29 protein-coding genes are annotated in these 43,654 nt (G+C 67.6%); 7 read left to right on the top strand and 22 right to left on the bottom strand.

From position 1 onward, the window contains the following. Nucleotides 1–897 precede the first annotated feature (897 nt). The 4 genes from AC559T_RS26140 to AC559T_RS26125 all read right to left on the bottom strand — a co-directional run bounded on the left by AC559T_RS26140 (nt 898) and on the right by AC559T_RS26125 (nt 9,521). On the bottom strand, nt 898–4,386 hold the full coding sequence (locus AC559T_RS26140; protein ID WP_498870412.1) for a tetratricopeptide repeat protein: 3,489 nt from the start codon (nt 4,384–4,386) through the stop codon (nt 898–900). Between the two features lie 16 nt (nt 4,387–4,402). Beyond that, the gene (locus AC559T_RS26135) at nt 4,403–4,786 is read right to left on the bottom strand and encodes a hypothetical protein (protein ID WP_498870410.1); all 384 of its coding nucleotides are present in this window, start codon (nt 4,784–4,786) and stop codon (nt 4,403–4,405) included. Between the two features lie 606 nt (nt 4,787–5,392). Continuing rightward, entirely contained in the window at nt 5,393–9,121 is a 3,729-nt protein-coding gene (locus tag AC559T_RS26130) for a tetratricopeptide repeat protein (RefSeq protein WP_498870411.1), read from the bottom strand. 16 nt (nt 9,122–9,137) lie between these two features. After that, entirely contained in the window at nt 9,138–9,521 is a 384-nt protein-coding gene (locus tag AC559T_RS26125) for a hypothetical protein (protein WP_498870410.1), read from the bottom strand. A 196-nt stretch (nt 9,522–9,717) separates the two neighbouring features. Here AC559T_RS26125 and AC559T_RS26120 point away from each other — a divergent pair, with 196 nt between their 5' ends. Further along, nucleotides 9,718–9,903, top strand: coding sequence for a hypothetical protein (locus tag AC559T_RS26120; protein WP_498870409.1), 186 nt, complete (start codon nt 9,718–9,720; stop codon nt 9,901–9,903). Between the two features lie 81 nt (nt 9,904–9,984). Here the strand turns inward: AC559T_RS26120 and AC559T_RS26115 are convergent, their stop codons facing one another. The 9 genes from AC559T_RS26115 to AC559T_RS26075 form a co-directional block, all read right to left on the bottom strand. Continuing rightward, nucleotides 9,985–12,951, bottom strand: coding sequence for a DUF499 family protein (locus tag AC559T_RS26115; protein ID WP_498870408.1), 2,967 nt, complete (start codon nt 12,949–12,951; stop codon nt 9,985–9,987). After that, nucleotides 12,948–15,827: a hypothetical protein gene (locus AC559T_RS26110; RefSeq protein WP_498870407.1), complete on the bottom strand. Its 2,880-nt coding sequence runs from the start codon at nt 15,825–15,827 to the stop codon at nt 12,948–12,950. Before AC559T_RS26110 ends, AC559T_RS26115 begins: the two co-directional genes overlap by 4 nt. Continuing rightward, entirely contained in the window at nt 15,824–19,117 is a 3,294-nt protein-coding gene (locus AC559T_RS26105) for a helicase-related protein (protein ID WP_498870406.1), read from the bottom strand. Before AC559T_RS26105 ends, AC559T_RS26110 begins: the two co-directional genes overlap by 4 nt. A gap of 168 nt (nt 19,118–19,285) precedes the next feature. Then, entirely contained in the window at nt 19,286–19,486 is a 201-nt protein-coding gene (locus AC559T_RS26100) for a hypothetical protein (protein WP_498870405.1), read from the bottom strand. Between the two features lie 711 nt (nt 19,487–20,197). Next, a complete protein-coding gene (locus tag AC559T_RS26095) occupies nt 20,198–21,346 on the bottom strand; it encodes a hypothetical protein (RefSeq protein WP_498870404.1) in 1,149 nt (382 codons plus the stop codon). A gap of 522 nt (nt 21,347–21,868) precedes the next feature. After that, entirely contained in the window at nt 21,869–22,519 is a 651-nt protein-coding gene (locus AC559T_RS26090; RefSeq protein WP_498870403.1) for a hypothetical protein, read from the bottom strand. Between the two features lie 73 nt (nt 22,520–22,592). Beyond that, complete coding sequence (locus AC559T_RS26085) at nt 22,593–24,152, bottom strand: class I SAM-dependent DNA methyltransferase (RefSeq protein WP_498870402.1); 1,560 nt, start codon at nt 24,150–24,152, stop codon at nt 22,593–22,595. Then, the gene (locus AC559T_RS26080; RefSeq protein WP_498870401.1) at nt 24,149–25,594 is read right to left on the bottom strand and encodes a restriction endonuclease subunit S; all 1,446 of its coding nucleotides are present in this window, start codon (nt 25,592–25,594) and stop codon (nt 24,149–24,151) included. The genes AC559T_RS26085 and AC559T_RS26080 overlap by 4 nt, the downstream gene beginning before the upstream one ends. Continuing rightward, nucleotides 25,591–29,151, bottom strand: coding sequence for a type I restriction endonuclease subunit R (locus AC559T_RS26075; RefSeq protein WP_498870400.1), 3,561 nt, complete (start codon nt 29,149–29,151; stop codon nt 25,591–25,593). The genes AC559T_RS26080 and AC559T_RS26075 overlap by 4 nt, the downstream gene beginning before the upstream one ends. 475 nt (nt 29,152–29,626) lie before the next feature. On the opposite strand from AC559T_RS26075, the gene AC559T_RS26070 reads away from it, so the two are divergent. The 4 genes from AC559T_RS26070 to AC559T_RS26055 all read left to right on the top strand — a co-directional run bounded on the left by AC559T_RS26070 (nt 29,627) and on the right by AC559T_RS26055 (nt 33,604). Further along, nucleotides 29,627–30,457, top strand: coding sequence for a hypothetical protein (locus AC559T_RS26070; RefSeq protein WP_498870399.1), 831 nt, complete (start codon nt 29,627–29,629; stop codon nt 30,455–30,457). Nucleotides 30,458–30,536: 79 nt separating this feature from the next. Then, entirely contained in the window at nt 30,537–31,469 is a 933-nt protein-coding gene (locus AC559T_RS26065; RefSeq protein WP_498870398.1) for a hypothetical protein, read from the top strand. 5 nt (nt 31,470–31,474) lie between these two features. Then, entirely contained in the window at nt 31,475–32,494 is a 1,020-nt protein-coding gene (locus AC559T_RS26060) for an ImmA/IrrE family metallo-endopeptidase (protein WP_498870414.1), read from the top strand. Between the two features lie 81 nt (nt 32,495–32,575). Next, nucleotides 32,576–33,604 (top strand): hypothetical protein, encoded by a 1,029-nt coding sequence (locus AC559T_RS26055; protein WP_498870397.1) that lies wholly within the window; start codon nt 32,576–32,578, stop codon nt 33,602–33,604. Here AC559T_RS26055 and AC559T_RS26050 read toward each other — a convergent pair. Beyond that, complete coding sequence (locus tag AC559T_RS26050) at nt 33,580–33,777, bottom strand: hypothetical protein (protein ID WP_498870415.1); 198 nt, start codon at nt 33,775–33,777, stop codon at nt 33,580–33,582. The genes AC559T_RS26055 and AC559T_RS26050 overlap by 25 nt on opposite strands. Here AC559T_RS26050 and AC559T_RS26045 point away from each other — a divergent pair. Next, complete coding sequence (locus AC559T_RS26045; protein ID WP_498870396.1) at nt 33,706–34,071, top strand: type II CBASS E2 protein; 366 nt, start codon at nt 33,706–33,708, stop codon at nt 34,069–34,071. The two genes, AC559T_RS26050 and AC559T_RS26045, sit on opposite strands and share 72 nt — an antisense overlap. On the opposite strand, the gene AC559T_RS26040 is transcribed toward AC559T_RS26045, so the two are convergent. Continuing rightward, nucleotides 34,031–34,198, bottom strand: coding sequence for a hypothetical protein (locus AC559T_RS26040; RefSeq protein WP_498870395.1), 168 nt, complete (start codon nt 34,196–34,198; stop codon nt 34,031–34,033). The genes AC559T_RS26045 and AC559T_RS26040 overlap by 41 nt on opposite strands. Here AC559T_RS26040 and AC559T_RS26035 point away from each other — a divergent pair. After that, nucleotides 34,188–34,757: a hypothetical protein gene (locus AC559T_RS26035; protein ID WP_498870394.1), complete on the top strand. Its 570-nt coding sequence runs from the start codon at nt 34,188–34,190 to the stop codon at nt 34,755–34,757. The two genes, AC559T_RS26040 and AC559T_RS26035, sit on opposite strands and share 11 nt — an antisense overlap. Before the next feature lie 274 nt (nt 34,758–35,031). Here the strand turns inward: AC559T_RS26035 and AC559T_RS26030 are convergent, their stop codons facing one another. From AC559T_RS26030 to AC559T_RS26000, 7 genes are all read right to left on the bottom strand, one after another. Continuing rightward, nucleotides 35,032–35,847, bottom strand: a complete 816-nt coding sequence (locus AC559T_RS26030; protein ID WP_498870393.1) for a hypothetical protein — start codon at nt 35,845–35,847, stop codon at nt 35,032–35,034. A gap of 38 nt (nt 35,848–35,885) precedes the next feature. Continuing rightward, nucleotides 35,886–36,926 carry a thiopeptide-type bacteriocin biosynthesis protein gene (locus AC559T_RS26025; protein WP_498870392.1) on the bottom strand — a complete coding sequence of 347 codons (1,041 nt, stop codon included), beginning with the start codon at nt 36,924–36,926 and terminating at the stop codon, nt 35,886–35,888. Beyond that, complete coding sequence (locus AC559T_RS26020; RefSeq protein WP_498870391.1) at nt 36,908–38,125, bottom strand: lanthionine synthetase C family protein; 1,218 nt, start codon at nt 38,123–38,125, stop codon at nt 36,908–36,910. Before AC559T_RS26020 ends, AC559T_RS26025 begins: the two co-directional genes overlap by 19 nt. Then, nucleotides 38,122–41,214, bottom strand: a complete 3,093-nt coding sequence (locus tag AC559T_RS26015) for a lantibiotic dehydratase (protein WP_498870390.1) — start codon at nt 41,212–41,214, stop codon at nt 38,122–38,124. The genes AC559T_RS26020 and AC559T_RS26015 overlap by 4 nt, the downstream gene beginning before the upstream one ends. Nucleotides 41,215–41,238: 24 nt before the next feature. Continuing rightward, nucleotides 41,239–41,409, bottom strand: a complete 171-nt coding sequence (locus AC559T_RS26010) for an FxLD family lanthipeptide (RefSeq protein WP_018635958.1) — start codon at nt 41,407–41,409, stop codon at nt 41,239–41,241. Nucleotides 41,410–41,459: 50 nt separating this feature from the next. Further along, nucleotides 41,460–42,695 (bottom strand): methyltransferase, FxLD system, encoded by a 1,236-nt coding sequence (fxlM, locus tag AC559T_RS26005; protein WP_498870413.1) that lies wholly within the window; start codon nt 42,693–42,695, stop codon nt 41,460–41,462. A gap of 43 nt (nt 42,696–42,738) precedes the next feature. Further along, nucleotides 42,739–43,654: class I SAM-dependent methyltransferase (locus AC559T_RS26000; RefSeq protein ID WP_498870389.1), on the bottom strand; the 916-nt coding region annotated here is incomplete at its 5' end.

Raw genomic sequence — 43,654 nt, 5'->3', positions numbered from 1 at the left:
GGGCAACCGTAACATCGTGTCTGCCCACGCCCCCGGCGGGAGTATGTCGCCAGCTACGACGATTTTTCGTCACCGTCCACTGTGATGCCCCCTATGCGGACAGGTCGACGATGCTGTTCCGAGCTCCGCCGTCCTCGGATGAAGCAGCCTGGAGATCCGGCTGCCGGATGGATAGGCGCCAGAGCGGACCGTGTGGACCCACAACCGTGGTCGCCACACTCCGCATGTAAGCGGTTACGCCGAGGAGGTTCGCATTAATTTAGGCGGCGCAGGAGGGCTGGCGGGCTGTATGCCCAGGTCACACCGATGGTCATGGTGACCAGTGCCCCTGGCAGGAATCGGACCTGCGGCCTACCGCTTAGGAGATAATTCGGCACTTACACCGTGCTGACCTGCGAAAACGCAGGTCACCGCCGAACGACAGACCAAAAGTTAATAGGCCCAGCCCGGCGGCCCCTGAAGCCGCCCGGCGGCGGCCGCCGAGGACCCCACGAGGTGGCGCATCGAGGCCGACTTCGCCACCGAGGGTAGCGAAGCGGTCCGTGGGCGGATCCTGCCAGGAGCTGCAACCTCACCCGGTGACGATCATCCTGTCCAGGGCGGGGGATCGCTTCTCGGGGGTGGCGGGCGTCCGCTGCGGCCCAGGTCGCTGCGATCGTGCTACATCGCCTGGAGCGCCGCGAACCGCTTGGCCACCTGGCAGGGGGCTGGCGAGGAGCGGATGGGCAAGTTCGGCTACAACGCCGCGCCGGCGATCGGCCACTGCTTCCTGCGCTGTGAAAAGCACGGTACTCACACAGCCTGAAAATTGTGGCGCGGTATTAGTAATCGCCAGTCCACGGCCGCTGTCTGGCCTGTCGGCCCGATCGCATGTCGTAAAGACGATCTTACGCGATGCTATGACTCGTTATCTGGTTCCTTGGCTCGGTCAATCTCGGCCCCGATTTCTTCCGCAAGATCGGCCGGGGCATGGGTGCGCAGTGCCGTGTCGTATTCGTCGCCGGCGAGGTGGCGGCGGGCGCGTTTCAGCCAGCCAAGGTCCTCGGGGGGCCATACGCCGTACATTTCATGCCAGCTTGCGGCTGCGTAGATTAGTATTCCTACCGCCTCGCCGTATCTCCCGATTTCTGCAAGGAATCGCCCAAATGTTGTTGCCGATATTGATGCGAGACGTGGATCTCTGGTCTTCTTGGAGAGGTCGAGGGCGTGTTGGTAGTGGGTGGTGGCGTCGTCGAATCGGCGCTGTTCCTGTGCGACCGTGCCGAGCTGGTGGTAGGTGCTCGCGGCACTGTGTTCGTCTCCGAACTTCAGGAGGAGGTCGAGGGCGTGTTGGAGGTGGGTGGTGGCGTCGTCGAATCGGCGCTGTTCCTGTGCGACCGTGCCGAGCTGGTGGTAGGTGCTCGCGGCGCCGTGTTCGTCGCCCGCCTTCAGTTTGAGGTTAAGGGCGTGTTGGTAGTGGGTGGTGGCGTCGTCGAATCGGCGCTGTTCCTGCGCGACCGCGCCGAGATTGTGGTAGGTGAGCGCGGCGCTGTGTTCGTCTCCGGCCTTCTTGAAGAGGTCGAGGGCGTGTTGGTAGTGGGTGGTGGCGTCGTCGAATCGGCGCTGTTCCTGCGCGACCCTGCCGAGCTGGCCGTAGGTGGTCGCGGCGTTGTGTTCGTCTCCGTGCTTCAGTTTGAGGTCGAGGGCGTGTTGGAGGTGGGTGGTGGCGTCGTCGAATCGGCGCTGGGCCTGCGCGATGATGCCGGTGAGGTGGTGAAGGTGGGCGAGTTCGTGCTGTCTGGTGGTGGTGTCGGGGGTGGGGTAGTTGTCGATGGCTCGGGTGAGGAGTTGCTGGCGTGGGTGGTGCTGCTGGGCTTGGTCGAGGTACTCCTCCAATGGCCGGAGGGTGGGGAGGACGGGTTGTGCGGTGGTCAGGGCGTGGGTGACAGCGGCCTGCAGGTTCGCGTAGACCGTGGCGGTCACGGTCCGGCCCAGGGTGCGGTCCTGTGCTGTGTTCGAGGTGAGCAGCTGCTGCGCCGTGGCGCCGAGTTCGCAGTGGTATTGGTAGTGGGCGTCGGCTGCGGCGGCGGCGAGGTCGGGGTGGTCGCGGATGCGGTTGCGCAGGAAGTAGGGCAGGACGGGTTGCAGTTGCACCGTGTTGCTTAGCTGGGGGTGCGCGGTGGCGAGTCCCACCCGAACCGCGTGGTCCACGGCGGCGGCGAGGTCCACCGCGCCGAGTGCTGTGACCGCCGGGTAGCCGGTGAGGATCTCCTGATAGCGGTCCAGGAGTGGGCTGGTGGGTGCGGTGGCGACGAACGGGGCGAGCAGGAGCAGGGATTGTTGGAGTGCGGGGTCGAGTTTGCCGTGGCTGGCTTCGATGGCGAGCCGGGCCAGTCCCACCGGGCCGGCTTCCTGGCTGCCGGTGTCGAGGTCATCCAGGACGGCGGTCGGGGTGGTTTCCGCGAGGGCGGGCAGGACGATGGTCAGGGGAAGCGGGTAGCCGCCGAGGAGGTCGATGATCCGGTCCAACGCCTCCCGCTGCTCGGGATCGTCTTTGTAGTGGGTGGCGTCGTGGCGGGTGAGGATGCGGTCGACGAGGTCACGGGCGGCCTGGGGGTCCAGTCCGGGTAGCTCGTAGAGGTTGTCGGTGAACGTGCCCGGGGCCAGCCACTGTTCGGCTTCGCGTGAGCCGATCAGGACCAGTGTCCGCCCGCCGCGGAGCCGGCCTAGGAGGGTCCGTAGTCGTTGCTGTTCGACTGCGGGGAGGGCGTGGGGGATGGATGCTGGGCTTGCGGTGATGGATTCGGCGTTGTCGACCACGAGCAGGTGCCGCCGCGCCCGCAGCAGGCCTGCGACCCGTTCCAGCTGGGCGTCGTCTGACAGGGCGTCGAGTTTCGCCTGGTCGACGGGGGTGAGGAGTCGTTTCCCGATGTCCCGGATGATCTGTGCGGCGGTCCAGGCCTGGTCTTCGTAGCTGAAGCGGAACACGTGGTCGACGAGGCCGGTGCGTTGCCACCACCAGCCCAGATGGGTCAGTAGCGTCGACTTCCCCGCCCCCGCCATCCCCCGCACCAACAGCTGGTTGTGGGTGTCGTCGAGCAGGAGCCGGCGTTCGATGGTTTGAACGTCGAGGTCTCGGCCGACGAATCCGTACTCGGTCGCCGGCTCGTCGGCCACGGTGACCTGCCGGGTGTAGAAGCGTTGGGCTTCCTGCTCGGTCATCTCCCGCAGCCGCAGATCGACCGGGCGTTGCCGGTAGAGCACCGGCAGCATCCAGTCTTCCAGGTCCAGTTCCTCGTTGAAGTACGCGTGGCGTGCCGGCTCGTCGAACAGTCGCCGTCGTGCCGCGTGGACCGCGGCGATCGGATCGGCCTTCTCCGCCAGCCGCCGGTACAACGCGGGGATCGCCTGCGCCGCCGCGGACACCGTCACCGAATAGGCCATGCCCACCGTCAGCGGCACCCCGGCCTGCACGAGCCGGAACGCCAGGCTCGCCTCGTCTCCGTTCTGCATCGCTGACTGGCATGCTGAGAGCACCGCGACGGGCACCCGATGCTCCACCAGCAGGCCGGCGACGTCGGCGGCGGGGATGGGTTCGGCTTTGCCGTCCTGGGCGGTCTCGAAGAACAGGAAGCCCTGCTCGCCGTCGAACTCCTCAGAGCGCCGCCGCAGGAAGAACCGGCCCGCTTCCCGGCCGGCTTCGAGCGCGTCGTGGGCGGTGAACAAGCCGTGCAGGTCGAAGTGCACGACGTGGTACCAGCCCCCGCCATGCTCCGCCCGAATCGCGTCCAGATGGCCACGCAGGGCGTCCCACGTGCCCGGCCGGACCAGATCCACCGTCACCGGCACCGCAGCCTGCCGCAGGGCGTCGAGCAGGGGTCGGGACAGGGTCCGGAACCCCACATCCGAGGGGCCGTCGGGCCGGGCTGTCACGACCAGGATGTTCAGCGTGGCCCGGTCGGATGCGGCTTCGAACCGGCTGGATAGCGGCTCGACCCGCCGGGTCACGGGCAGGCGGACGGCCAAGGGGGAGGGCAGCTCGGGATCCCACAGGGTTTCCCAGTGCAGTCGCTGGAACGCCGCTGACCCGCTCACCTCCACCCGGCAGCCGTCGAACCCCTGCTCCCGCATCCGCCGGTAGTCGTACTGCGCCGGGCCGGTGAACAGCTGCTTGAACAGCTGCTGCCCGTACTGTTCGATCCGCTTCTTCGCAGCTCGTTCGAGCTCCTTGTCGAGGAACGGGTACCGCAGATGCTCCTCGAAATACCAGGCGAACAGCCGCTCATCCTGGCCTTCCGCGGGATCGCGGAGGTCGACGTCGTACTCGACGCCGTCATCGAAGACGATCCGGACCGCGAACGTTCCATCCGAGCGGCGTTCCTGCTCCCGGACAACCACCGTACCCACAGCCAACCCTCCAGGGTCAGCCGGTGCGATGCGGACGGACGACGACGACCCGGTTGCCCTGGTCGTCGGTCGACTCCACCACCTCGAACGCCACCTCGTCCGACCCGCGGGCGCGGCCGATCCACGAGCGGACCAGCTCGAACAGGGCGCTGCTCGCCAGATTCACCGCCACCGGCAGGACCAGGACCTCCAGCACCCCGGGCAGCATCACCCGCCCCCGGACCGCCTCCACCACCACCGCACCCGCCGTGAGCGGAGGAGCAGGCGACCACAGCTTCACCAGCTCCGACGGGCTCACACCCACACCCGGATCCACCAGCACCAGCACCCGCGCCATCAACGCCCCCGTCCCACGGCACGACATCGACCCCAACCAGCCGACACCGCGGAGCTTACCCACCGCACCCAGCCCGCCACACCCAACACAACCCAAACCCGCACAGACCCCTGACGACCCCACCCGCCCGGCGACCCCGCACAGCCGACCCCACCAAAAACCCCGCCCGACGGTGCGCCGGACATTAATGGGAAAAACGCCAGAACCCGAATTTACAAGGTGTACGGATGATTTTAAAGGCGGCACGTCTAGGAACGCTGTGCATCGCCCTGCTAGATCGTTGTTATCCGCGTTGTCGCAGGTCAGCATGGGTTTGTGCCCCTGGCAGGAATCGGACCTGCGGCCTACCGCTTAGGAGATAATTCGGCACTTACACCGTGCTGACCTGCGTTTTCGCAGGTCACCGCCGAACGACAGACCAAAAGTTAATAGGCCCAGCCCGGCGGCCCCGAAGCCGCCCGGCGGGGACCGTCGAGGACCCCATGAGGTGGCGCATCGAGGCCGACTTCGCCACCGAGGGTAGCGAGGAGGTCCGCGGGCGGCTCGTGTCAGGAGCTGCGCCATCGGCCGGCCGGGGATCGTTTCCCGGGGGTGGCGGGTCTCCGCCCCCGGCCCGGGTCGCTGTGATCGCGCTGCCTCGCCTGGCGGGAAGGCGATCCTGCCGTGATGTTACGACTCGTTGTCTGGTTCCTCGGCTCGGTCGATCCCGGCCCTGATTTCTTCCGCAAGATCTTCCGGGGCGTGGGTGCGAAGTGCCGTGTCGTATTCATCGCCGGTGAGGTGGCGACGGGCGCGTTTCAGCCAGCCGAGATCCTCGGGGGGCCAAATACCGTACATTTCATGCCAGCTTGCGGCTGCGTAGATGAGTACCCCAACCGCTTCGCCGTACCTCTCGGTTTCTAGTAGGAATCGCCCCAATGTTGTGGCCACGATTGATGCTAGGCGTTCATCGCTGGTCTTCCTGGCGAGGTCGAGGGCGCGGCGGTAGTGGGTGGTGGCGTCGTCGAACCGGCGCTGTTCCTGCGCAACCCTGCCGAGCTGGTGGTAGGTGCTCGCGGCGCTGTGTTCGTCTCCGAACTTCAGGAAGAGGTCGAGGGCGCGGCGGTAGTGGGTGGTGGCGTCGTCGAACCGGCGCTGTTCCTGCGCGACCCCGCCGAGCTGGTGGTAGGTGCCCGCGGCGCTGTGTTCGTCTTCGAACTTCAGGAAGAGGTCGAGGGCGCGGCGGTAGTGGGTGGTGGCGTCGTCGAACCGGCGCTGTTCCTGCGCGACCATGCCGAGATGGTGGTAGGTGCGCGCGGCGCTGTGTTCGTCTTCGAACTTCAGGTCGAGGTTGAGGGCGTGTTGGTAGTGGGTGGTGGCGTCGTCGAATCGGCGCTGTTCCTGCGCGACCACGCCGAGATTGTGGTAGGTGCGCGCGGCGCTGTGTTCGTCTCCGAACTTCAGCAGGAGGTCGAGGGCGCGGCGGTAGTGGGTGGTGGCGTCGTCGAACCGGCGCTGTTCCTGCGCGACCATGCCGAGATTGTGGTAGGTGCTCGCGGCGCTGTGTTCGTCTCCGAACTTCAGGTCGAGGTCGAGGGCGTGTTGGTAGTGGGTGGTGGCGTCGTCGAACCGGCGCTGTTCCTGCGCGACCACGCCGAGATTGTGGTAGGTGCTCGCGGCGCCGTGTTCGTCTCCGAACTTCAGCTTGATGTCGAGGGCGTGTTGGAGGTGGGTGGTGGCGTCGTTGAACCGACGCTGCGCCTGCGCGACGATGCCGGCGAGGTGGTGAAGCTCGGCGAGTTCGCCCTGTCTGGCAGCGGTGTCGGGGGTGCGATAGCTGTCGATGGCGCGGGTGAGGAGCTGCCAGCGTGAGTGGTGCTGCTGGGCCTTGGCGAGGTACTCCTCCAACGGTTCGAGGGCGGGGAGGACGGGTTGTGCGGTGGTCAGGGCGTGGGTGACCGCGGCCTGCAGGTTCGCGTAGACCGTGGCAGTCACAGCCCGGCCCCGGGTGCGGTCCTGCGCCGTGTTCGAGGTCAATAACTGGTGCGCCGTGGCGCCGAGTTCGCAGTGGTACTGGTAGTGTGTGTCAGCTGCGGCGGCGGCAAGGTCGGGGTGGTCCCGGATGCGATTGCGGAGGAAGTAGGGCAGGACGGGTTGGAGCTGCACCGTGTTGCTCAGCTGGGGGTGCGCGGTGGCGAGACCCACCCGAACCGCATGGTCCACCGCGGCGGCGAGATCCACGGTGCCGAGTGCTGCGACCGCCGGATATTCGGTGAGGATCTCCTGATAGCGCTCCAAGTGCGGGCCGGTGGGTGCGGTGGCGACGAACGGGGCGAGCAGCAGCAGGGATTGTTGGAGTGCGGGGTCGAGTTTGCCGTGGCTGGCTTCGATGGCGAGCCGGGCCAGTCCCACCGGGCCGGCTTCCTGGCCGCCGCTGTTGAGGTCGTCCAGGACGGCGGTCGGGGTGGTTTCCGCGAGGGCTGGTAGGACGATGGTCAGGGGAAGCGGGTAGCCGCCGAGGAGGTCGATGATCCCGTCCAAGGCTTCCCGCTGCCCGGGATCGTCTTTGTAATGCGTGGCGCCGTGGCGGGTCAGGATCCGGTCGACCAGGTCACGGGCAGCCTGGGGATCCAGTCCGGGTAGCTCGTAGACGCTGCTGGTGAACGTGCCCGGGGCCAGCCACTCTTCTGCTTCCCGCGAGCCGATCAGGACCAGCGTCCGGCCGCCGCGGAGCCGGCCGAGTAGGGTTCGTAGCCGCTGCTGCTCAGGCACTGGGAGGGCGTGGGGGATGGATGCCGGGCTTGCGGTGATGGACTCGGCGTTGTCGACCAGGAGCAGGTGGCGCTGTGCCCGTAGCAGGCCCGCGATCCGTTCCAGCTGGGCGTCGTCGGACAGGGCGTCGAGTTTCGCCTGGTCGATGGGGGTGAGGAGTCGTTTCCCGATGTCCCGGATGATCTGTGCGGCGGTCCAGGCCTGGTCTTCGTAGCTGAACCGGAATACGTGGTCGACGAGGCCGGTGCGTTGCCACCACCAGCCCAGGTGGGTTAGTAGCGTCGACTTCCCCGCCCCCGCCATCCCCCGTACCAGCAGCTCATTCCGGCTGTCGTCGAGCAGAAGCCGCCGTTCAACGGTTTGGACGTCGAGGTCCCGGCCGACGAACCCGTACTCGGTCGCCGGCTCGTCCGCCACGGTGATCTGCCGGGTGTAGAAGCGTTGGGCTTCGGGTTCGGTCATCTCCCGCAGCCGTAGGTCGATGGGGCGTTGGCGGTAGAGGACTGGCAGCATCCAGTCTTCCAGGTCGAGTTCTTCGTTGAAGTAGGCGTGGCGTGCCGGTTCGTCGAACAGTCGCCGTCGTGCCGCATGGACCGCGGCGACCGGGTCGGCCTTCTCCGCCAGCCGCCGGTAGAGCGCCGGGATTGCCTGTGCCGCCGCGGACACGGTCACCGAGTAGGCCATGCCTACCGTGAGCGGCACGCCGGCTTGGACGAGCTGGAACGCCAGGCTTGCTTCGTCGCCGTTCTGCATCGCTGACTGGCATGCGGAGAGCACCGCGACGGGCACCCGGTGCTCTGCGAGCAGGCTGGCGACGTCGGCGGCGGGGACGGGTTCGGCTTTGCCGTCCTGGGCGGTTTCGAAGAACAGGAAGCCCTGCTCGCCGTCGAACTCCTCAGACCGCCGCCGCAGGAAGAACCGGCCTGCTTCCCGTCCTGCTTCGAGCGCGTCGTGGGCGGTGAACAGGCCGTGGAGGTCGAAGTGCACGACGTGGTACCAGCCCCCGCCATGCTCCGCCCGGGTCGCATCCAGATGGCCGCGCAGGGCGTCCCACGTGCCCGGCCGGACCAGGTCCACCGTCACCGGCACCGCGGCCTGTCGCAGGGCATCCAGGAGCGGCCGGGACAAGGTCCGGAACCCCACGTCCGCCGGGCCGTCGGGTCGGGCTGTCACGACCAGGATGTTCAGCGTGGCCCGGTCGGATGCGGCTTCGAACCGGTTGGACAGGGGCTCGACCCGGCGGGTCACCGGCAGGCGGATGGCCAACGGTGAGGGCAGCTCGGGGTCCCGCAGGGTCTCCCAGTGCAGTCGCTGGAACGCCGCCGACCCGCTTACCTCCACCCGGCAGCCGTCAAACCCCCGCTCCCGCATCCGCCGGTAGTCGTACTGCGCCTGGCCGGTGAACAGCTGCTGGAACAGCTCCTGCCCGTACTGCTCGATCCGCTTCTTCGCTGCCCGTTCGGCTTCCTTGTCGAGGAACGGGTACCGCAGATGCTCCTCGAAATACCAGGCGAACAGCCGCTCATCCTGGCCTTCCGCGGGATCGCGGAGGTCGACGTCGTACTCGACGCCGTCATCGAAGACGATCCGGACCGCGAACGTTCCATCCGAGCGGCGTTCCTGCTCCCGGACAACCACCGTACCCACAGCCAACCCTCCAGGGTCAGCCGGTGCGATGCGGACGGACGACGACGACCCGGTTGCCCTGGTCGTCGGTCGACTCCACCACCTCGAACGCCACCTCGTCCGACCCGCGGGCGCGGCCGATCCACGAGCGGACCAGCTCGAACAGGGCGCTGCTCGCCAGATTCACCGCCACCGGCAGGACCAGGACCTCCAGCACCCCGGGCAGCATCACCCGCCCCCGGACCGCCTCCACCACCACCGCACCCGCCGTGAGCGGAGGAGCAGGCGACCACAGCTTCACCAGCTCCGACGGGCTCACACCCACACCCGGATCCACCAGCACCAGCACCCGCGCCATCAACGCCCCCGTCCCACGGCACGACATCGACCCCAACCAGCCGACACCGCGGAGCTTACCCACCGCACCCAGCCCGCCACACCCAACACAACCCAAACCCGAACAGACCCCAGGCGGCAGACCCCACCCAGCGACCCCACACAGCCAACCCCACCCAAAACCCCGCTGAATGGTACGCAGGACATTCAATGACAAAACGTCGGAAACCGGCTTTGAGGGGTGTGCTGATGATTTTAAAGGCGGTACGACTAGGAGCGCTGTGCATCGCCCTGGCGGAGCGCTGGCATCCGCGTTGCCGCAGGTCAGCACGGTGGTGCACCCAACCAGCACTAATGCGAACCTGAACCTGCAGGTCAACGGCCCGACCGTGTCCATCGAACCCGCCCACGCGAAGATCCGCCGGGCCGGCTACGCCGGCAACATGAACGCCAAGAAGATCGACTAAGGCTGCGCCTGCACCAGGTGCGTGGCAGTTTGGCCGCGCCCGCCTCGCGTTCCATCGGTTTCGTCGGAAGTACAAAACGTGCTAGAAACCATCCTCCTCGCGGACCGTGGTGGCGAGGTTAGGAAGGGCTCGTGCGAGGGCGACGAGTTTCGCAGTGTCGCCAGCGCGGGCTGTGAGCTGAATGTCGAGGCCGATCATCTGGACGTCGAGGATGCCGGCTCGCGAGGGGTCAACGAGGTTAGCGAGCTCGCGGAGAAGACGCCAGACCGTGTCGCGGCGGGACTCGTCGCTGAGAGAGGACAGAGGCATTCGTAGCTTGGTGATCTCGTAGGTCGTCGATCCCGATCCCGTGCCCGGTGCGGCGCCCGACCCACCGCGGGCGTCGGTGGAGCCGACGGATGGATCGCCATCTACACCGTCCGCGCCAGCGGGCGGAAAGAGCGCATGGGTGAGCCGGACGTTCGCGGGCCCTGGGTCTGAGGGCACAGGCAGCACGGGTTTTGGCAGTGGCCGAGGACGCAAAGACTGGTGCATCGAGCCGTGTTGGATCTGGCCGGGAGTGGCGGGACGGATCTCACTGCCGTCGCTGTCGGTGAGCATCCATTCGGGGCCGGTCGCGAGAGTGAACAGCGCGGCGCGCAGGTCCTCGGTGGAGGCGATTAGGGGCCAGTTCGGGTCGCTGTAGGGCAGCGCGAACAGCTCGCGCGGAGTCAGATCCCGGTCGAATCCGCCCTCGCGGATCAACTGGCCAACGTAGTCGGCGGAGAGGGATCCCTTGCCGACCGCGCGGTGAGCAGAGACAAGGTCAGCCCAGACCTCGGGGCCGGAGAGTGAGGTTTTGCCATCGGGCACAGTCCGGTATTCGACCGCCTGGCCGTCGGACTTGCGAAGGAGATAGGCATAGTGCTGATAGGCCCGTCTGATATCAGCGTCGAGCTTGGCGCGGCTCTCGTCGCGCCGTGAGCGGGCTTCCGTGTAGTCGTCGGCCTCGGGGTCCAGTTGGGTGACGACGGACTCCCAGGCGAGCAGCTCTCGGGCCCGGTCCCGGGCACGGACCCGGCGCTGGGTATTGACGAGGGCGACGACCATGGAGGCCGCATAGGTGGAGCTGAGTCCCTGCCGCACGCCGAAGACGATGTCGAGGTCCTCACGGGTAGCCCTGTCTCTGCCGTTGAGGAGTGTCCAGCGGCGAGGGTCGAGGAGGACGAGGCGGTTCTCCTGGCTGTCGGTGTCCGCGAAACAGTCGGCCACGGCGGTTCTGCCATCCGTGGACTGATCGATGGCCAGCGGTTCACGAAAGCCACCCTTGACGGCCAGTTGCTGGGCTCGGCTCCAGACGCGTTCAAGCGCCTGATCGTGGCTGACCATGGTCATCGCGTTCGCGTGGTACATGTTCAGCGTCTGTTTGATCGACAGGTAGAAGCGCTCGGCGCCTCTGCCGCCGGCGGGCTTCGTCCGTTCCAGCGCGCCAAGCCCGCCGCGGACCGGTCCGGCGATGAGGGCGTTGAACGCCTCCTCGGCGCCCGTGAAGGGCACGCCTGGCCCGGAGAGTGCGGCGACCAGTTCCGCCTTGGTAGCGCCGCGTTCGGCAGAGGCGCGGGGGACAAGGCTGTAGATGAAGCAGGCGGTGGCCATTCGCAGGGCAGGCGTTGGCTGCCCTGCGGAGACGCCGTCTGAAGCGAGCGTCACGTCGAGCCTGAAGGCCGTGCCGTCGCCGCCTCCGGACCGGATGATGTCGGTGCTTGCGACTGCCCGGAAGCCTTGGACGGCGCGGGCGCTCCCGGCGAGCACGCCCGAGGAGAGCAGTTCGCCGAGCGCGTTCGTATGCAGGGGAAGGTCGCCGGGGCCGATCAGGTCAGGTGCGTACCTGCCGGCTTCGTGCTGGGTGGCCCAGTGCAGCGCAGTCTTCGCGAAGATGGCGACGGTGGACCGGACCCGCTGGAAGGCCTGGACCTTGGACCACTCCTTAGTGACCAGGTCGAACAGGTCGGGGTGGAAGGGATAGGTTCCGACAGTCCTCTCGGGGAGCTGGCCCAACGTGCGGCCGGCACCGAGCCTCCCGTAGACCTGAGTGGTCCACGCCTCGTCCGCGGCGGCGAGATAAGCGCCGGCGACGGCCCGTGCGGCTGGCTCGGGGTTGGCCCGCTCGAACAGACGCCTTCGGATGATCTCGGCGAAGTCCGCGGGCTCGGTGACGGTGACGGTCGTGCCGTTGCGTACCAGCCTGGGCGCCAGGTATTCCCGCAGATCCGCCGCTGCGGGCCGGTAACCCTTCTCGTCCATGTCACTGCGGATCAGGACGACGACCAGGGCTACCTGCGGCTGGTCATCGACCGCGTCGGTGAGCGCGTTGAGAAACGCCTGTTCCCCGGGCAGCCCACCGATGGCTGTCTCGTCGCTGAGCTGCATCGCGTAGTCCATCAGCTCATCGATGATGATTAACACAGGCTGGGCAGCCTCGGCGAAGGCCGCCTGCAGCGTGGCCTTGTTCGCGCCGAGGTCGACATAGTGCCGCCAGCGACCCATGCGGTCCGGATGGCCGGCGAACATCAGCCAGAGCAGCCGTCCGAAAAGGTCTGTGGCAGGGCCGAAGCGCGGGTCGGTCCTGCCCGGAGACATGGAGTCACCTATGAGGACTGCGGGGATGACCGTGTCCAGGTCCAGAGCCGCCCCGCCCGCCGCGGCCTCGGCGGTGACAGCCTGACCGAGTTCGGAGGCCAAGAACACCTCCGGGCTTGTGATCATGTGCCAAAGGCCGACGAGGGCGTGGCTTTTCCCGCCGCCCATGCCCTGGTCGAGGTGGAAGCAGGCCCGCGCGGCCGAGCCGCCGGTACCAAGCCGTCGGCCAACCTGGGCGAAAAAGTCAACGAGCAGCGGGGTCGGCTGGGTGATGTCCGTGTAGTAGTCGCAGCGGGCGTAGGGGACGGGCACCGTCTGGTAGGCGGCCTTGGCGAGGCTCATCTGCAGTTCGTCGACCGAACCGTCAGTGCGGCGCACCTCGTCGCGCAGGGTCAGGACGTCCGCCCAATGGGCGCCGTACGGGGTCACGGCTTCTCCTCGAACAGGCTTGACTGGGAGGCCGGCTCCGGCGGCACAGTCTGGGCAGCGACCGCCTGGACTGAACCGTGGTTGCGCTTGATCGCGGCGAGCGCAACCGCGACCGGGTCGGACGGCGGCAGCTTGGTGGTGAGCCAGTCGACGAGCGCCCACACATGCGCGTCCGTCACCGGCCGCTGGGACGCAGCCAGGCAGGCCGCGACGGCGTCGGTGCCTGACGGCCAGGCAGCGGCCATGCCGCGGACAACCTCGTAAGCGCTTGACGCTGGGCCGATGGGCCCGGGAGCGTCGTGCCGGAGCCGGTAACCCGCCCTCGTTTCGGCGAGGATCGGGCCGCGCAGGTCCTCCAGGCGAAGGCCATCGGACTGCGCGAAGAACCTGGCCTCGCCCCGGGGGACGTTCTGCCGACCGTGGACAACGTGCCAGAAGATCGCCAGTCGGGTGTGCGGGTCGAAGGTCTCCAGCGGCTGCTCGTCGAGCCGCAGCGCGACGGCGTCGCGCACGGCCCGCCGGGAGAGGCTCATGTAGTGGTCGAGCGTGGTCTCCTTGCCGTCGGGAGTGAGCACCTTGCTGTGCCGGCCGACGATTTGCAGAGCGGCGCCGTAGGAGGCCATCAGCTGGTCGTCAAGTGCCAGGCCGTCCCGGTCCCAACCACGGCAGAGCTGCTTCACCTGGGTGACAACCTCGGCGTCGACCTGCGCCGCGAGGCCAATTGGCCGGTGCGGCGGGGCGACCCGAGCACCGATCGAGACAGTGACACTGATGGTCGCGACTCCCGTCACCGCCGTCTCGGTGCGGGACGGCCAGGAGGAGGTAACGACAAACCCGGCCGTGGCCAATGCGGACAGCAGCCGTTTCCAGGCTTCCGGGTCGGCATGGCCGTAGATGACGGTAAGGTGCCCGTCGGCCTTGAGGACGCGGCGCGCCTCGTCGAAGGATTGGGCGAGTAGTCGTTCGTAACGGGCCTCGTCGCTGCGGTGGTCGCCGGCGCCCTTCGCACCCCGCCCCTTGACGATGATCTCGTCAGTCTTATCTTGCAGACCGTCGGCGCCGTCGAAGGAACTGTCAAAGAGGTCGGGCACCGTGGCGCGCAGAGCACGCTTGAACCAGGCGTGGAAGAGATCCGACGAGTCTGCATACGCGATCATGTCGTAGTACGGCGGGTCGGTCACGAGGGCGTCGACGGTGCCATCACGGAACGGGAGCGTGGTGGCCGATTCCCGGCGGAACCGGGCCGGCCGGCCACCAACCTGGTTGTCCTCGAGAACCTTCCTGAGGGCATTGGCGAGGCTCGTGGACACCGAGGCCCACGTGCCGGGCCCTGCGCCGGACCCCACCTCGAGATAGTCGAACTGGTGTTTAACGACAGACTGGGACGAGAAGATGTGGTCGACCTGCACGCGGTTTTGTTCGGTACCTGAGGGGTTCCCGTGGGGACGGCTCCCGGCTCCTCGGGTACTGGTCTTGATCTGGCGCATGACGTTGCTAGCCGCGTAGGTGGTGAGCGCCCCCGCATAGTCCTGACTGACGAGGCCGGCGAGCTCGTCGTGTATCTCGATGATCGTCTGCACCGTCGTCGCGAGCAGCACCGACTGACGGGGATTGAACAGCGACCCGTAGCTCTGGTAGCCATACCCGCTGGCGCGGACATTGTCCTTATTCCCCGCCGGTATGAGCTCGTCCGGCACCGCCGCGAGCCCCAGAATGTCTGGTAGTGAGGACGGGGCGGCGCTGCGCGCGGCGGCAGTCTCGTCTGGCCTCGGGATCCGGAAGATCTTCTGATTGGTTTCGTGGTCCGTCTCGGCGACGGCGAGCAGAGCGTCCTGGTACTGGCCGGCGAAGCCCTTGGCCTTCACCACGTCGAGGCTGTGAACGCGGCCGCAGCGGGGAAAGGGACAGCGGGCAGACTTCCCACGCCGGCCGACAGCCGCGGTGAAGACCGGTTCCTGGTCGGGCGGGCCAGACTGCACCTCCGGGAAAAATGAGTCCCTGTCGAAACGGAGCCGGAGCGACTGGCCCTCATCCGAAGTCCGGCGGTAAGGATGACGCAGGACCATCGAGCCGACGAGAGGAAAGCGCCGGCTGCAGCTGTCGCACGGGATGGTCACCGCCCACAGGTAGGCCCATGGCGTCTCGCCGTTCCGCTCGGGATTCCCCGGGTAGAGGTCCGCGACCTTGGCGGCGACCCGTCGGCCGATCTCAGCAAGGACGACGCGAACATCCGCGAGCAACCTTGGCTCGGCTTTCTCGGACCCCATGTGCTCGAACGTGCCCTGGGCCGATGCTGACCTGCGGGGACGACGCCGGACCGGCGCGGGCGCGTTTTCCTCAGACTCGTTCGAGGTATCAGGCGGTACATAGGGCAGTGTGGGTTCGGTGGACCAGTCTCCCATAGGGAAGTCGGCGAGCAGCCGACCGCCTAGCGTCGCCACCGGGGAGAGGTCGGTGCCCACCGCCGTCGCGCCAGCGCGCGCGGCCTCGAGCGGGATGATGCCCCGGCCGGAGAAGACGTCCAGCACGACGGGCGGCTTCGGCTCGTACTGCACCGCGATGCGGTCGCGCAGCCGGCCGAACGCGAGAGGGTCGCCGCCAAGCACGACAGCCCTGATGTCGGCCCGGTTCTGGGCCGTGTCGGGCAGCAGCGAGCACAACACGGCGGCTCGGGCCTGCGCAATCGGCCGGGAGGCAAACCAGGTGAACAGCGCCTTCTCGCTCCGGCCTGACCCTCGCGCCGTGCCGACCGCCTGATCGACCTCGCGGCACGGGAACCACACGTCGATCAAGCGGGCCGCCGAATTTCCCGTCGTGGCCGGCGGTCTCGGCTCACCACCCGGCGCCGGGGCGGGGGCGTCGAGCTGGAGGGTCATCCCTGGGCTCCGATCAGCCGGTTGAGTTCGGACAACGGAATCTGGAAGCGCTCGATCCGCCGCGGGCCGCCGAGCACTGCCGCGGGGTCGCGCTGGCGCAGCCGGACCACCGGGGCCGTGGCGCAGGAATCGACGACGTACAGCCAGTACTCGGCTCCGCGTTGCTGGGCCTGCGCCCACTCGTGCGGCTCCAGCCACACGGCGCGCAGCGGGCCCTGAAGGCCTTTGACCTCGATGAGCCGCTGCTCGCGGGTGCTGCGATGCCGGGCGTATAGGTCGTAGCCGACCTTGGCGGTCTGCCGATCGTCGACGTCATAGCCGAGCCGCTCCAACTCGGCGACGATCGTCGCGATCGCGAGCAACTCGGAATCCGGGTCGTAGCCGAGCTGGTCGGCCCGTGCACCGCCAGCGACCGCGACCCAGCCGACAAGGCGGACTGCGCTGGCCGGCACCTGCGCGATGTCCTCCAGGACCGCAAGCCGCTGGGCCTTCACCGCGTCGAACTCAGCGAGGAGCTGACGGCGCTCAACGACCGGTCGGTCGGCGATCGACTCCTCGAACCGGTACTGGGTCGTGTCCAACTGCGCCTTGGCCCGACCGATCCACCTCTGGCGCTCAGCTACCAGCGAGGCGACCTGAACGCGCAACTCGGTCTTGGCGGCCTCGGTCGCATCGTGGCGGGTCGCGGGCGGCAGCGCCGCCGGACCTGTCGGCACCGAATCCTCGGCTGTCGGAGCGCGTAAGGTCATGAGCGACTCCCACGCAACTGGCAGCGCCTGCCCGGCCGAGCAGCGGATGAGCTGCGGCGCCTTGCGGGTGGCGCGGGTGGCGCCGTCATGCAACTGGATGTCTGCGTCGAACAGCGCTAGCACGTAGGACGTCAGGGATGCGTCGTCGATGAGCGGTGCGCCCCGCACCAGGTCCGCCTCGCCCATCGCGAGCGCGTAAGCGACCAGCCGGTGGAACGCCTCCTCGGTGGGTCCGAGGACGACGACGTCATCCAGTTCGGTCGCTCCACCATTGATCGCCTGCCGGACCGAGGCGCCGTCCGCGGCGACATACGCCTGACCCGCGCCGCCAAGTGCCGCTGGAAGCAGCCGCCCACCGACCGCGGTAATCAGTCGGATGCCCTTTGCCGGGCCGGGGCCGATGGCCCAGCCGTCGCTGCGGGCGAGCTGGTCGACCATCGCGTCGACGATCACCGGGTTGATCGCCTCCAGACGGTCTATGGCGAACCGCTCGAGCGCGTCAGCAACGTTGGCTGGCGAGCTCAGAGAGCGCTCTTCGCGGACGAGTGCGCGCGCGGTCGCGACCAGCGCCTCCGGCTGAGGAATGGCGACAACTCGTCCCGCCTGCGCGTCGACCATCGCCCGGCCCCAGTCGAACCCGGCCCGAGCGGCCGTCGCGTCGAGCAGGTCGTAGATCTTCCCGTCCAGTGCTGCGGCGGCCGTCGCGATGTTGGACAGCATCACCTCCTGGACCCGGCCTTCGCGGGTATGCGGCGCGACCAGGTGGAAGACATAGACGGAAAGGCGTTGGCCCACCCGGTGCAGCCGGCCCATGCGCTGCTCCAACCGCACCATCGACCAGGGCAGGTCCCAGTTGACCATCACCTGCGCAGACTGCAGGTCGATGCCCTCCCCGCCGGCGTCGGTAGACACGAGTATCTGGAAGTCGCCAGCGAGGAAGCCCTCCTGCAACGAATCTCGCGTGCGGTAGTCGGCCGAGCCGTCCAGCAGGCGGACACTGAACCCAGCCTGGTCGAATCGGTCGCGTAACCAGCGGGCCGTGTCGGTGAACTCCGTGAAGACCAGCAACTGCCCGCGCCCCGGCCGGATCTCCCGCTCCCGCAGCCGCTCGAGCATCGCCGTCCACTTCGCGGGCACGGCCGCCAGCTCTGCGCCATGCAAGATCTCCAGCACAGCGGCGACCCGGGTGAGCTCGGCCTGCTTATCCCGCGTTCGGGCCGAGACAACCGTTGTCTCGGCCCTTGCCCAGGCATCGTCATCATCCGCCGCGGCTCCCAGGCCGTCGGAAGTCAGCAGGTCATCGGGAAGGATAAGCGTGCCGCGTTCCTGAGCGGAGCCCTTGAGCGCGGCCTCGCGGCGGCGGATAGTCGTCGCCGCCGCGTGCAGGCTGGAGGCGGCACGCTTGCCGTAGATCGATCGGGCGAGCGGAGCCGTGTCGGCGTAGAACGTGTCGACGTACTTCATGACCGCGTCGTAGGCGGCCGCCTCGTGGCTGTTCAGGCCGACGGAGACTGTCTCCGAGAACCGGGGTGGGAACAGGAAGTTCCCGTCGTGGTCGACGAGTTCTTCCTTCATCCGTCGCAGGAACGACAGCCTGCTCGGGACCAGGGCGGTTTCGTAGATGGACTGTCGGGTGTCCCACGGGTAGAGCGTCGGATCGAGCATGTTCATCAACCCGCGGAAGTAGTGCTCCTTCCCTCGGTGCGGCGTGGCCGTCAGGAGAAGCAGGTGATGCGCCCGGGCGGCGACCTCGCGACCCGCGGCGAGGTACTGGCTGGTGGGCGTCAGCCGGTGAGCCTCATCGACGATCGCCAGGGACCAGGAAGCCCGGTCCCCTGCCACCTTCCGACGCGCGTCCGGGTTGTGAGTGAACAGGTCCAGCGACACCAGCCAGACGTCCCAGCGCGGATCGAGATCGGCTGGGTCCGCGGCAATCTCCCTGGTGATCCGCCGCGCCTCGACCCCGAAGAGCCGGCGCAAGTCCCGCTCCCACTTCGTGACCAGGTGAGCTGGTACGATGATCACAGAACGCCCCTGGATGAGCCCCTGCCTGCGCCCCTCCGTCAGGTACATCCCAGCCATGATCGTCTTACCTGTGCCGGGCTCGTCGCCCAACAAGAAGCGCAGCCGGGGCTGGCCAAGCATGTGTCCGTGGACGGCGTCATCCTGGTGGGCGTAGGGGCGCAGCGGGCGGGTCGCCAACACCGCTGACCGAATTCGCGGCACCGCGTGCTGCATCCACCGGCCCCACAGTCCTGTCAATGCTCGCTGTGGGTTACCGCCCCGATCGTTGACCGGCACCAGTCCCGCCGCCAACTCCTGCTCTGACAGCAGGATGCGGCGCGGTTGGCCGTTCGCATCGAGCACTAACAACTCGATGGCGCCGTCGTCCGCCCATTCGGCATCGCGGACGGTCATCAGCGTGCCTTCGAGTCGAACCTGTCGACCCTTCGTCGGCAACTCGATTGCCATCAGCCCCCCGGTCCGACTACCTTTCATCACTGTCTGCAATTGATGGCGCACGGATCGTGCAGCGTCCACAATCGTGTGGGCATCTATTGTGATTTTATTGGCCAGCGTAGATTTTTGTTGAAGATTGCCACTTCGGGAGGCTGGGTTATGAACAGCGAAGCCGGGGTCTTGGCCGGTACCATCACCGCCCGCGTGTAGCGCGCCGTCCCCGCAGGCGACTATCCCGCCATCGTGGGGCTACACGGCGATCGGACCCTGATCCTCAGCGACTACGACGAACGCCTGCACCAGTTGCATCGCCCTGTCCCGTGTCCTCTCCGAGACGTCGAGCAGACGCGGGTGCGCGGCCAGGTGCGCCAGTAGCGGAAGGCCGAGGCCGGCGGTGTTCGGGATCGGAGGAGGAGGCCCCTGGTCTGGCTTGTCGACCAGTTCGATCACCAGGTCGCCGCGGTTGCGACCCTGGTAGGTTCTCGATCCGCAGCACGCCCCCGGCCTTGAGCGCCTGGTCAACCAGCGTCAACCCGGACACCCCAGATCCGCCGTCTCTGGCGGCTCCGCCATTGGGGTACGGCGTCGCGGGCGAGTGTGGAGCCGTATCCGGTTCCAGTCGGTGTCGTCGGACAGGCGGATGATCCGGTTGCCGCGATCGCGGCCGGTGTGGCGGAGGTGGTGGCCCTCCGGGACGAGCCTGTGGCGTTTGGCGGAGTCGATCGTGCGCCGGGTCTCGTCGTCAGGATCGTCGATCTGGTAGCGTTCCGCCTTCGCGCCGCAGTTTTTCGACGAGTCGCTGGGCTTCCTCGATGCCGGACCCATCCGAAGGCTGGGGCGGCCCGGGCCGGCTGAGCGACACCGCCACGGCGGGACTAATCCGCGGCGCAGGTGGCGTCGACGGTGTCCGACGGTCGGGATGGTCCGGGTGCTGGCCATGCTCTAGGTAGTAGATGCCGACGTCCGCTGGCTGACCCGTCCGGGCCGCTGAGGTCATCGCCGCCGTGGATGCGTCGCAGCAGAAGGAGCTGCCGGTCAGTCGGCGGGTCCCGGGGCCGCATGCCCCGACCATTTCAACATCGCCACCGGTGAACAAGTGGTCCTGCCGTATCCCTACTCTCGCTCGGCCGTCGAGGCGAGTCCACTGATCGTGGAAGGGCCTCATTCGGATCTGCTGTCCTGGCTGGCAAGAGTGACCTTGGCTGGCCAGATCTCCCACCGGTTGGCGTGGCCACGGCGGACTTCGGCGTTGGGGTGGGATTGCTGGATCTCGGTTAAGCGTCGGATCACCTCGGCGATCGGGAGGCCCGAAGGAACGACCGCGATGGGCTTCGGCTTCGGTGTCGGGGACGGCGTCGGCTTGTTGGGGGATGCCGCGAGGATCATCTCGCGGGCACGCTGGATTCTGGCGGCCCAGCCGGGCCAGGCGGGGCAGGGACCGTCCATCGTCGTGCTGGTCACCCAGCCGTGCCGCGCCGCCGGCGTGGGACATTCTGAGCACATGTCGTCAGCCGTCAGCGGCGGGATGGCGAGTAGCTTGTCCAACTTGTGCGTGGCCAGGCTCAGGTCGGCGCGAAGGGACGCCCGCTCGTTCCTGTCCTTCGAGGCCTTGATCGCAGCCTGGAGCTCGGGAACCTTCACTCGCAGCTCCCGGACGGTGCGCTCCCGGTCGATAACGAAGTAGACCAGTGAGATCTCGCGGCGGTCGCAGGGCAGCCGGCCGTGCTCGGCGATGACCGCCTCGGGGTCCTCGACGATTCTCTGAAGACGCTCGACCTCGATGCGCATCTTGGCGGCCTTGTTCTCCAGGCCGGTGATCTCGGTGTCGCGTCGGGCAGGGCTACAGGCAGGGAACCGGGTCCCGTCGCGCCACTCGGCCAGTTCCTCGAGAGTGCGGTCCAGGATGCTCTGGTCCTCGAGCAGAGCCAGCCGCGCCTGCGCCCGCTGCGGGTCGAACTGCCGCTTCCGCTCCTGGCGGAGTGCCTCTTCGGCGGCCCGTTCCTGCTCGCGGGTGCGCGCCCGCTCCGCGCACTTCGCGTCCCACTGGGCCTGCCATTCCTCCTCGGTCTGCTGGTGGAAGTCGGATTCGGCCCGTGTCCACTGATCCATCACGGCCATGGCCCGGTCGAGATCGTCTGCGCGGTCCTCGGCGACCCAGGGGTTCCAGCGTTTGTCTTTATGAATCGCGAGGTACAGCGCCTGGGCGGCGATGAACTCGTCGGCTGTGGCCGTGGCGTCCGGTTCCGGCTTCCAGAGCATGCCGTTGTGCTCGATGACTCCGGCGGGATGACTGATCGCTGGCTCGGTCACGCCCGTGATTGTCCTCTCATATCCGACGGCGGGTGGCGGTGGGGCCGTAGACGTAGAAGACGGCGCGTCACGGCGGCTGCGGCGCTCCGAACGAGGGGAGTCACACCTGGTGAGGTAATCATCGCCACCGGCCCCGGATCCGTCGCAAGGCCCGGCCTGGCCTGCCCGGACCCGTCCGGCCCAGACAGGTCGAGTGACGCGGACAGGGCGTTCGGCTCCGCCGCTCAGGTGGGCGACTTCGGATATTTTGGATTGATTTCTGGCCCAACAGGGATCGAACCTAAACGTGCAGGTCAACGGCCTGGATAGTCGACACCCGGATGCGCCAAGGTCGCGTCTTTGGCGCGTTTGTGCTGGTAGGTGGTTCGTAGACGATCACTGGTGCACCCAACCAGCATTACAGTAATGCGAACCTGAACCTGCAGGTTCAACGGCCCGATCGTGTCTGTCGCACCGACACATGCGAAGATCAGGCGTGAGGGCTACGCCGGCAATGCGAACGCGCTGAAGACAAGATGATCGCTACCCGAGGACCGTTGCGATCGCACGGGCGATTCGCTCAAGCCAGTCGATAGCGTCTGTGACATCCGCGTCGGTGATGTCGCGGCGCTTCTCCAGATCGCCGTCGACGAGATCCGCGTCATGGGCGATCTTGTTGCGCCGCTCGGTGATGGTTGTGTACTGTTTCTTCAGTGCCTGGTCGGTCATCGCCGTGCGGCCGTGGTTCCACTCGTTGATCTGCGCGGCGGCCTTGGCCCAGATGTTCTCCTCCGTCACCAGCTTCAGCGCTTCGCTGATCTTGCGGGGGTTCTGGAGGGAGGCGTTCGCCCACTTCGTCCTGACGTGATCCGAGACGGCGTCCGTGAGCGTGGAGGTGCCGCGTCGCACCTCCTCGACCTTCTGTAGCGGCAGCTCGAACCTGGTGAGCTGGTACGGCATCCCGGGGCTGTCCTGGCCAGCCAGTTCGGCTACACGTCGGTACAGTTCCTCGTGGAACCAGTGGTCGATGGCGCTGACCGCCTGTACCCACGCCGCACGGTAGAAGTCGCCGATGTCGAAGACGGGAGACTGGAAGGTCGCCAGGCTTCGCCCGGCGCCGACCATCTTCCTCGCGTACTCGATGTTCCTCCTGAACGCCTCGAACTCGCGTGTCTGTGGATACGGAACTGGCATCAGCGCCCTCGTCTCACTGATTGATCGACGTCAATAGTTTCCGTGAGGCGACGCCGGGTCAAGCCGCTTCGTATCAGTCGAGGTCAGACGGCTGACTCACGTCGGCGTCGGCCGCGACCTCACCACCGAGCGCCTCCGCGACGGCGGCGAACTCGCTCAACGCAGCCTGCAGATCCTCGACAATCTCCTGGGCGATCACCTCGGGTGCCAGCAGGCTGTCGGCGTCGTCGAGTGCCGGGTCCTTCATCCAAGTGATGTCCAGGTTGACCTTGTCCCGGGCAACGAGTTCGGCATAGTCGAAGGACTTGAAGCGCTCCGACTCCACGCGCTCGTCGCGAGGCTTACCGGGCAGGTACGCCTCCACGAACTCTTCCAGATCCGCGCGGCGCAGTGGGTGCTGCTTGAGGGTGAAGTGCTTGGCGGTACGGAAGTCGTAGACCCAGAGCTTCGAGGTGTTAGGAACGCCTCCGCTGCGGGGCTGCCTCTTCTCGAAGAACAGGACGTTGGCCTTGACACCGCCCGCGTAGAAGATACCGGTGGGCAGGCGCAGGATGGTATGCAGGTCGAAGTAGTCGAGGAGCCGACGTCGCACCTTCTCACCCGCACCGCCCTCGAAGAGCACGTTGTCCGGGAGGACCACAGCTGCCCTGCCTTCCATCCTCAGCAGCGACATGATGTGCTGAAGGAAGTTGAGCTGCTTGTTGGTTGTGGTGGCACGGAAGTCGTCCCGCTCGTAGGAGATGTCCTCTCTCTCGGCTCTGCCGTCCGTACCGACGATGGTGATCGCGGACTTCTTGCCGAAGGGCGGGTTGGCGAGGACAAGGGACGCGTGCTGAGAGGGCTGTTCGGCGAGCGCGTCGCCCACGGTTATGAGGGAAGGGCCGTCGGCATCACCGATACCGTGCAGCAGCATGTTCATCGCGGCGAGGCGGGCGGTGCCGGTGACCAGCTCGTTTCCCCAGATCTTGCCGGCACCGAGCGCGAGGCGCTCCTCACGCGAGAGATCCTGCATGTGGTTCTCGCGGATGTAGTGGTGCGCGGCGATCAGAAAGCCGCCGGTACCGCAGGCGGGATCGGTGATCGTGTCCTTGGGACCCGGCTGCATTACGTCGACCATGGCATCGATGAGCGCCCGGGGCGTGAAGTACTGGCCCGCGCCGGTCTTGGTGTCCTCGGCGCCCTTTGCGAGCAGTCCCTCGTAGGCGTCGCCCTTGAGGTCCGTCCCCTGGATGGTCCATTCCTCTTTGCCGATTAGATCGACGACAAGCTTCTCGAGGAGGGCGGGCTCAGTGATGCGGTTCTGCGACTTGGCGAAGATTGTTCCGAGGGTGGTTCCGGGGTTCCTCGCGAGCATTTCGAGTGTCCTGCGATAGTGGACTTCGAGGTCGATGCCTTTGAGGCGGACGAGCGACTTCCAGTCATACGGTGCCGGTACGACCCTCCTGGCGTCCTTCTCGGTGAACGGGTCGTCGGCAATCTCGTCGGCCATCTTGAGGAAGAGCAGGTACGAGAGCTGCTCCACATACTCGATCGTAGAAAGCCCATTGTCGCGAAGAACGTTGCAGTAGTTCCAGAGCTTGGCGACCAGGGTGCTGGTCTTGGCGTGAGCCTGGGCGGGGGCTGCGGAGGTCACAGCGAAAGCTCCTGCTGTACGGCGTTGGTGAGGGCGGGAGTCATGGTCGCAAAGGGCAGCGGTGGCCCGCCCACGGCAGCCGCGGAATTTCGGGAGCGACGAGGGGCGCCCCTGCCCTTCCGACACTGATCCTCGCGTTCGGCGCGGATGCTGTGGAGGAGAACGGACGCAGGCTCGTCGGCGACGTCCTGGGGGACGAGCTTTCCACTGAAAGCATGGTTCAGGAGTGAATTGCGAAGGTGTTTCGCGCGGGCCAGGTTGCTCTCTACCGCACGCTCCAGCGCATCTGAATTGCTCATCGTTTCGTCGCAGGCTTGAATAAGCCGCTTCTGCTCTTCGAGTGAGGGGATGGGGAACTCCACGCTTTTCAGTCGCTTTGCTGAAAGGTGAGCAATATTCGTGGTAATGCGTACCTCGCGCATGAAGCGACGTGCATGCATATGGCGGCGAAAGACCATCAGTGCCCACTCTGGGAGCACGTCGTGGCGGCAGCGGAATCGGAGAATGCTATTCGTATATGCGACGTTCGGTGGAGTGCCGCGATAAATGGCGGGACGACCCACGAGGTGTGGGCTCTGACCTTCATTGAGAAGTACATCACCCGGCTTAAGTCGGTACTTTTCGAATACGCCAGAGAAGTCCATCTCCATGACGTCCGAGGTATCAATGCGGTCCTCAAAGACGTTGGCAACGCGTAGGTAGGGACGCATTTCCGGGCCATGATGCCAATCGGGATGACGTTGGCGACCGAGTTCAATAGTGCCAGCCTCCCCGATTGTGGTCAAGTACCAAGTGCTGGGCGGAACCTCAGGTACCAGCCGAAGGAGAGTCGATTTGCGGAAGGTAGAGATTTTCCTGAGTGTACCTTTCAGTTCGCGGACGGCAGCGTCGAGGTGGGAGAGGTGGTCGTCGAGGGCCTCAACGATGCGGTGCTGTTCCGCGAGCGGAGGGATTCCGAGCGGCATATCTAGCAGTGCCTGCTGCGAAATATTGCGCATGGAGTCCTTGGTTCCTGTCGCCCTATTTGAGATATATTTTCTCGCCTCTGGCGATGACAGGATGTAAGTCAGCCATTTCTTATCAACGCTGCCGTCGGGGACGAGGCGAAGGCTCTTGTCTGACAACAGAAGGTGCGGACGACACTGGCCGACGAGGACAGGTGCGCCAACGTATGCTTGGGTATTCGCCCGACTCACAAGAATATCGCCTGTATGGATCTCGTATGCGGGGTTGGGTACACGCTCGGCCGGGAGAGCCTTGTTCTCGGCCTCGTCGAACTTTCCCCAGGTCATGGCGCTGACTTTGATGATTCCCCACTCGCCAGGCTCGGCTGGACGAGGTTCACAGGCAAAAGATTTCCCGGCCTCGATCCGCAGCAGGACCTCACGAAGGCTAGCTTGAATCCATCCCGCAGGAAGCTTCGCGTTACTCAAGCCGCTCAAGCCAGATCTCTATTCAACTCATGCAGCAAAGACCGGACGTCCTGTCCGGGAAAGGCGGACATTAATCCTCGCCCACCACCCTTCCCCTTGAAGGGCTCGGCGTTAAATTCGGTCGGGCTGATGCCGACATCGCTCGCCACCACGTCCCGGATTGATCGCAGCCACCACAGCTGCTCCTCCGAGAAGGCCGCCCCCGCCTGCTGCTGCCTGAGTAGCCAACCCTCGAACCGCTCCTCGACTGTGGCCCGGTAGGGCCGCAGTTCGTCGTCCGCGCCCAACTCATACCGGATCAAGGAGATCAGGTCGGGGACGCCCGCCTCGCGGGTGCGGGCGTGGACTCCGGCGCCCAGATCCTCGTAGTACGTCCACAGCACTTGCGGGGTCCACGCGTACTGCGGACGACGGATCTCCAGTTCCAGTTCCTTGAGCGCTGCGTACGCCTCCGCGGGTGACACCGATCGTGGGCTGGAGAGGGCGATCTCGACGGCCGCGATGCGGTCGCGCTGCTCCTTCAGGAGCCGGCTCCAGCGGTCGATCTGCTCGCGGGCCCGCACCTCTCTCGGGATCTCGTCCACGGCCGTCACCTCGACGGCCGTGACCTCGTCGAACAGGTAGTCCTTGTCGCGTCGGATCTCGATGATGTGCCGCCGCAGTTCAGGGTGCTCGGTCAGCGGGGCGATCGCGTCCTCGATGAGGCGCCTGGCTGCCGCCTGCCCGCCGTCCTCCAGCGCCTGCTCCTGTCGGTCCGGATCAACTGCCGTGACGATGGCGCCCGCGATCTCGGACAGGGTCCGCCCGCCCGAAGCCCGGGTCAACTGGTCACGCTCCTCCTCTGTCAGCTGCTGGTTGAGCCGCGCCAGCCGTCCGGCCAGGATCTCGGCCTCACTTGCACTGATCGACTTCGTACCGGCCTTGTCTAGCAGCTTCGCCAGCGAGACCTGCCGTTCGCCGGCCGGAACCAACGGTTTCGCGTCGACCAACGGGGAGTCTGTCACGCCCACCGCGTCTATCAGCACGAAGCGGTCCTTGCGCACCGAGCCGTCAGCGTCCGGTGTGACCTCCTGGAGCTCCGTCGCGTCGATGGTCCGGGCGCCGCGTCCCTTCATCTGCTCGAACAGCACGGCGCTGCGCACCTCGCGCAGAAAGATCACGCACTCCAGCGCCTTGACGTCCGTACCGGTCGCGATCATGTCGACTGTCACGGCGATCCGCAGGCGAGGCGAGGTCCGCAGGGCCCGGATCAGCTCGTCGGGGTCCTCGCCGGCCTGGCGACTCTTGTACGTGATCTTCTTCGCGAAGTCGTCTCCGCGTCCGAAGACCTCTTTGACCTGGGCGAGGACGTCCTCGGCGTGGTCCTCGCCGACGGCGAAGATCAGAGTCTTCGGTAGCTCGTTGCGGCCGGGGAACCAGCGTCGCCAGTTGTCGCGGTAGGCGGTGAGCACGGCTCGAATCTCGTCGAGCGTGACCACCGAACGGCCGATCTGCCGGGTCGTGTAGGTGAAGTCGTCGTCCAGTTCCTGGTAGCGCTGCCGTCGCGTCTTCCGGTCCTTGACCCGTACCGTCGTGCCCGACTCGATCGTCGCGGCGCCGTTCTCTCGCAGGTCGGTCCGCATCCGGACGACGTCGAAGTCGACGTTCACACCGTCCGCGACCGCCTGCGGATAGGTGTACTCGGAGACCAGGTTGCGGCCGAAGAAACCGAGGGTCTGCAGCGTGGGGGTGGCGGTCAGGCCGACCAGGTGGGCGTCGAAGTACTCCAGCACACCCCGCCACAGTCCGTAGATGGAACGGTGGCACTCGTCGACGATGATCAGGTCGAAGGCCTCGATCGGGACCTGCGGGTTGTAGGAGACCTCGATGGGTTGGTCGGTTGCATACGGATCCTCGTAGGCAAGGCTGTCCTCGGCCTCGTCAGCCTGGTCGTCGTCCGCGAGGGCTTCGCCACGCAGCAGCGAGTACATCTTCTGGATCGTGCAGATGACCACCGACGAGGTGTCCTGGAGCCCGGCCGCGCCAAGACGGTTGATGTTGTAGATGTCGGAGAGCTTGCGGCCGTCGTCCGGCGTCGTGAACTTCCGGAACTCGTCGTAGGCCTGCTTGCCCAGGTTGTTGCGGTCGACGAGGAACAGGATCCGACGTGCCTTGGCATGCTTGAGGAGCCGGTAGGTCTGCGCCACGGCGGTGAAGGTCTTGCCTGCCCCGGTCGCCATCTGGATCAGAGCCCGTGCCCGGTCCTCGCTCAGGGACTTCTCCAGGCCACTGATCGCATCGATCTGGGCGAGGCGCAGCCCATTCGGCTCGAGGACGGGCAGGCGACGCAGGGCGGCCCGGAACGTCTGGGCCCGCGGAGTCTCCTCCGCCCGCCGCATCCATGCCGTGACGGTCTCGGGGCGGTGGAAGGTGAAGACCTCGCGGGAGCGGGCGTCGGGGTCGAGCCGGTTGATGAAGTAGGTCTCGGTACCGGTCGTCGCGTAACGGAACGCGAACGGCTCGGACTCCCACCAGACGGCGAGGCGGTGTTCCTTGAGGACACCGGCCGCGTACCGGTCGTTCTGCTCCACCGCGCTGGAGAGATGATCGCCCTCGCGCTTCGCCTCTACCACGCCGACGATTTTCCCGTCGACGTACAGGACGTAGTCGGCGCGGCCGGTCGCGAGCGTGAACTCTCTGACGGCAACGCCCTGACCCGCCATCGGGTTAACCTGATCACGGTCCTGGACGATCCAGCCCGCTGCGTGCAGCATCTCGTCGATGGCCCCGCGGGCCTGCATCTCGTTGAGCGGAGCGGGACGCTGCGCGCGATGAATGATCGCGTCGCGACGCCTGGAGTCGACCTTCCGAGGCTCTCGGCGTGCGACCTCGTACTTCGTCTGCTGGGCGTGCCGTAGCTGCTCGATCTGCGCTGTCAGCTGCTCGACGTGCTCGAGGAGCCGCTGCTTGTTCGCCGCGGCGCTGGCGATCAGGTTCTCGGCCTCGGTCCGAGCTTTGCGTTCGGCTTCCAGCGCTGTGGTGGACTCGGCGAGGCGCGTACGGGCCTGAGTCAGCGCCTTGCGGTGGCCGTCCAGGGCCTCGCGTAGATCGGCCAGTTCAGCCGGGTCCGTGACCTCGACGCCCTCACCTGGGTCTGTGGGCGGAACGAACTCGGCGACGGTCCGACGGCCCTCGATCGCGTCGTGGAACCAGAGGCCGAGCTGATAGCAGACCTGCACGGCGGCCAGGGCACGCGCGGTGTCGAAGAGATGCCGGTGGGCAGCCTTGTTCCGGTCTCGGCGCAGTTGGTCGAAGTCGGCGCGGACGCGGCTGCTGAGCACGCCGACCTTGGTCAGCGCGGCCAGCCGGTCGATCTGGCGATCTCCCTCGACGCAGAGGCCAACCCGAGTAACCATCTCCTCTGCCAGGACTTCACCGAACTGGCCGGCCTGGACCAGCGAGGAGTTCGGGTTCGTGAAGACGGTTGCCTCGGCGAGCGCGCCGTAGATGGCCAGCAAAGGCTGGTGCTGGTGGAGGATTCCGAAGTTCGGTGACCCCTTCGCGAAATCGCGAAGCCGCTCGTCCACGAGTCCCCCCCTGCGCCGCGCCGCACACGGACCGATCGAGTCTACCGACGCGCTCCAGCGGCCTACGGCCTCACCTTGGCTGGCAGCACGAGGACAGGCACTCACGGCGACCTGACAGTGATCTGACTGTTGTTGTGCATGCAACTTCTGTCAGGTCGCTGTCAGATCGCGTCGTGGACACCGGGCTACACGATGGCTCGGCCAGACCCATCGGCCACCCGACCACCACGGCAGCGCCCGCGCTGCCGTGGACGGGACTGTGCCGCCTACGGCTCTGGCACACATCCGGAGACCGGCTGACCCCCTGAGCTGCTTCCTCCTACAGCCATGCAGTATGTGACCGTCCCCATCGGGTGAGTGGGGGAGGGGGCCCGTTATCGACGCCTACAGCGAACTGCAGCAGCTCCGCCACCTTGGGCAGGCCGGCCTGGCCCTACTGTTCAAGCTCACGAAAGAGGAGGTGCGGCGGTTCCCCGTGTTGATGCCACCCGGCGGGTGGAGCGAGGACTCGGTGTGGGAATGCGCGCAAGCCTTCTTCGCGGAGAAGGGGCAGGCGGTGACAGCCGGCCTGCTTGCCCAGACCGCCAACTCGGAGTCGATGGGCAAGTACCTACGGACGTCGGTCCGCCACTTCCTAGCGGACCAGGCGCGCAGAACGCCGGTCGGTGCAGTCCGGCGCAAGATCGAGGAGATATTGGCCGCGACGCCGAGGTTCGTCCAGGTACCGACGGGTGTGCCAGGGGCCGGGCGCTGGCAGCCGCACGGCGACCCGTGGCCCCCCTACACCGGTGACCTGCGGTCGCTGGTCGCCGCGGCGTACGCGGTGCCCGGGGTTCGTGCCGTCCGTTGGTCGGGCGAGAGGCGATCCCCGCTGGCCAGTGACGAGCGCCTTACCGCGATCATCGACGCGGTGCTGATGACTGCCGGCGGCTCCTTGGAGGTCGGTCAGCTCACCAAGGTCTTTCTGGATCGATTCCCCGCGGCCGTCGAACACGCTGACGCCGCACTGGACCAGAAGGTGTTCGACCGGGCTTCTGCGCCGCTGGAGGAGCGTCCTGACGTCGTCGTCGAGGTCACCGATCGGGCCAGGGAGGTGTATGGGCAGCTGTCGCCGTCGCAACGAGCTCTGCTGCCTCACCTGGACACGTCCGTGAAGGACTGGATGGATGTGCTGAACGTCGGACGTAGTCAGGCGTACGCCGCGGCGGGGAAGCTCAGGGCGCACTTGGCCGAGCTGATTCCCGAAGATGAGTTGCGTCATGAGGTCGCGGCCGAGGTGCTGCACCTGTGTCTGGGTAACCCGTGAGGGCGCCGGACGATCGGTACAGGTTCGACGTCAGCCTCGGTGTTGCCGTCGGGCGAGTCGCACCGGCTGGGAGGCGATCGTGATGTTCGGTGAGGTCGGCGCTGTGCCCAAGAACCTGCTTCGGCTGGCGGAGCGCGCTGCTGCGCCCCAGATGTCTGCGATGGCGCTGAACCGTCGTTTCGGGCCGCGCTCGGCCTGGGCCCCTGCGTCTGGACAGATCTGGCGGGCAGTACACGAGGGCTGTACAGCTCTCCTTCTGCTGGTGGCTGTCGATGCCGACGCGGTGATCGCGATGCCGGTGACTGTCGATCGGATCGAGAACGTCGACACTCTGGTTCTTGAAAGCGCTGCTTTCGGCGTCCCGGTCACGGTGTGGGCTGGCCTGCGCCGGAGCCTGCCGATGTGTGTGCTCGACCGCCCGGTCGATGATGTGGCTGCGGACGTGGTGCGCGAGGCGGAGCGCGTCGCTGCTGTGGTCGATCGTGCTTCCCTGAGCGGTGTCGCTGCAGGTGTTCTGGAGATTCGGACCGAGCTTGAGGACGACTTGGCAGCCTTCGAGGAGGCTCGGGCCGAGGCCGCACCTCCAACATCAGTCGCGGGTGGGATGGAAGCTGGATCCGGCATCGACTTCGACGCGCTCGATTCAGCGGCACTGGACGAGGCCGCGACGCGCCTGAACGCGCCACTCGCAGAAGTTCTTGATCTTCTTGACGGGAAACGTCCGCTGACCTCGACGGAGGCGGAGGTCTTTCGCGTAGTGCTCGGCGCGACGCCGGCCGCTGCTCCACCAGCGGCGGGCTTGCTCGCGGAACTCACACATCCGCGGTGGCGCGGGCTTATCCGTGAACATCGCCGCCGCAGTGGTCTTACCGAGGCTGACGCTCGCAGTGCGATGGCCTACGCGGTGTACGGGATGGCGGCACGACAGACGGGCGGGCAGTCGCCGTCATGGCCGCAACGGATTCTTTTGTGGGCTCAGGCGCACCAGCTGGATCCGGATGTCGAAGCGTGAACATCATGCGGGCCGACGTCGTCACTCAGGCACGTCAGATGCTGGAGCGGCTTGGGGAGAGACGGCCGGATGCTGCCAATCGGCTGCACGACGATGCTCTCGCTGAACTCGACGGATGGCCCGAGGTGCAGGTACGGCGGGTACCAGACGAGTCCTTCGCGACACGCTGTTCGGTCGCGGGCGGCTATGTTTACTCCACCACCCCGCCGACGTTGACGGTGACCGAGTCGCTGAGCTCGCGACGGCGGCAGTTCACCGCCTTGCATGAGCTCGGCCACCACCTGCAGAAGTCCGATTCGAGACTCGCCCTCGCCGTTCGGCGACAGAAAGGAGAGCGCGAGCGGTTCGAGGATGCCTGCTGTGACATGTTCGCGTCGCTGGTGCTCATCCCGGATGCGGACCTCCCTCCGCGTCCTGCTGGTCGGTCTCCGACGGCGGCCGATGTCGTGGCGTTGTTCGAGCGGACCCAGGCCTCACGCGCCGCGTGCTGTGTGCGGATCGCCGACCAGCTGGGAACCCATGGAGTTGTTGCCGTCCTCGACGCCACGGGTGCGGTCTCGTTCGCTGCAGGCCACGGCGAGGTCTTCCCGCCCGCCCGTGGCAGCAGCCAGGCCCACACCCCTCTGGTGTCCACCGCTTTGTGTACGGGCCGGGATGCCAGGGTTGACGACACCTATCTGCAGTACCGCGACGGGACCATGAGCGGGCTGCTCTACGGGGACGCAGCCTGGGCTGGCAACTACCTGATCGCGGTGACCGTCCTCGACCGGGCCAGCTGGAAGCCCTTCGCGCCGCCGCGGTCGGCCTCCCGGAGTTTCCCGCCGCGCACTTGGACCTGCGAGATCTGCGGCGAGGAGTTCACCCCAGACGGGACATGCGGCAGGTGTCGCGCTCCCCGCTGCGGCAGCGGGCACTGCGCCTGCACGTCTGCCGGCGAGCGGCAGTGCCCGAACTGCTTCCAGGTGCTGGCTCCCAGCTGCTTTCCCAGCCAGACCTCGGACCTCTGCAGGGACTGCGCCGACTGACCGGACGGATCGGCGAGGTTCGGCGTCAGACCGGAACGAGAGGGCGACCACCGCCCGACAACACACCGGGGAACGAACCTCATGGGCTATACCGACGACTACCTGACCACGATTCGCGGCGAGATCGCCGCCGACGACCTCACGCTGGCCGAGGCCCGCGACCGGCTCACCCTCGTCCGCAAGATCGCGATGGGCTTTCCCGGGGCGCTGCGCACCTACGCGTCCGGCTCTCTTGCCCAGTACACCGTCAACGACCCGGTGACCGACGGCGACGGCGGCCTCGTCCTCAACCGTGTGCAGTATCTGCATCTCGGCCCGGACGGTGGCGGGGAGACACCCAACGAGATCGTTGCCGACTTGTGCGCCATCCTCGGCCCCGAGGTGCGTCAGACCTACCCGAAGGCTCGGTGCGGCACATCTAAGCGCGGACCGAAGATCACCTTCGGTGCGCCGATCAACGGCCAGGACCCCTCGGTCGACCTCGTCGTCGCCCTCACTCGCCGCGCCGCTGCCGGACTGTGGATCCCGAATCTCCACATGGAACGGTGGGAAGCCTCCGACCCGGAGGCACACGTCGCGCTGCTCAACGGCGACACGGTCACACTGCGCCGAACTCGACGCCGGGTCATCCGGTTGCTGAAGGCGTGGAACAAGCAGTGGAGTACCCCTGCCTTCTCTTCCTTCCACCTCTCGGCCCTCGCACTGGAGCATGTCACTCCCGGCATGAGCGTCGCAGCGGCGCTGCACGCGGCCTTCGACGGTGCCGCGATCTTCCTGGCGACCGGCTGCAACACCCCGGACCCGGCCGGCGTGTCCAGTCCGCTGAAACTGATGAAGGGCGTGAGCCGGGATGTCGCCGTCCACCGGCTCCGCGCCGCCGCGACCGCGATGGCCGACGCGCTGGAAAACGACAACGACAAGAAAGCCGTGCAGTCCGCCCTACACCGCGTCTTCCGCGACTACATCGATGCGCCGCCCGACGACACCCTGGCCTCCACGGCCGGGGCCCTGCGTCCGGGGCGAGCGGTCAGCACCTCGACCGTCGGCCTTCCCGGTCCTGCGGTCGCGATCCCGTCGACCCGTGCCTACGGCGGCTCCCGGCTGTGGTGAGTCGCCGACCAGCTCACCGTCACCCTGCCTGGTTCGACCGCCCAGCGCACCGCCTGCAGCTCATCGCCGAGCTGCAGGCGGTTGGCGCCGGCGCTACCCAAGTGCGTCCCGCACACCACCGCGGCGGGTTCGCCGTCCGAGTCGTACTCACCCCAGCTGGCCTGGCCCCCCACCCGGTGACGATCGAGTTCAGCCCGAACAGCCCCAACACGCCGTGGATCTATGCGCCAGGGCCCGATTCACCTCACCGCTACTCCGACGGCAGTCTGTGCATCTGGTACCCCCGCGACCCACCCGAACAACGCTGGACCTGGCACGACGGAGGCACCGCCCTCGCCGGGCACATCTGCGCCCACCTTATCCGCGAGGCCTGGTGGCACCAGACCGGCGAATGGGCCGGCGAAGAAGCCCCACACAACGAGAGACTCACCGTCCCGACCCGACGAACACGTAGAGCAAAGACATGATCAGTTCAGCATCCAGTTCACCTGCCATGCCGATCGCAGCGAAGCCGGCGCTACCGCAGCCGTCAAGCGGGATCACGCCAAGAATTACTCCGGCGAGCGCAATGGTGACAGTCAGGGTGACGCCCACGACCATTCAATCGCCGGCCGCCTCTGGTGGCGACTTCACTACTGTGGTTCTGTCGGCAGTAGTATTTGCGGCCTTGGTGACCGGAATTGTCAACACAGTTCTGGCCCGTCGAAGTACCCGACTAGAGGAACGCGCCCGGGTCCGAACCACCCTCGCCGAAGCTTACCAGGCATACGCCGCCTACAAAGAGTTTCCCTACGCCATTCGTCGCAGAAGAGCCGACCAGCCCGCCGAGGAACGGATCCGTCTCTCCGAATCCTTGCGTGAGGTTCAGGCGAGGATTTCCTACTACCAGGCATGGACCCAAGCCGAGTCTCCTGAAACCGGTGCCGCCTACAATGATCTTGTCGCGCAGGTGCGACGGATAGCTGGCGGGGCAATGCAGAAGGCGTGGCAGGACCCTCCGCTCGATAGTGATCAAGGCATGAACATTGGTCCAGATCTCGTAGATCTCAGCGCTCTAAGACCTGCGGAGCAGGCATTCATAAACGCCGCGACGTCGCACGTGACCGCCTTGATTAGCCCCTGGCGACGCCTTGCGTTTCGAACAGGACGATGAGTTCAGTCGCCGGCGGATTAGCTAACCTCCGTGTACGGCTCTCAAGTCGGCCGCCGACTGTGCGGCGGGCCACGCGGCGAGCTTCTGTGATTTCCGATTCTCCTGCGAGCGCGGAGATCTCCGGACTGTGCGCCGTAAGGCTCGGCGGGTGGCGACTCAAGGTAGGAAGCCGAACGGTATACAAGGCCCTGCGTGATCGCACCTGCAAGGTCCCGCGATGGCGGTAGACATCCGAGACCAGATCGCGTTCGGTGAGTGTTGCTCTCTGCTGGAGTTATTGCTCACGAGGTATGAGGCGGCCGAGAAGGTGGGCGGCGCGGGCTCGTAGCAGCACGGCATGGTCGAGGCTGGCGCTGTCGAGTTGTTCGGCGATAACGGCCAGCTCGGCGTAACGGCCGGTCTCGGTGGAGAGGGTGTCGGCGAAATAGGCTCGGACTTGGGCAGCGATCATTGGCATGAGCAGGCTGTGGCAGTGGAGGGTGGCGGCGTCGTAGCCGGTGGGTGCCAGGCCCCAGCCTTCCCAGTCGAGCATGCACAGGGTGGGGCTGCACAGGTTGGCCCAGTGCAGGTCGCCGTGCGCGGTTGTCCATGGTCCGGGCGCCGTAGTGGTGATTGGTTCGCCGAGCATCCTGGGCATGACCTCGTCGAGGTAGGACTGCTCGATGGTGCGCCGGTCGGTGGAGACCACGGCGAGGGTGTCGAGGGCGGCATGTAGCGCCAGGAACCATCGGCTGTCCGGCGGGTCGGTGAGCTGGCGGGGGATGGTGGTGGTGGCAAGAGGACGGGCGCGGGCCTGGTCGTACAGCTCGGCGCGGTAGTCCCAGCCGTCGTGGTGATGGTCGTGGACCGCGCGCAGCGCTGGGCGTGGGACGGATGCTGGCAGCGCCTGCTGTGCCGCGTGTCCGCCGTCCCAGAACGTGGAGATCTGTCGTCCGGCCTCGGCGGAGGCTATCCGTAGCCAGCCAGGGCCGTCGGGGGTCATCGCCGGTCGGCCGAGAGTTCGTCCGGCGAAGCCCCACGCTTCCTCAGTCGTGCTCTGGCGGACGGCGACCCGGAGGGCGGCACTGGCTCGGTCGTGCGCGGCGCGCATGCGCGTGACGGTGTCTGCGTCGTTCGGCGGTGGCCACATCAGCGTGCCTGCTGCATCAGCGATTCGGGAAGTGCCGGAGCACGGACGATGGTCTCGCGCGCTGTGGCGGCGAGCACGCCCTGAGTCTCGATATCCAGGCCGATGCGGTTCCAGTGGAAGATCACATGGTGGGCGAGGACGTCGCGTAGCCCGCGGCGCAGTGTCCCGGCGTACGCGGCCTGCCCAAGGGCCCGACCAGCGTCGTGAAAGGCGCTGGCCCAGGTTCCCAGGTTGGCCAGGGGGCGACCCGAGCCGAACAGTCCACCTCCAGGGCCAATGTTGGCGGTCAGCAGCCTGCTCAGGGCGGCGGCCAGCCTTTGAACCTCAGCGGCGGCGGGTGGTGTGGCTGGCGGAGGGCGCAGGTGGCTGACGCGGTCGAAGACGTCGCCGCGTTCGTACCAGTCGAGGCCGGCGGCGCGCAGCAACGTGACGGTCAACAGCACCGATAGTTCGCGGCGGCCGAGGCTCGGCGGGGTCCTGCTGGTGATCTCGGTGTGTAGGCGGTCGAGGATGTGGTCGCTGTCGGCGGAGAACAACCGGTGAGCGACTTCGGTGCCGACCTCGCCGCCGAGGACGTACTCCTCGGGCTCGTAGATCGCTTCCGACCAGGTGTGGATCGTGCCGGCCGCGTTCAGGTCGTCGAAGGCGGGGCGGAGGGTGGCACGGAGATCCGCCACGGACTTGCCGCTGGCTGGGGAAAGCCGTAGCCGCCAGTCGGGTGTCTTGCGCACGAACCACCAGGAGTCGATGGTGCCGGTGGTCTGGGCGTGGCGCAGGACGGGTGCCAGGTGGGTGGCTGCGGCTGTCTCCGTGCCCGCCGGGTCGGGAAACGTGACGCGCACCTGGAACCAGGTGGCGGATCGGACTGCGAGCGCGGCGCGACCTGCTGCCTGGTAGGTGGCGACAGCCTCGGCGAGCTGGTCGGGATGCAGGGTGGTGTGGGCTGCGACGGTGGGTAGCGGTGTGCCGGCGAGCACCGCGAGTACGGCCTGTTCGCCGCCGGCGGCCTGGCCGGAGGCGGTCAGTGGATCAGTAGGCATGTGTCCCATCCGGTGACCGGGACGCCGGTGGCGACGCCGTGAAGAACGAGGGCGATGCCGGTGTCTCCTTCGAGCAGCCCGTCGCCCTGCCCGCCGGTTGAAAGGGCGGAGAGCAGGAGGGATGCGGCGAGTGTCGGGAGGTGGCGCGTGAAGGTGTCGGTGGTGGCGTCGGCGGCGGCGCGGGCGGCGGTTTGGTAGAGCCCGGCCCATCCGTGGCACAGCCCGGCGTCGGTGAGGTGAGCGAGTTGGATGGAGTCGGCGAGGCAGACGGCGAGCGCTTGTTCGGCGGCGTTCTGGCGGGCGGTGTCATCGGTAGCGAGGCCGGCGAGTTGGAGGGCGCGGGCGATCCCGGGGGTGCCGTAGCACCAGCTCGGACGGCCGGGGACAGGCTGGCCCGGCGCTGCGGTGTGCTGGTCGGCGCGGGTGATCCACTGTGGCCAGAACGGGCCGCCGGGGGTGTCTTGGCGCCACCGGTCGTAGAAGGCGCACAGCGTGTTGATCGCGTCGGTCTGACCGTCGACGCGTATCCCGGCGCGTGCGGCGAGCGCGAGCAGGGCCAGTGGGCCGGCGGCGCCGTGGGCCATGCCGAGGTTGGCGTGCCCACCGGCGAATTCCGGCGCGTTGCCCTGGGACGGGTCGTGGCTGCACCACCAGCCGGGCAGTTCCTGGCCGTCGACGTTGAGGGGTGTGGTGAGGCGGACGAGGTAGGTGAGGATGCGGCCGAGGGCGTCGTTGCCGGGGGTGTGAGTGAGGAGGTGGGCGCCGATGCCGGTCAGTCCGCTGATGACGTCGTACTCGGTGAACCGTCCCGGTTCACCTCGGTCGATGCGGGCGGTGGCGGCGTCGATACGGCGGTGGGCGATGGTGGTGACGGCCTGGTCGAGCGCGGTGCGCGCCGTGGTGTAGCGGCGGGTCTGTCTAGCAGCGGTGTGAAGGGCGAAGGCGACCGCTGGCGCACCGGCGAATAGAGAGCTGTTCTTTGCCACGCTGACGGGGCTGGCTGTGGTCGCTGTAAGCCACGTCTGGACGGACTCCCAGTGCTCTGCGCTGGCGTGCGCTCGTTCGGCGTGCAGGAGGGCGATGCCGGCAGCTCCGTCGGCGAGCGACTGCGCGGTCTGCCCGAGTTCGCCGCGGGCCGGGATGGTGAGGCGGGTGGCGAGGCTGGCTGCTGTGGCGGCGGCCTGATTGCGGTCGATCATGAGACGGTCGCGTCGGTGGTCGCGAGGGCATGTGCGGCTGTGGCTCGGGCGAGAGCGACGCAGGTCTGTTCGGCTGCTGGGCTGAGGCCGAGGGTTCGGACGGCGTGCAGGTGCAGCAGCGAGGCTAGGGCCTGGTCAGGCGGGCGCTGCGCGGCGAGGGTGTCCCGGTAGGCGGCCAGTGCTGTGGCCCGCGACTGCCAGGCGGACAGCACAGCGTCGGCCCCGGGCACGGCGCGCAGATGGGCGAAGTTATCTGCCGGGTCAGCGAGGCGCAACGCGATGGCGCGTTCCGCCCGTGGGACGCGGGAGGGCTTATGAGGCAGTACGTCACGAAGCCATCGCATCCCGGCGGAGGACGCGCCGGAGAACGCGATAGCCATGTCGACCAGGCCGGCGACGGTGACTGCTTCGACGGGCAGACGGGCACGTGCGGCGAGACGACGGGCAGCGAGAGCGGCGGCGGAGTCGGCGCTGAAGACGGCTTCGGCGGCGGTCATTGCCGGCCCGTAACCGTAGCGGCCGGTTTCCGGTTGGTAGGTGTCGAGGTGGAGGTGGGACAGCAGTCCGGCTTCGCGCTGTGCCGCTGCCCAAGTTCCCACCCGCGTGGCCGTCAGCCCGCAGCCGCCGGGTTCGGTGACGGCGAGGCGTAGCCGCAGGTGGGGTTCGGTGTCGCGGTACGGCAGGAACCACCATGCGGGCGGGTTGGGCCACTCGTCCAGGAGGTTGTCGAAATGGGCGAGCAGCTCGGTGAGTCGGTCGGGGTGGCCGTAGAGCCGGGCCGACAGCCACGGCGAGATGCCGGGTAGCTGGGTATCCGTCCGAGTCGTGGGCACGGTTGCTGCGAGGCGTTCCGGTGCCGGCCCCGGCAGCGGTGCGGCGGTGGTGGCCAGCGGGGCGACCAGTTCGTGGGCGTGGCCGCCGATCCAGCCGAAGGCATCCGGGGCGGCGTCCTCGTCGAGCCGGGCGGAGCCGTGGCGGTGCAGGTGATCGCGTAGCAGGGTCAGGTGGGCGTCGACGTGCAGGTCGAGTCGCAACCGGTTGTCGGTCTCGACGAGCTGGACCCGCGCGGGCACCGGGATCGCGCCGCCCCGGTGGGCCAGTGCCCCGCGCCATTCCTTCGCCGATACGGCGCGGCCGGGCAGGTCGGCGGCCGTGAGGTTCCAGCGGGCCGGGGCGAGCACGGTGCGCCGATGGACGAGCCGGGGCAGGAATGGCAGCCCACTGGAGGTGCCCCAGGAGAAGGGGATGGAGACGGCGACGCGGGCGGTGGGCAGCTCGCACAGGAACCGTGCCAGTGGATGGGTGTGGTATTGGAACTCCACCGCGTGCGGGGCGGACGGCTCGACTAGATGCCGGTCGGGCAGTGACACCAGATAGAGCCCCTCGGCGTCGGCTCCGACAGCCAGGTCGGCCGGGCGCAGGATGCCCGGACCGGCGTCGTGGTACTCGGCGAGAGTGATCACCGTGTCGGTGAGCTGCGGCGATCGGGCCACGCCGACGGTGGTTGCCGGAAGCGGTGGACAGGACACCTGCGTGAGTGTCGCGCCGGCCCGCATGGTCGGCAGGGCCGTATGGGTGTTGCGGAACCGGTCGAAGGACGTGGGGTCGAGCAGGTGGAGGAAGCGGCCGGTGGTGGTTGCGGCGGCGCGCCCGCCGCCGGTGACCCGCAGGGTGAACAGGCCGCGCGACAGTGATGTCAGGTCGTCGGCGTGGACCTCGGCGATGAGTTCGGCATGCGACGGAACCCGGGCCGGTGCGGTGTCGCCGGCCAGGACCGCGATGTCGGCGTTGCCGAGGCGTACCTCGAGCGTGCCGTCCAGGGCCGCTCGCTGCGCGAGGGCGGCCAGGCGCTGGTCGCGGGCCGGGCTCACCCCGGGGCGGGAGATGCGTGCGGAGCCTCGGAAGGTGGCAGGTAGACCGAGGCCGGTGTCAGGGTTGACGGCCTCCAGCAGCGGGACGAGGGCGGCGGGGCCGTAGCGTTCCAGGAAGGCTTCGTGCCACTCCGCCCACTCCGGGGGCACGGCGGTCGGCGCTGTGAGCCGGGCGAGCGCCCTCGCGGCGGCGCCTGCCTCTTCGGTGACAGCTGCTGGCAGGACCACGTCGGTGTCCAACACGAGGTCGACATCCAGGTCCGGGTCGGCGCTGGGAACGACGCGGCGTTGAAGGTCGGCTGCCTGCTCGCGCAGCGCGCGACGGTCCGAGGCGGAGCGCGAATTGTTGTTGTGGTGGGTGAGCAGGTCTCGCAGGTCGCGGACCGCGCTGAGGCGGTCGGCGAGTGGTGGCAGGTTGTCGACCTGAGCTGCAGCCAGCTGGTCGACGATCTCGCCGAGCGGATCGGTGAAGGTCGTCGCCGGGCGGAGGGGTGTGTGCAGGAACCGGCGGCGGATCAACTCGATCAGCATGGCCTCGATCTGGCTGGAAGCGGGAGCCGGTGCGTCGGCGACGAGGCGAGTGACCAGGTCGGCGACGGGCAGCGAACGGGTCGCGTGGCGCAATGCGGCTTCCACGGCTGGGGTGCGGCGCACCGATACCTCGACCACTGTCTCCTGCCCGGCATCGTTGCCGGGACGGACAGCAGGGCCGGTGAAAAGTCGGTCGCCGCGGGCGACCGGCAGCCCGTCGGTGGCGACCGGCAGCCGTCGCAGCAGCGTGTCGCACGCTTCCAGGTCGTCGGCGAGCGCGGCGAGCCAACCGCCGCCCGGCCGGGTGTGAACCCGATGGTCGTCGCCGAGCCGGACACGTGCCCGCGGGCCGAAACCCGCGGGCGCGACACCGGCGAACAGGCCGAACGGGGTGGCACGCCCGGCCATCCGCAACACATACCGGACCGTCGCCGTGACAGCCCGACGGACCGCCCGCCGATCGCGGCACTGCCCATCGAGGACCGACGCGACCCGCGCGGCCAGCGAAGGGCTGGCGAGCGTCATCGCGTCGGCGAACACGGGCCGTGCCCAGATGGCCCGCAGCCAATCTGTCCAGCCGGCTACGGCGCTGTCGGTGTTGTCGTCGAGGTCTGGCCAGGGTGGCAGGTCGACATCGGTGGGAACCACCGCCATCCGTAGCAGCGGAACGTCAAGGCTGCGGTACATCACGCACCTCTCAGCGGCGGAGGATCAGTCCTGCTTACAGCTGGTGCAGGCCGACGCGCAGGTCTTGCCGCAGTTGTCGCTGGTGGAGCGCAGCAGCTCGGGGATGACGGGTCCGCCGTCGACGATCTCGACGTCCAGGTCGTAGTCGCCGGCGAGGGGGAGTGGGGCTGGGGCGGTCGGGTGGGCAGGAGTCATGGCGATTCCTTTCCTTCGAGGGGTTGGTGGTGAGCGTGTCGCTGTGCTGGTCAGGGCCAGCTCAGGACGACGGTGTGGTGACGCTTGGCGATCACCCTGCCGGGCGGAAGTGCCGCGGCCGGCGTCGTGGCCGGGTAGACGCTGATCGTGGCCGGTGGCCCGTCGCGGTGGGTCCGGTTCCAGGCCTGGACCTGCGTGACGACCAGGTCGGCGAGGCGGGCGGCGTCGGAGCCGTGGGCGTAGGCGCCGAACTCGTAGGTGTCGTCGCCGTCCTCGACCTTTCGCAGGGTTAGGTAGGCGAAGCTGCCCGCTTCCACGGCGGTGGGCGTGCCGATCGGTGAGACGGGGTCAACGAGCTCTCGCGCGGTCTGGGAGCGGGCGCGGGAGAGCAGGCCGTAGTTGTCGAGGGTGCCGGCCAGCCACAGCAGCAGCCCGTCGAAGGGCTCCATCCCGCCGAACCGCACCTGCGACCACGCCTCGACCCGTGGGGTGAGCAGGGCGGCTCGCAGCGCGGCGGCGTCGAGCTCAGGTATCTGCTCGTCGAACCGCAGTCCGACGTCGGCACCGTGGAGCGGGACGAGGCGTTCGGGATGGGCGCCGTCGCCGCGCACGGGCACGAAGCCAGCCATCTGGTGGTCGAGACTGACCAGAGCGCCGTCGCGGGGTGCGAGCGCGACCGTCCGGCTCAGTCCCCGCATCCGCAGGGGAACGACGATCCGGCCGTCCGGGGCGAGTTGATCGGTCCAGGCGGGTGGGATGTCCCAGGCGCCCGCGGTGACGATGATCCGGTCGTAGGGAGCATGCTCGGGGACCCCGTGCTCGGCGTCGGCCAGCACGACGCGTACCTGCTCGTAGCCTGCTGCGGTCAGGCAGTGGCGGGCTCGTTCGGTCACGTCGGCGTCGATGTCCATGGTCGTCACCACGCCGGTCGGACCGACGAGTTCCGCGATCAGCGCAGCGTTGAAGCCCCCTGAGCCCACTTCGAGCACCCGCATGCCGGGGCTGATCCCGGCCTGTTCAAGCATCGTTGCCTGAAGCCACGGGGCGGAGACCGAACTGACTGTCACGCCGTTCTCGTCATGCTTGGTCCGCACGATGTCGTCGGCGTAGGCGTCCTTCAGCGAGACCTCGGGAGCGAACAGGTGCCGCGGCACCACACGGAACGCTGCCTCGACCTCCTTCGTTCTGATCGAGCCCTCCGCGATGAGGTCGTCCACGAGACGGGCCCGCAGATCCTCAGCACGCGCTTCCCCGTCGGCTCCGGGTGGTTGTTGTTGCCCAGGCATGTCGCTCACACGGTTCTCCCTCCTGCGATGTCGGTGATTGGTTTCAGCCCCAGGTGATCAGGAACTGGGCTGATGGTTTCGTGAGGAGCCGGCCGGGTAGTGCCGAGGCCCGGCTGACAGCGGTGGGGTAGACGCGGATGGTGGGGTCCGGGCCGCCGCGCCGCTCGGCGTCCCACACGCGGACGTCGTAGGTGAGCAGGTCAGCGAGCCGGTACCGGTCGGGGCCGTGCGCGACGACACCGATCTCAACGCCGGTCCCGCCGGTCGGGGTGAAGGTCAGGTAGGCGAGGCTGTCGTCGGACCAGCAGGCGGACACCCCGGCGGGCGTCGGGAGCAAAGGCAGTTCGGGTCCGGTGTCGGTGTCGGTGCCGTGGAGCCGGCCGTAGGTGGGCTGCACGGTGGCCAGCCACAGGTCCAGGCTCGGCAGGGCATCCGCGGCGGGGGAGAGAGCCACCCCGGTGGAGTGGATGTGGCTCGGCCCGATGATCGCGCCGCGGAGCGCATCGGGATCAGCGTCCTGGTCGTCGTCGATGTCGAGGCGGATCCCGTCGGCGATGCGGATCATCCGGGGAGAGGAGGCACGGGCCCCGGCGCCTTGGAGACGGACGAAGCCGTAGGGTCGCATCGAGTCGGAGGTCAGAATCTCGCCGTCCCAGGTGAATCCGACGGTGCGCAGCAGCCCGCGTAGCTGCAGTGGGATGACGATGCGCCCGCCGGTGACGAGCTGGGCGGTCCAGGCGGGCGGGATGTCGGGTGCGTTGACGGTGACGACGATCCGGTCGTAGGGGGCGCGGAGCGGGAACCCGAAATGGCCATCGTTGATCAGCGCTGTGACGTCGGTGTAGCCGGCGGTGTCGAGACAGGTACGGGCGCGGCGGATCACGGCCTGGTCGATGTCGATGGTGGTGACATGGCCGGTCGGCCCGGTCAGCTCCGCCAACAGTGCCGCGTTGTAGCCG

Origin of the sequence: Frankia sp. Hr75.2 (genome assembly GCF_949319125.1) — a bacterium.
Taxonomy (GTDB): Bacteria; Actinomycetota; Actinomycetes; order Frankiales; family Frankiaceae; genus Parafrankia; species Parafrankia soli.
This window is presented reverse-complemented; position numbering and strand designations above follow the sequence as displayed.

Bases quoted from the DNA above. Each gene is read 5' to 3' on its own strand.
- AC559T_RS26110 (WP_498870407.1), bottom strand. From the start codon at position 15,827: ATGACCCTCCAGCTCGACGCCCCCGCCCCGGCGCCGGGTGGTGAGCCG.
- AC559T_RS26090 (WP_498870403.1), bottom strand. From the start codon at position 22,519: ATGCCAGTTCCGTATCCACAGACACGCGAGTTCGAGGCGTTCAGGAGG.
- AC559T_RS26060 (WP_498870414.1), top strand. From the start codon at position 31,475: ATGCGGGCCGACGTCGTCACTCAGGCACGTCAGATGCTGGAGCGGCTT.
- AC559T_RS26055 (WP_498870397.1), top strand. From the start codon at position 32,576: ATGGGCTATACCGACGACTACCTGACCACGATTCGCGGCGAGATCGCC.
- AC559T_RS26030 (WP_498870393.1), bottom strand. From the start codon at position 35,847: ATGCGCGCCGCGCACGACCGAGCCAGTGCCGCCCTCCGGGTCGCCGTC.
- AC559T_RS26025 (WP_498870392.1), bottom strand. From the start codon at position 36,926: ATGCCTACTGATCCACTGACCGCCTCCGGCCAGGCCGCCGGCGGCGAA.
- AC559T_RS26020 (WP_498870391.1), bottom strand. From the start codon at position 38,125: ATGATCGACCGCAATCAGGCCGCCGCCACAGCAGCCAGCCTCGCCACC.
- AC559T_RS26015 (WP_498870390.1), bottom strand. From the start codon at position 41,214: ATGTACCGCAGCCTTGACGTTCCGCTGCTACGGATGGCGGTGGTTCCC.
- AC559T_RS26010 (WP_018635958.1), bottom strand. From the start codon at position 41,409: ATGACTCCTGCCCACCCGACCGCCCCAGCCCCACTCCCCCTCGCCGGC.
- fxlM (WP_498870413.1), bottom strand. From the start codon at position 42,695: ATGCCTGGGCAACAACAACCACCCGGAGCCGACGGGGAAGCGCGTGCT.